The organism is Roseivivax sp. THAF197b (assembly GCF_009363255.1).
Lineage (GTDB): Bacteria > Pseudomonadota > Alphaproteobacteria > Rhodobacterales > Rhodobacteraceae > Roseivivax.
Genome location: NZ_CP045318.1, coordinates 1,588,937 through 1,643,706, shown reverse-complemented (window position 1 = coordinate 1,643,706; position 54,770 = coordinate 1,588,937). Strand labels below are relative to the sequence as shown.

Here is a 54,770-nt window from a genome sequence, read left to right as displayed (position 1 = left end):
CCCCGTGCGATCCGCATGCACGATGAAGTCGTGCACCATCACCCACCCGCCGGGGTTGAGCACGGTCATGGCCTTTTCCAGAAGTCCGGGATGCGCCTCTCCGGGCACACCCGAGAACAGGTAGGACATCAACACGGCATCCACCCCGTCCGGCCACTCGGCCTTGAGCGCATTGCCCTCCGCGTAAGCGATGCGGTCGGAGAGCCCCGCCTTGGCCACGTAATCCCGACCAAGCGTCGCCACGTTGGGAAAATCGAGGATGGTCACCTCAAGATCGGGATAGGCTTGGCACAACCCGATGGCAAAAGCGCCCGTGCCCCCGCCCACATCGAGAAGCCGCGAAACACCGCTCAGATCGACGCGTTTGGCCAGTTGCCGCGCCGGACCCGTCGAGCCCGCATGCTGACTTTCGGAATAGAGCCGCGCCTCTTCGGGATCGGCGAACCACGCCTCGTAGCTTTTCGTGGCCTCATCCCCCAGCGCGCCCGTCAGCGCGGGCGTCAGTTGGCCGAGCAGCCGGTACATCTGCTTGTCGACCTGAAACCTGAGGTAATCGCCGAAATCGTACTTGGCGCCCTTGACCAGAAACGCTTCGGCCGCCGGTGCATTGGCAAAACGCCCCTGATCGACCGACAAAAGCCCGAGCCCGGTCAACGCGGTCATCAAGGTCTCGGCCCGCGCCGGATGCAAGCCCGTCTTGGCCGCCACTTCCTCTGCCGTCTGCGCCCCGTCCGACAACGCGGTGAACATGCCGACATCGAGTGCTGCGAAAAGCGCCTTCGACCCCATGAACCCGAAGGCGATGTCGGATACCTGATCGGCGTCGGTCAGTAGGTCGGCGGGCATGAGGGCGGCTCCTTGATGGTGAACAATGCCACCACCCTAGGGACCGTACCGCCGGGTACAACCGCCCGGCGCCACGTCAACCTGGATCAGCCGAACAACTCGTGGGCCAGCTCGAGCGCGTCGATCAGCACGTCGACCTCGGCTTCGGTGTTGTAAAGCCCGAAAGAGGCCCGGCAGGTCGCGGCCACGCCCATGTGATCCATCAGCGGCCCGACACAATGCTGACCGGCCCGGACGGCGACGCCCTTCTTGTCAAGAATGGTCGATATATCATGGGCATGCGCGGCACCGTTCATCGTGAAGGAGAAGATCGCCGCCTTGTTCTCGGTCGTGCCTTGCACCGAGAGCCAATTCAGCCCGTCGAGCCGCCCGCGCGCATAATCCCGCAATGTGGCCTCGTGTGCCGCGATATTCTCCATTCCGAGGTTCATCATGTAATCGAGCGCGACACCCAGTCCGATCGTCTGCACGATGCCCGGCGTGCCCGCCTCGAATTTCATCGGAGCGTCGGCATAGGTGACGCTGTCCTTGTGCACTTCGCGGATCATGTCGCCGCCGCCCATGAAGGGACGCATCTCGGCCAACCTGTCGCGATGCACGAAGATCGCCCCGGAACCGCTTGGCCCGTAGAGCTTATGTCCGGTGATGGCGTAGAAATCCGCCCCCAGATCATCGAGATTGAGCGGCATGTGCACCGCCGCCTGGCTGCCATCGACCAACACCGGCACGCCTTTGGCATGGGCCGCATCGATGATGGTCTTCACATCAACAACGGTGCCCAACACGTTGGAAAGATGCGTTATTGCCACGAGTTTCGTCTTCGGGCCGATGGCGTCGATCACCGCTTGCGGATCGAGCGCGCCGCGGCTATCCACATCGACCCACTTGAGTGCAACACCCTGCCGTTCGCGCAGGAAGTGCCAGGGTACGATATTGGCGTGGTGCTCCATCACCGACAGGACGATTTCGTCGCCCGCCTCCATGCGCGGCATGGCCCAGCCATAGGCGACCATGTTGATGCCCTCGGTGGTGCCGGTATTGAGGATGATCTGCTCCTCATCCGCCACGCCAAGGAAGCGCGCAATGGTGCCGCGAACACTTTCATACTTCTCGGTCGCGAGGTTAGAAAGGAAGTGCAAGCCCCTGTGAACGTTTGAATATTCCTCCGCATAGGCGCGTGTGACCGCATCGATCACGACCTGCGGCTTCTGGGCCGATGCGCCATTGTCGAGATAGACCAGCGGCTTGCCGTTCACCTCTCGCGACAGGATCGGAAAGTCCTTCCGGACCTCTTGAACATCATACATTTCAGGTCATCCCCGAGGCCGTCGCCCCGATCAGCGTGAAAAAGAAGGAAAGCCCGAGCGCGAGGCCCGTGACCGCCAGAAGCAGCACGAAGGCCGCCTTTCCGAGCGTCGGAAATTCATGCGCCTCCGCAAGGAAGTTGACGAGGATCCAGAGGCCGACCAGCGATGCCGCGATGGACACAAGCGCCGCCAGCGTGGCCGCGATGGGCGCCAGCACGAGCATCACAAGCTGGACGATCACACGCAGACCCTGCAGCCAGATCATCATGAGACCCACATCCTCGATCCGGCCCGTGCCGCCCACCGCGCGGCCGCACCAGGTCAGCACGAGCGCCACGATGGCGAGAATGCCGCCCAGCCCCATGAAGAAGGTCAGAGGCTGGGTCACGAAGGGTGCAATCGCCGGATCGGGCGGCGTCAGGATGGTCGAGGCCCGCACAATGGCCGTGTTCAGCACCAGAACGAGCGCCGCCGAGACGAGAAGCGCCTCGTGCCCCAACCGCAGCGACAGCAACAGCCGCGCCACCTCGCGGGGGGCGATGACGCTTTGCCAGGCCAGCCTGAGGAACCCCAGAGGCGTCATGCCGGGCTCGCGCCCTTTTCCGCCACGCGCAGGCCCGAGATCCAGAACCACAGGAACACGACGACCCATAGGAGGCCGACGACTGTCAGCCCCGGCCCCGGCCCGATGAAGCCCGCCACAAGCCCGTTCAGCAACACGAGCGGAGACGAGGCAAGAAGCGCCCAGAACAGCGCCATGCGCGCGCCGAACCATGTGCCTTTGCCGCCCAGCACCCGCGCCAGCATGTGGCTGACCCCGGCGATGCCGTACATCAAGAGCGGCGCGATGAAGATCCAGCCAAAGAGCGCACCGCCCAAAAGCGGATTGAGATCCTCGCCCTGAAGATGCGCATCTCGCGCGAGCGACGGCAGCCGGGACAGGAAATAGAGCAGGCACGCCGCCATCAGGATGGCGAGCGCCCGCTCCTCCCGGCGTCCATCAGACAGAAGCCGACCGACCACCCGTCCCGGGCCGCGATAGGACGCGACGATATCGCTCGTGACCGGCACGGGTCAGGCGGACCGCCGACGCATGAGCCAGGCCTCGATGCGGCCATTGACCTCGTCCTGCAGGTCCTGATCCTCGATCTCGAGCACCGCTTCGGCAAGGAAAGCCAGCGTCAGCAGGTCTTCGGCGTAGCCCTGCGGCACACCGCGCGAGCGCAGGTAGAACAGCGCCTCGTCATCGATCGCGCCGGAGGTCGAGCCATGCGAACAGGCCACGTCATCAGCGTAGATCTCAAGCTCGGGCTTGGCGAGGAACTGGCTGTCATCGTCCAGCAGAAGCGACTGGCTGATCTGGTAGCCGTCCGTCTTCTGCGCGCCGTCCTTCACCAAGATCTTGCCCTGGAACACGCCCGTCGCACCGTTGCGCAGCACCTTCTTGAAAACCTGACGGCTTTCGCAATTCACCGCGTCATGGGTGATGAAGACGGTGTCGTCATGGTGAAAATCGCCGTCGCCCATGCAGGCACCCGCAACATGCGCCACTGCGTCGTCGCCTGTCAGCTCCAGCACGCATTCATTACGCGTCAGCACGCCATTGGCGGTCAGCGTGAACGACTTGAAGGTCGATTCCTGCCCGAGACGGCCGAAGATATGCGTGGCCGCACGGCGTTCATGGTCACGGCCCTGGGTGCGGATATGGTGGAAGGTCGCGTTGTCGGCGACATCCACTTCCATCACCTTGTTGAACCGTGCCGCAGCCGGACCGTTTTCCAGAACGGTCAGCTCCGCACCTTCGTCCAACTTGATGCAGTGGTGAAGGATCGCATCCGAAGTCTCTGATTTATGGTTGTAAATCAGGTTGACCGGCTTGGAGGCCTTGCCTGTGACATGAATCAGAACGCCGTCCGTTGCAAAGGCGGTATTGAGCGCCGCCAATGGACGTTCGACCGGCGTCTGCGCCGCCAGTTCGAGCGTGCCGTAGAGATCGCGCGCCCAGTGGATATCCGCCGGGCTGTCGGCCAGCCGCTCGATCTTGATGCCTTCCATCGAAAGGTCGTCCGAGGCCTCCGCATCGAAGACGCCATCGACGAAAACGACCTTCAGACGGTCGACTTCGTCAAAAATCGGTGTCTCTTCGCCCTGGAACAGCGCCGCTTTCGGCGCTTCGGCCTGTACCAGCGTCGCGGGCTTGGTGTATTTCCAATACTCGTCCCGCGCATGCGGCAGGCCCATCGCCTGCACGCGGGCCAGCGCATCGCGCCGCGCGGCCATGCTCCAGCCGCCTTCGGGCAGAGTCAGGCCGGACAACCGCTCTTCGGTCTGGTCAAATTTGATCTGGGGGGCTGCCATTACGCACTCTCCGCCATGATGTCTGCATAGCCGTTCTTCTCGACCTCGAGCGCCAGCTCGGGTCCGCCGGTCTTCACGATGCGGCCGTCATACATGATGTGCACGACGTCGGGGGTGATATGGTCCAGAAGCCGCTGATAATGCGTGATAACGAGGAAGCCGCGATCCGGTGCGCGCAGCTTGTTCACGCCATCGGAGACAAGCTTCATCGCGTCCACGTCGAGGCCCGAGTCGGTCTCGTCGAGAATGCAGAGCTTGGGCTCCAGCATCGCCATCTGCAGGATCTCGTTGCGCTTCTTCTCACCGCCCGAGAAGCCCACATTCACGGGGCGCTTCAGCATGTCCGCGCCGATCTCCAGCTCCTTGGCCTTCTCGCGCACGACCTTGAGGAACTCGGTCGAGGACATTTCCTCCTCGCCGCGGGCCTTGCGCTGTGCGTTCACCGCGGTGCGCAGGAAGGTCATGTTGCCGACGCCGGGAATCTCCACCGGGTATTGGAAGGCCAGGAAGAGGCCCGCCGCGGCGCGCTCTTCGGGGTCGAGATCGAGGATGTCCTCGCCCAGCAGCGTCGCCTCGCCCTCGGTCACTTCGTAGCCGTCGCGGCCCGACAGGACGTAGGACAGCGTCGACTTGCCAGAGCCGTTCGGGCCCATGATCGCGTGGACCTTGCCGGCCTCGATCGTCAGATCGACTCCCTTGAGGATCTGCTTGTCCTCTTCCTCAAGCTTGACGTGCAGGTTCTTGATTTCCAGCATAATTCTTTCCTTTCTCGTCGCGTGGCGGTGGGTCAGGGCCGCACCATCAATTGCATGATCCGAAGCAGGCGGTCCGGTGGGATCGGCTCCGGCGTGATCTCGAACCGGGCCATGCGCCCGGTGATTTCGGGACGGCCGAGGAACGCCTCGACCTGGTGATAATGCTTACGATGGAGGTAATCATCGAAGAGCAATGTGACAGGGCCATGCGCGAGGTATTTCGCCGCAAGTGCGCATCCCTGCCGGAAGCGTCCGTCGACCAGCACCACCTGCGGCTGACGAAATTCCGGCAGGCCCCAGACCTCGAGCGGATAGCGCGGGTAACGCCGCCATTCCGTGTCGTCAACGGGCTGTCCCCAATCGCGTGTCCGGCCGATATCGGACCAGATCACGTTCACCTCGGAGCCTTGGGCCGGCGGGTTCGCAGCAAACCAGCCGCGCATCATCTCGGCCCAGGCGCGGTCGCTCTCGACGGTGAACACGCGCTTGCCCGGCATCTCTGCCGCCATCACCGTGGAGCCGCCGGAGCCGTATTCGAGGATCACCTCCGCCTCGGCATATTCCGCGCGCACCAAGGCCGCCTCCGCGTCGGGCAGCGTCAGCTCCGGTCGCGGTATGGTGGCGACCTCGTTCATGTAGGCGCGCCCTCGCTCTCGCTCAGCATCTGGCGATAGGCGTCGAGCGCCGCCGCCGGGATGGCCTCTCGCCGCACGAGCTCGGTCAGGCAACGCGCAGCAAGGTCCGGCATGTCGAGCGCCCCGTCGGCAAGCAGCGCGTAATGCTTGAGCTGGTCGTCGCCGAAGGCCGTCATGCGGCGCGGATCACGCAGGAAGATCGCGTCGCTGTCGATGAGCTGGCCGTATTTGTGGTGTCCGCGCGGGACATGCATGTAGCGTGCATCGAACAGCGCGGAGTCGACCATTCCGCGGAAGGAATGCAGCAGAAAACCCTGCGACAGCAACTCTGTCATCTGTTGGTCCAGAAGCGGCTGATCCTTGTAGAGCGGCATGAACGCCACTTCGGTCACGACGACCAGTGCATTGGCCAGTTTTTCTCGGCCGTTCTGAAACACTGAAAGCTCGCCGCCCTGAATGTCGATCTTGAGCAGATCGAGCGCCTCAATCTCCTCCATGTCGTCCAGCCGCCGCGTCTCGACCGGGATCTTATCGAGAACCTTGGTCATTCGGGACCACCACGGACGCCAGAGATAGGTGCGGGTGATCGGCTCCGGTTCCAAGAGCGACGTGAAGCCGTCCTTGCGACAGATATGCAGCGTTCCGGGCTGCCCGTCGCCCACTGCGTAAGGCAGGTAGCGCTCATAGGCACTTTGGCGCGGACCGAGCGCCTCAAAGGCTGCGGGCTGCGGCTCGAAGCCGGTGACGCGTGCGGCTTTGGCATCGACAAGCGGCATGTAGAGCGGCAGTTCGGTCGGGTTGGCGCCGACATCGATGATCTCGGTCAGCCGCTCCGGAGCCAGCAAGCCGCGCAGGGTCTCGATGCGTTTTGCATGGGCTGCCGCGTTCATGCCAGCCGCTCCGTCACCACGGCTGTACCCGAGACCGACACCATGAGCATCGAGTCGCCCACCACCTCGTAGTCGATATCCACGCCGACCACGGCGTTGCAATCGCGCAGGCGCGCCTGTTCGGTCAGCTCGGCCATGGCCGTCTCCCGTGCATCGGCCAGCTTTGCCTCATAGGCCCCCGAACGCCCGCCGACGATATCGCGCACCTGCGCGAAGAGATCGCGGAACACGTTCGCGCCCATGATCGCCTCACCAACGACAACGCCGCGGTATTCAAGGATGCGGTAGCCTTCGAGGCTGTTGGTGGTCGAGACAATCATCCGGGCAACCTTACGTAATTCACAACCATCATGATCAGAAGCGCGGCTCCACCGGCAGCGAGCGCCGTCAGGGTGGCAGAGCCACGGATCATCCCGTCGGTCTTGCCTTTGCGGGCGCGGATCACGAAGCCCACGAATGTGCCGAGGAAGACGCCGATTCCGGCGCCTGCGCTCTTCATCACGAGGTAGATCAGCAGCTGCGCGCTCATTTGCGCCGCCCTCCTGTCACAGCCTGCGCGAACAGGTTTCCGAGAAAGCCCGACACGAAGGACACGCCCAAGAACAGCGCCATATCAAGCGCGCCCGCCAAAGCATTGACGACGATCGAAAAGATCACACAGAACGCCCCGGTCAGTACCGCTGGCAGAAGTGCGAGTTTCATCATCGTCCTGCTCCGCCCCGCCTCGGCCAGATCGGAAGATCGGGGGCCTTAGCCCACCGACCCTTCGAGCGAAATCGCAACGAGCTGCTGCGCTTCCATCGCAAACTCCATCGGCAGCGCCTGAAGCACTTCCTTGGCGAAGCCGTTCACGATCAGCGCTACAGCCTCTTCCTCGTCCATGCCGCGGCTCTGGCAGTAGAACATCTGGTCGTCATCGACCTTGGAGGTCGTGGCCTCATGCTCCACCCGGCTCGAGTTGTTCTTCACCTCGATATAAGGGACCGTGTGCGCCCCGCATTTGTCGCCGATCAGAAGGCTGTCGCACTGGGTGTAGTTGCGCGAATTGGTGGCCTTCTTGTGCATCGAGACGAGGCCGCGATAGGTGTTCTGCGCCTGCCCGGCCGAGATCCCCTTGGAGACGATCCGGCTGCGGGTGTTCTTGCCCAGATGCACCATCTTCGTGCCGGTATCGGCCTGTTGCCAGTTGTTGGTGATGGCGATCGAGTAGAACTCACCTTGGCTGTCATCGCCGCGCAGGATGCAGGACGGGTATTTCCAGGTGATGGCCGAGCCTGTCTCCACCTGAGTCCACATCACCTTGGAGCGGTCGCCGCGGCAATCGGCGCGCTTGGTGACGAAGTTGTAGATGCCGCCCTTGCCGTCCTCGTCACCGGGATACCAGTTCTGAACGGTGGAATACTTGATCTCCGCATCTTCGAGCGCCACGAGTTCCACGCAGGCCGCGTGCAGCTGCGAGGTGTCGCGCTGGGGCGCGGTGCAGCCTTCGAGATAGGACACGTAAGAGCCCTTGTCGGCGACGATCAGCGTCCGCTCGAACTGGCCGGTATTTTCCGCGTTGATGCGGAAATAGGTGGACAGTTCCATCGGGCAGCGCACCCCCGGCGGGATGTAGACAAACGAGCCATCCGAGAAGACAGCGGCGTTCAGCGTCGCGAACTTGTTGTCGGAGTTCGGAATGACCGTCCCGAGGTATTTCTTCACCAGATCGGGGTGGTTCTTCACCGCCTCCGAGATCGAGCAGAAGATGACGCCCGCCTTCTCCAGCTCCTTCTGGAAGGTCGTGCCCACGGAGACCGAGTCGAAGACCGCATCGACCGCGACCTTGCGGCCTTCAGCGGGCGCGTCCTCGGCGCCCTCGACGCCTGCGAGGATCATCTGCTCCTTCAGCGGGATCCCGAGCTTCTTGTAGGTTTCGAGCAGTTTGGGGTCGACGTCATCGAGGGATTTGGGCTTCTCCTCCATCGATTTCGGACGCGCGTAGTAATACTGCTCCTGGTAGGGGATCGGCTCGATGTTGAGCATGGCCCAGTCGGGTTCGGGCTGTTCCTGCCAGCGGCGGAACGCCTCGAGACGCCATTCCAGCAGCCATTCCGGCTCCTCGTTCCGCTCCGAGATCAGCCGAACGATATCCTCGTTCAGACCCTTCGGGGCGTAATCCATCTCGATGTCGGTTTCCCAACCGTACTTGTACTTGCCGCCCAAGGTGCGGACCTTGTCGACCGTTTCCTGGTCGACGCCGTCCTTGACTTCGCCATCCTTGATTTGGGGAGTGTCCAGAGCTGCCATTGTCCGACCCTTCTCGTGTTCGATCCTCTAGCGCAGGAAGCGGCGTCAGGCCGCCTTCGCGCGATGTTTCTCCAGATGCTTCAGCCAGGTTTCGGCAAAACGCATCACGTCGTCTTCTTTCGTCTCCGGCCCCAGGCTGACCCGGATGGCCGATGCGGCCTCGGCCTCGCTATAGCCCATCGCCGTCAGCACGGCGCTGGCCCGCACCTTTCCCGAGGAACAGGCCGACCCGGCGCTGATCGCAAATCCGGCGAGATCCATCGCCATGACCTGTGTCTCGCCCTTCCAGCCTTCCGCGATGATGCAGGAGGTGTTGGGCAGCCGCGTCGTGTCATTCCCGACAAATTTAGTTTCTTTGGCGCCCGCTGCAATGACATTTTCTAGAATGTTTCTAAGTTTCTCGACCTCGGCCCATCGACCGGTATCGAGATCACCCATTGCCGCCTCCGCCGCGGCACCAAAGCCCGCGATCCCGATGACGTTTTCGGTACCCGACCGGCGGCCCATCTCCTGACCCCCGCCGCGGATCTGCGCGGCCAAGTCGGTGCCGCGCTTCATCACCAGCGCGCCGATGCCTTTCGGACCACCGAGCTTGTGCGCGGACACGATGGCCATCTCGGCCCCGGACCAGTTGAAGGCGAAGGGCAGCTTGCCGAAGACCTGCGTCGCATCGGTCAGCGCCAAGCCCTCTGGCAGCGTCTGCACCACACCCGTTTCGCTATTGGCCGCCTGAAGCACGCTCATTGCCGGATCGGGCACATGCACACGGCCATGCCGGTCCACTGCCAGCGTCCCGTCCGACCAGGCCGCAACCGCGTCATGCTCCACCTTCGCGCCGTGCAGATCGCGCCCGGCCATGGCCAGTGCTGCCGCCTCGGTCGCACCCGAGACGAAGACGATATCGGCCCCGTCCGCGCCAAGCGCCGTGGCGACCTGTCGCCGGGCGCGTTCGACCAGGCCCTTTGCGGCGCGTCCTTCCGCGTGAACGGAGGACGGATTGCCCACCACATCCATCGCCGCGACCATCGCGTCGCGCGCCTCGGTTCGCAACGGCGCCGTGGCATTCCAGTCGAGATAGGTCCGGCTCATGCGTGCCACGTCTGTTCTGTCCCTTCGCAAAGACCCTGCGCGCAGCCACCTGCAGCGCGCCACGATCCGCCCGCGTCTTCAGCCACAGGCGCGGACAGCCCGCAAGGGATGGACAAGCGGCTCACCCCTCATCCACCACGGAAAAGAGCGACGGCACAGCCGGGCACGGAACCATCGCATTGCTCACCACATCCGACAGGCGCGTCTGATGCAGGAAGACGTAGACATGCGCCGAAAGCCCCTGCCAAAGACGGTTGGTCAGCGATTGCGCCTTGGATCCCGATGCGCCACCCGACGCGCCTGCACCCTTGTGCATGGCGTCAACCGTCTCGTCGACGGCGGCCAGAATATCCACGACCCGGATTTCGGTCGCAGGCCGCGACAGCCGGTAGCCGCCCCCCGGCCCGCGCACCGATGCCACGAGCTTCGCCCGCCGCAGCTTCACGAACAGCTGCTCGAGATACGGCAGGGAGATATCCTGCCGCCGCGAGATATCCGACAGGGTCACCAGACCATCCTCGGGCTGCATCGCGATATCGACGAGGGCCACCATCGCGTACCGCCCCTTCGTGCTGAGCTTCATCTCACACCCCTCATGCCGTCTCTTGCCGATCCCGTGCCGTCTGTCGCCGCCCGCGCAATGCCGCGGATCAAGGACCCTGCCACGGCCCAAACGCCTTAAACGATTGACCTCATCTACCCGGTTGCATATCTGCGTCAAAGCGCCGGTCGCCGCCTCATGGCCCGGATTTAGAACTGTTCTAAAGTGCTTGATTGAATTCGTCAAGAATTCCGCACTCTGAAGGAGCCAAGACCCCCATGCCCGAGGTCATCTTTCCCGGACCCGAAGGCCGCCTGGAAGGCCGCTACCATCCGCAGAAGGACCGCGATGCGCCCATCGCGATCGTGCTTCATCCGCATCCGCAATTCGGCGGGACGATGAACAACAAGGTCGTCTACAACCTGCATTACGCCTTCTACAACATGGGCTTCACCGTCCTGCGCTTCAATTTCCGGGGCGTGGGTCGCAGCCAGGGCGAATATGACCAGGGCGTCGGCGAATTGTCCGATGCGGCCGCGGCGCTCGATTACCTGCAATCGCTGAATTCGAACTCGAAGCATTGCTGGGTCGCCGGTTTCTCCTTCGGTGCCTGGATCGGCATGCAGCTCCTGATGCGCCGCCCCGAGATCACGGGCTTCATCTCGGTCTCGCCGCCCGCCAACATGTACGACTTCTCGTTCCTGGCGCCCTGCCCGTCTTCGGGCCTGATCATCAACGGCACCGCCGACCGCGTGGCGCCGCCTGCCGATACCGAGACGCTCGTGGGCAAGCTGCAGGACCAGAAGGGCATCACGATCACCCACCAGCAGATCGAGGGTTCGGGCCACTTCTTCGAAGAGCCGCATATGGACACGATGATCGGCAATGTGAGCGAATACGTGAAGCGCCGCCTCACGGAAACCACACGCTAGGTCCGGCCCCATGTCCTTCATCACCGATCTGGCCGACGATCTGGCGCGCGACACGCTCAAGGTCATGGATGCGACCGGGCAGGACCGCCTCTATGTCGAGGTGGCCGAGGTGCTCGCCGCCGCGTCCACCACGATGGAAGAGGAATATCTCACCTGCATCCGCGTGCGTCTGGCCGAGCGGCGCGGTCGCGCCTTCCTGACCAAGCTTGCCAAGGAAGCCCGCTCGCGCGCGGTGGACGGGACCGACGCCCCCGAGACCTGACGTATTCGCTTGGGTGCGGGCCGGACGGCCGCCGTTGCGCGTCACACCGTCCGCGTCACACCGAAAAGCTGACAGAAAACGCCGCCTGCTCCCCGCGAGTCAGGCGGCTTCCTTTTGCATCTCGCGCAGGATTTCGCCGTATCCGCCCTCATCCATGAAGGCGCTCTCCGACGCGGTCGAGGTCCGCGACAGAGCGTCATTGCGATAGGGAAAGCGCCCGAATTGCCGGATGACTTCGCGATGCACGCGGGCATGCAGCAGCGTGTCGCCGCCCGCATTCGGCATGCGATCCTTGACCAGCCGGATGCAATGCTCCTGATCGCACAGGTTCTCCGAATGCATCATCGGCAGGTAGAAAAACTGCCGCGCGGGCGCGTCGATCCTGAGATCCCATTCGCGCCGCACCGCCTGTTTGGCCGCAGCCAGTGCCACCGGGTCCGAAGCGAAGGCCCGCGCCTCCCCCCGGAACATGTTGCGCGGAAACTGATCCAGCAGGATGATATAGGCGAGCACCCCCGACGGATAGGTCAGCCAGAGCGCAAAGCGGCCTTCCATCGCCTCCTCGAGGACCGGAAGAAAGCGCTCCCGGATCGTCGCATCTAATGCATCGTCCTGTTTGTACCACCCCTTGGGACCGACCTCGTCGAGCCAGAAAGCCAGGATTTCCTTTGGTCCGGTCATGGCGTCACTCCTCCCCTTCACTCACACACCCCACTGCCTCAACCCTACGAAGCCGCGCCTGCCGCATGAAATCACCTTTTATGTCAACGCGCTTCGACAGGCTCACGCGGGATCACGCCACTTGCGGCCGGGCCGCACCGTCGCCTGGGTCGGAGGCGTCCGCCTCATCGGGCTCGTCTTCGGTCCAGATGTCCTGCGCCGCCTCCAGCGACATGACCGAGCTCGTATGGAGCATCGGCACGAATTCGTTGGTATCTTCGGCCACCGGACGCCGCGTCGCACGGTAGAGCGCGTAGCCCACCAACAGCAGCATCGGCAGTGCGATCAGGACGAAAAATGCCTGCGGGCCGGTCTGCACCATCAGGTAGCCTGTCACCAACGGACCGATCACGGCGAAGATGCCATTGAGGAATTGCAGACCCGCCGAAGCCGCCGCCATGTCCTCGTAATCCAGAAAATCGCTCGTATGGGCGATCAGCAGCGAATAGAGCGGGTTGGCCGCACCACCGATCAGAACAGCCGCCGCCACGAGCACGCTGAAATTGCCCGAAAAGAGCGCCGCCGTTGTGGCCGCGATGCCGCCCATCGCGGCGGTGAAGGCAATGACGATCCGGCGGTCGATCCGGTCCGACAGCATCCCCAGCGGGTATTGGAAGATCAGCGCGCCCACATAGAAGGCCGCGATGAAAATCGACGTCTGCGCCAGGGTCAGCCCCGCCTCGACGGCATAGACGGCGGCCATGCCGTATTGCAGCGCGAAGACGACGCCCATCAACGCCATGCCGATGCAGCCCAGGGGCGAGGAGGTGAAGAGCTCCCGCAGGGTCATGCGCTTGGTACTCTCGAAGGCCGGCGTCGGTGTGACCGTCAAAAGGATCGGCGCGAAGGCCAGCGAGACCAGAACCGACGGGATCACGAAGAGCAGAAAGCCCGACGGATCAGGCAGGTTCAACAGCGCCTGCGCCGCGATCACGCCCAGCATCTGCACAATGATATAGAGCGACAGCGCCTGCCCCCGTGTCGCATTGGTCGAGGCGTTGTTGAGCCAGCTTTCCGCGGTCACGTATAGCCCGCAGAACGCAAACCCCAGAACGATCCGGCCCGCGATCCAGAAGCCCGCATAGGGCAGCGCCGGAAACAGGATCAGCACCGCCGAGATGATCGAGCCCAGGGCCGCGAAGACCCGCACGTGACCCACCCGCTGGATCATCAGGGGCGCGACCTGCGAGGCGATGATGAAGCCGAAGAAGAAGGCCGACATCACGATCGACATCACGAAGGGCGAAAAGCCCGCCTCGGCGCCCCGGACCCCCAGCAGCGATCCCTGCAGTCCGTTGCCCACCATCAGCAAAAGCATCCCGAGAAGCAGCGCCCAGGATCTGTTTAGGACTACCAGCATCGCCCGCATCTCCGATCATCGTTTCCACGGGCGCCCTATCGCGATTCTCTGAAGAGGCTCAACGCGATAACGACCGTTTCGTGTCGGTTTCGGACCTCAGCGGTCGGGGATCAGCAGCGAGGCATCGCCATAGGAGAAAAAGCGGTACTGTTCTCTCACCGCATGGTTGTAGATCTCCATGATCCGGTCCCGCCCCATCAATGCCGAGACCAGCATCATCAGCGTCGATTTCGGCAGGTGGAAATTGGTCATCAGCGCGTCGGTCACGCGGAATGCGAAGCCGGGATAGATGAAGATATCGGTGTCGCCTTCGAAGGGCGCGATCCGTCCGGTCTCGCGCGCCGCGGTCTCGATCAGGCGCAGCGCCGTGGTGCCCACCGGGATGATCCGGCCGCCTGCCTCTTTCGTGGCCTGGATCTCGGCTGCGGCCTCGGCGCTCACCTCGCCCCATTCGGAATGCATCTTGTGGGTGGTCACATCCTCGACCTTCACGGGCAGGAAGGTGCCCGCGCCCACGTGCAGCGTGACATGGGTGAAGGCGATGCCCCGCGCGGCAAGCGTTGCCAGAAGGGGCGCGTCGAAATGCAAGGACGCCGTGGGGGCCGCGACTGCCCCGGCGCGCTCGGCCCAGATCGTCTGGTAATCCTCGTGGTCCTGCGCATCGGCGGGCCGCTTTGCCGCGATATAGGGGGGCAGCGGCATGGCGCCGGCCTCGGCCAGTGCCGCGTCGAAATCATCGCCCGCAAGGTTGAAGCGCAGCCGCGCCTGGCCTTCCTCCTTGGCTTCGAGGACGGCCGACAGGGCGGACGAGAAGACCACCTCTTCGCCCAGCCCCAGCTTCTTCAGCGGCTTGACCAGCGCGGTCCAGCCGCCATCGGCGGCAGGCTCCAGCAGGGTCACTTCGATCTTCGCCTCGCTCACACCCTGCCCGGTCTCGCGCCGCCGCATTCCCGACAGGCGCGCCGGGATCACCTTCGTGTCGTTCAGAACCAGCCGGTCCCCCGGACGCAGCCAATCGGGCAGGTCGCGGACCACGGCATCGGTGATCGCTCGATCTCCCTCCGCTACCAGAAGCCGCGCGGAGGATCTCGGCCGTGCGGGCCGTGTGGCGATGCGCTCCTCGGGAAGCTCGAAGTCGAAATCGGACAGCTGCATGGGCGCGCGCTCCGGCACTTTGCGAATGATCGTGGTTCAGTTCCCGGTCGAGGGCGGCGGGCGCCTGAAGATCTCCCGGAACATGCCGGGGGTGAACACCGAAAGCGGATTGACCGCAACCCTCGGCTGATCCGCCGTCCCGTCGATGTTGAAGTTGAACCCGAAGAGCCCCTCGCCGCGCCGCGTCAGCACCTGACCCACCGCGTTGATGAAATAAAGCGGGGAGAACACCCCCTGCAGATCGAGCGCCTTGGTGGCAAGGTCGATATAGCCGTCGACCGAGATTCCCATGGAGGGCCCCGTCGCCGAGGATTGCCGCAGGATCACCTGCCGGGGGGTCAGCCGGAAATCGGCCTGAACATCGGTGAAATAGATGCCGGCCCCGTTCAATTCGTCGAGTAGCCCCACCACCGAGACCGCATCGAGCATCGCGGCAAGGGCCGGCGCTTCGCGCAGCCGGGCCTCGCGCACTCGCAGCTTTCCGTCATAGGTCCCCGTGGCGCCGCGCACCGGAATGAGCGTCAGATCGAGCGTGCCGTCATCAACGTTCTGAAAGAGGCCCGTCGCCTCGAGGATCGCGCCCGCATCGTCCGATTGCAGTTGGATCGCCGTGCCGTCGTTCTGGGGGCGCGCCGCTCCGGTCAGCCGCGTGCTTTTGCCTACGATCCCGGTGCGGAACCGCCCGTTCAGCCCGTCCGTCACCTGGAAATCGCCCTCCAGATCGCGAAAGACGATGCCCTCGGTCACCACGAGCCGGTCCAGCGCCACGCTGAGCGGGAAGCCACCGGATCCGCCTCCGCCGCCACCGCCATTGCCCGTGCCGAATGTCGCCCGGCGCAGATCCAGCCGCCCGCCGCTGACGACGATGGCCGGAACCTGCCCGGCCCCCCGCGCAATCAGCGTGACCGCCCCGTCGAACCAATTGCCGAGCGACACCTGCGGCAATTCCAACCTGCGGAACCCGCCTGCTTCGGTCAGGATCACGTTCCCCTGCGCCGACAGGCCCGCCCCCGACAGCGACAGCCCGTCCAGCGTGACTTGGGAGCCGAGGCGGCCCGCGATCTCGAACCGTCCGCTTTGCTGCGCGCCCAACCGCCAGCCCAGGGCCGGAACCGACAACGCAAGGCCGCGCAGATCCGAGGACAGCGTGAAGCGCGGCCGCGCCCCGTCCCGCGGCAGGCTCATGGCGAAATCGCCCGAGCCCGAGCCGCTCAGCAGGCCTGAGGGCAATGCCACGCCAAAGGCTCGGGCCGCCGCATCGGAAAGCGCGATCCGCGCGGTGACGGTCGCCGGTGTGGTGACCGCCTCCCCGATGGGCAGGCGGAACGTGCCGCTTGCGGGCACATCCGAAAGGGACGCATCGCCTGCAACCTCGAGCGCGCTTTCCGTCACGCGCACCGCCAGCCGCTCTGCCCGCAAGACGCGCCCCGGCACGACCTGGCTGCTTTCCGCCCCGGTCACCTCGCCCGCAAGGTCGATGGTCAGATCGGAGAACTGGATCCCGCTTTTCAGGGGCAATGTCAGGCGGCCCTCAGCGGTGATCTGTCCCTCTTCGATCAGGTCCGGGGACCGCTCGGCCCGCGCCATGAGCCGCAGCGGCTCCTGGTCCAGAAAGGACAGAAGCGCGGTCACGCTGGAGCGCGTGGCCAACCGGATGTCACCGGTCGCAGGCTTCTGCCCGGTATCGGCGATGACGAAGGACGAGCCTGACACATCCACGGCCCCGCCTTCGGGCGGAACCGCCTGCCCGCGCTCCAGCATGACGGTCAAACGCTCGCCCGCGATCACCAATTGCCCGTCCGCGGCCTCGATGGAAGGCAAGGTTTGCGCGAACCGGACCTCGGCATCCTTGAAGCGCAGGTCGATATGCCGGTCGAGGCGTCCCGATGCAGGATCGAGCCGCAGCGCGATCTGCGCATCCCGGACCGCACCGCCCATGACATTCGTGGTGAACCAGTCGCGCGTCTGTGGCGCGAGCGCTGCGGGCCAGTATTGCGCCAGCGATGCGGGATCGGTCCGCGCAAGCGTTGCGTCCAGCGCGACATCCCAGCCCTCGGGGCCGGCCGACACACGGCCCTTGGCGCGCAAGGGCACCTCCTCGTCGACGATGCGCAGCCGCCCGATATCGAGCGAGAAGGGATCGAGGCTCAGGCGCAGATCCGTTTCCGCCTCCGCGATCTCGATCGGTGCTTCGAACAGCCCGCGAGGATTGGCCGCGAGATCGGACAGCGTGAATTGACCCACGAAAGACGCAGGTTCCAGCCCCGTATCCCCGGGCCCGATCCGCCCGCCTTGCAGCGATACCTGCCCCTCCGCCCGGGCGCGGCCCACCGCGCTGTCCACGGCGATCTCGGAGAATTGCAGGATCCGGCTTTCCGGCGCGAAGGAAAAGGACGTGCGCGCGCTGGCGAACTCCACGGGCTCGGCGTTGGGATTGGGTTGCAGCGCGCCTGCATCGATGGCCAGCACCACGTCGAGCCCGCCCAGCGTGCCGTCGCTGTCGAGATATCCGCCGAGATCGCCCGAAATCGGCGCCCGAAGCGCACCGAGCCACGCAAGGGCCGGGCTTTGCGTCGCGATATCGGTGGAGGCGAGGTTTTCGAGGCTCAGAGCAAAGCTCAGATCCTGCGCGCCGATATCGCTCTCGGCGCTGACCGTGACATTGGCCAGCCCCGCCGCGCCGCCCAGGAGGACCACATCCCCTTCGAGGCGCAGCCGCCCGTCCTGCCTGCGCGCGACCATGCGCCCGCCATCGGCGGTCCATCCGCGGCCCGCCCGCGCATCGTCATAGCGCAGCGTGATGGCATCGAGCGTCACCTCGTCCAGCCCGGACAAAAGCGGCGCATTGAGCGCGCGGTCCACCTGAGCCAGAACGGTGGGCAGATCGGGGCGCGGCCTCTCCCGCGGCCCAAGACCGAGCCCAAGGCTGAGCGCGCCCGTCCGGTCACGCTCGAGGCTCAGGAACAGCCCCGAGGCCTGCGCCTCGCGCAGCGCCAATTGCCGCGACACGAGCGCCCGCGCGGACAGGCCCGCCCGTATCTCGGTCAGCGCGCCCACCTGCTCGCCTGCATCTGTCGCCACGGTGACATTGCTGAGCCCGATCCGCACGAGGCCTTCGCTCAGAACCTGGAAGCGAAGGTCGGAAAAGCCGATATCGAAGCCCGGAAGCGCCCGGTCGATCCGGGCCTCGACCTCCTTGCGCAGCCAGTCCGGCGCGTTGAGCGGACGGTCGAGGGCCGACCAGAGGATCAATGCAAGCGCCGCCGCGACCGTGGCCAGAAGCCCCAAGGTCCATCCGCCGAACCGCGCGGCCCGCGCGCCCACGGAACGGCGGCGATCCTGCTCAGGCTCATTCACCACTGGAAGCGCGCCCCGCCTGCGTTACCCTTCATCACGACAGAGGTATCCCATCCACCCGGCCCATGCAAAACCGGGTTTTACGTTTGACCGATAAAGGAGTGACCATGCTGCAGACCGGCGATACAGCCCCCGAATTCACCCTGCCCGCCACCGGCGATACGGAGGTCAGCCTTGCGGATCTCAAGGGCAGCCCGGTCGTGCTGTTTTTCTACCCGCGCGACGACACGTCCGGTTGCACCAAGGAGAACGAGGATTTCACCCGCCTCCTGCCCGCCTTCGAGGAGCTGGGCGTCAAGGTCTTCGGCCTGTCGAAAGACAGCATCGCCAGCCACGACAAGTTCATGGCCAAGAAGTCGCTCACCGTGCCGCTTCTGTCGGATGCCGAGGGCGATGTCTGCGAACGCTACGGCGTGTGGAAGGAGAAGAAGATGTACGGCAAGACCTTCATGGGGATCGAGCGGTCGACCTTCCTGATCGACGCCGAAGGCAAGATCGCCGAGGCCTGGCCCAAAGTGAAGGTACCCGGTCATGCCGATGCGGTGCTGGAGGCCGCGAAAGCGCTCTGATAGGCGGATGGGAGGAAGACGAAAGGACGCCTCCTATGCCCGACACCCTGGCCGAGATGGCCGTCGATGTCCTGACAACGGCGGATGGCCGCGAGAAGACCGCAAAATCGCGCGCCCATGCGTCGCGCTGGTTTGCCGCCCGCGATGCCGGGCAGCGCCTGCCCGTGGGCCGCGCGGCGGCGCCCTTGCGCCCCGCCCGCCCCGAGGCGCCGGCCCTTCTCGATCCGCGCGACGTGCCGCGCCGCCGACCGGGCAGCCCCGAGGGCCGGATCGCGCTCCTGCACGCGGTCGCCCATATCGAGCTCAATGCCGTGGATCTACACTGGGACATCATCCCGCGCTTCGCCCATATCGAGATGCCGCCCGGCTTCTACGACGATTGGGTCAAAGCCGCGGACGAGGAATCCAAGCATTTCAATCTCATGTGCGATTGCCTCGAGGCGGCGGGCTCTTTCTATGGCGCCCTGCCCGCCCATGCCGGGATGTGGCGCGCAGCCGAGGACACGGTTGACGACCTCGCAGGCCGGCTGGCCGTGGTCCCCATGGTGCTGGAGGCGCGCGGCCTCGATGTCACCCCGGGCATGATCGAGGTCTTTCGCAAGGCAGGCGCCAAGGAGGCGGTGGCCGCGCTCGAGACGATCTATGCCGAGGAAGTGGGCCATGTCACCTACGGCTCGAAATGGTTTCATTATCTCTGCGGCGCGGGCGGGATCGATCCCACACCCGAGTTCCAGCGCCTCGTGCGCCACTATTTCAAGGGCGCGCTGAAGCCGCCCTTCAACGAGGAAAAGCGCGCCGAGGCGGGGCTTGCACCCGACTTCTACTGGCCGCTTGCACATCAATCGGGCAGTGCTCGCGACCGCTAACATCCGGTTAAGCCCCGAAAACATCGGCGGATTATTGCCAAAAGTCCGGCTTTTGGGCCGTTTCACACCCATGCGTGATCGAAAAAGTTGCGATCCATCGAAGGACTAAGTACCCCGTTTGCCAAGGTGCCGGTTTGGGGAAACGAGCGCCGTGATTGGGACGGGATAGAGGATAGACACGTGCGGACGCAGATTGCGATCAAGCTCCATTCAGCCATGGAGCGCATTTTTCCTGAACGTAGACTCTTTCTGAAATCGGAGACCGATACACGGTTCATCCGCCTGCGATCCGAAACGCAGGCCGTTGCCGCGCTCGGCGGCGGGGCCGTGATCGCTTGGACGATCATCGCGACCGCCGTGATGCTCATGGACTCGATCGGTGCGGGCAGCTTCCGCGATCAGGCCCTGCGGGACCAGCGAAGCTACGAACAGCGCCTCAACGAATTGTCGAACGAGCGGGATGCCCGCGCCGCCGAAGCCCGCGCCGCGCAGGAGCGCTTCAACGCCGCACTCGAGCAGGTCTCGATGATGCAGTCCGAATTGCTCAAGACGCAGAATACCGCGCGCGAATTGCGCACCGGCCTCGATCTCGTGCAATCGACCCTCGGCGCCACGATCAAGGAGCGCGAGGCGGTTCGCGACAAATATGCCGCCCTGCGCGGCCAGATCGAGGAAGGCGGCACCGTGCTCGCCTCCGACGAGGCCGACAACGAAACCGTGGCCTTCCTCACGGACGCGCTCTCCCGCACCGCAGAGGAGCGCGACCAGGTCGTTGCCGACGCCCAGGACGCTCTGATCCGCGCCGACGAGATGGCGACCGAGATCCGCCTGATGGAAGAGAAGAACGACATGATCTTCCGTCAGCTCGAAGAGGCGATGACCGTGTCGGTCAAGCCGCTCGACAAGATGTTCAAGGCCGCGGGCATGGATCCCGACAACGTGCTGAACCAAGTGCGCCGCGGCTATTCCGGCCAAGGCGGTCCGCTGACACCACTCTCCTTCTCCACCCGCGGCGAGGAGCCCTCCGAGGAAGCCGAGCGCGCCAACAACATCCTCGGTCAGATGGACCGGTTGAACCTCTATCGCATCGCGGCCGAGAAGGCGCCGTTTGCCTCCCCGCTGAAGGATCCGTTCCGCTTCACCTCCGGGTTCGGGCGCCGCTGGGGCCGGTTGCACGCGGGCACCGATTTCGCTGCACCGCACGGCACGCCGATCTATTCGACAGCCGATGGCGTCGTCACCCATGCGGGTTGGCAATCGGGTTACGGGCGGCTCGTGAAGATCCAGCACGAGTTCGGAATCGAGACCCGCTACGCACATAATTCCAAACTGCACGTTCAGGTCGGTCAAAGGGTCTCGCGCGGTCAGAAGATTGCTGCTATGGGGAACACCGGACGGTCTACCGGCACGCATCTGCATTACGAAGTGCGCGTCGGTGGGAAACCCGTGAACCCCATGACCTACATCAAGGCTGCGAACGATGTTTTCTAAAAGCAAGATCAACGACCCTGCCCCGAAGGCAGAGGATGCAAAGCCCGCGGCACAGGCAGACAGCGCGCGCCCCGCGGCACCCGATTACAAATCGGACTTCAAACCGTCGGCGCCCAAGGCCAAGCCGCCCGCATCGACCCTGTCCGCAGACCTGCATGTGACGGGCAACCTCAAGACGACCGGCGACATCCAGGTCGAAGGCACCGTCGAAGGCGACATCCGCGCGCATCTTCTGACCATCGGTGAATCCGCCACGATCAAGGGTGAGGTCATCGCCGATGACGTGGTGATCAACGGCCGCATCGTGGGTCGCGTCCGGGGCCTCAAGGTCCGCCTGACCGCGACCGCGCGGGTCGAAGGCGACATCATCCACAAGACCATCGCCATCGAGTCGGGCGCCCATTTCGAAGGCTCCGTGCAGCGTCAGGATGATCCGCTCTCCACCAAGGGCAAAAGCGGCGGCGCAGCTCCGCAGCAGCAGGCAGCTCCCGCGCCCCAGAAAGCGCAATCCTGACCCCCACAATCCGGGATCTCAGCTCACCGCAAAGGCCGCTCCCCGAGCGGCCTTTTTCTTATCCCGACCGATCCGTCGCGCCAGGCATCCCGAACGCGACTTGTTTGGCCGACCTCGGACCCTGCACCCGGGCGCCCGCGCCACGCTCGGACCGAACCGCGCCCCGCCCCTGCTTCATCTTTCCCGAAAACGTCGGAGAGCACGAGAGGCCGGCCTCTCGTCGGGCCGGTCCCGGCTCGATGCCGGGATCGGGCCGCCAATCAGGTCAGGCCCAAACGATCACGCCTCGAGCTCCGCGTCCCAATAGAGGAAATCCAGCCAGCTTTCATGCAGATGGCCCGGCGGGAATTTCCGCCCCATGTTGCGCAGCTCTTCCGCGCCGGGCTGGCGTGGCGGCTTGCGCAGGGACAGGCCCGACCGGTGCAGCGCCTTGGCGCCTTTCTTCAGGTTGCACGGGGCACAGGCCGCGACCACGTTCTCCCAGCTCGTCACGCCGCCGCTGGCGCGTGGGACTACGTGATCGAAGGTCAGATCCCCCTTCGATCCGCAATACTGGCAGCGAAATTCGTCCCTCAGAAATAAATTAAAGCGCGTGAAGGCCACGCGCTTTTGAGGTTTGACGTAATCTTTCAGGACGACAACGCTGGGTATCTTCAGCGTCATGGAGGGACTTCGCACCACCTCGTCATATTCGGCGATGATATCCACCCGGTCCAGGAACGAGGCCTTCACCGCCTCCTGCCATGGCCACAGGCTCAGCGGATAATAGGAGAGCGGCCTGTAATCCGCGTTCAGGACAAGCGCGGGATGCTGCCGCAAGCTGCCCGGTTCACGTACGAAATGCGTTCTGAAATCGCCATCCATCGCCTGACTCGTTCCTCGCCCTGTCTGCCCCTCGCAAGCACCAGAGCGGGGAGACCCGCCCCAGCTTCACGACCACTATATATCGCGTTGGGCTTCTGACAAGCCTCGCATGGCTAGTGGTCCGGCAAAGACCTAGCGGATGCGGGTAACGGCTGTGTGACGGACCGCCGGGTGCTCAAAAGTTGCACTTGTCGCGCAGGAACGCGAGGGCCACGCCAAGGCCATCGGGGGCGATCCCGTGAGCCGTGCCCTTCATGACATGGGCATAGACCTCGCTCCAGCCGGCCTTCTGCAGCGCCTCCGCGGCCTCGGGCAGGGATTGCGGCGGCACCACGTCATCCTGATCGCCATGGATCAGCAGCACGGGCGGGCGCACCACGGCCTCGTCGACCAGAAGTTCCGGCCGCAACAGCCGACCCGAGAAGCCCACGATGCCCGCCACCGCGTCTTCGCGGCGCGGCACGACCTGCAGGCTCATCATCGTGCCCTGGCTGAAGCCGAACACGGCGACCTGTTCGGGCATCACGTCCTCATCGACCATCAGCGTGTCGAGAAAGGCATTGAGATCTTCGGCTGCGGCCAGCATGCCCGCTTCGCTGTCCTCCTGGCTCGATCCGTCGATCCAGGGGATCGGGAACCACTGGAAGCCGAAGGGTGCGCCCGCACAGGCCTCGGGCGCGTCGGGCGCCACGAAGAGCGTGTCGGGCAGATGCTCACCCAGGGGATCAGCCAGGCCCAGAAGGTCCGCGCCATTCGCGCCGTATCCATGCAGGAACACCACGACGGAGCGCGTCTCCCCCGATTGCGGCTCTTTCCGTTCGGCTTGCAACACCCGCGTCATGCAATTCCCTCTCGATCCTTAGCTACGTGGTAGTAGGCCCAGAGCGCGCGGGCTGCAACCGACCGCCAGGGCGACCAATCCTGCGCCATCTCGCGCAATGCGCGTTCCTTGGGCCGTTCGGGCAGATCGAAGAGCAGCCGCGCGGATTCCTGCAAGGCCAGATCGCCCGGGGCGAAGACATCCGCATGGCCCAGCGAGAACATCGCATAGATCTCCGCCGTCCAGACGCCGATTCCCTTCACCTGCGTGAGCGTCGCCACGACCTCTTCGGTCGGCGCGTCGCGCAGGGCGTCGAAATCGATCTCCGCCTCCGCAAGCGCCTTGGCATAGCGCGCCTTTTGCCGCGACAAGCCCACGGCGCGCAGGTCTTCCTCGGTCGCGCCCCGGATTGCGGCCTCGTCGAGATAGCCCGCCGCTTCCAGCCGCGCCTTGATCGCGCGCGCAGACGCCACCGAAACCTGCTGGCTCACGATGGCCGACAGAAGCTGGCCGAACCCGTCGGGATTGCGCCGAAGCGGCAGCTTGCCGGTCTCTGCAAGCGCGGTGGCAAAGCGCGGCTCGGCCCGACAGAGGAAGTCCGCGCCCTCGGCCACGCAATCCTCGGTCCTTATGATCCGGCCCTGGTAAGCCATGACATTGCCTCCTCGGCTGTGCGCGCAATCGGCCCCGGCGGGGCTGCGGGCCGCGCGATCAGCGCCACGCGAATCCCCAAGCGTCGCGCTGCTGCAAGCTTGGGATAACTGCCCGTGCCGCCCGCGTCACGGGTGATGAGCCAATCGATGCGGTATCGGCGCATCAGCCGCATTTCCTGCGCGATGCCGAAGGGCCCGGCGCCGCCGAGATAAACCGCGCCGCGCAGCGGACAGGGCCCGGGCCTTTCGGCCCTGCGCCGAATGAACAGCCGCGCCTTGAGACGCCGAAGGGCCGCCAGATCCTCGCCGCCCGTCGTGGCGAAGACGCGCGCATCCGCGCGGATGAGCTGCGCCGCCGAGCGGATATTCGGCAGGTAGGTCCAATGATCGCCGCGCTGCCGCCGGTAGCCCGGCCTGCGCAATTGCACGACAGGCAAACCCCGCGCTTCCGCCATGCGGTGCAGCTGCCAATGGGTGGCGTGATCGAACGGATGCGCCCCGTCCACAAGCGCGCGCAGACCGTCCAGCGCGGCACCCTCCACCCGGCCGGGCCGCAGAATCCGCGCATCCGGCAGATGCCGCACAAGGGCCTCGGCCTCCGCACTTCCGGTCACGATCCCGATCTCCGCCCCCGTCATTGCCCCCTGCCCCGCACATTCGCAAACCCACTCCGCGAACGCACGCTCTTGCCGCCGCGTCCGGCCCCGTCTAGCAAGGCGGAATGGAACAGACCCGCGCAAAACGCAATGTTGCCGTCCTGGTCGCCGCGCAGGCGGTGCTTGGCGCGCAGATGCCGATGATCTTCACCATTGGCGGTTTGGCCGGGCAATCGCTCGCCTCGAATGTCTGTTTCGCGACGCTGCCCATTTCGCTCATCATCCTGGGCTCTATGCTCTCGGCCTCGCCGCTGTCGTCCTTCATGCAGCGTTTCGGGCGCCGAGCCGGCTTCTTTGTGGGCGCCGCCGGGGGCGCGCTCGGCGGCCTGATCGGGGCCTACGGGCTCTACCTCGCCTCCTTCCCGATATTCCTCGTGGGCAGCCTCTTCACGGGCGTCTATTTCGCCGCGCATAACTTCTACCGCTTTGCCGCCGCCGATACCGCGTCCGAGGCGTTCCGCCCGAAAGCGATCTCCTACGTGCTGGCAGGCGGGCTCGTCTCGGCGATCATCGGGCCTCAGGTGGTGAAATTCACCGCCGATGCCTATGTGATCCCCTTCATCGGCACCTATCTCGCGGTGATCGCGGTCAACGTGCTGGGCGCGTTCCTGTTCATCTTCCTCGACATTCCGAAGCCTGCCCCGCCCGCCGCGGACAGCCCCGTGGGCCGCAGCCGGATCGAGCTTCTGAAGACTCCGCGCATCGCCGTTGCGGTGATCTGCGCCATGGTCTCCTACGCGCTCATGAACCTCGTGATGACCTCGACCCCGCTTGCGGTCGTGGGCTGCGGATATGACAAGGCGGATGCGGCCAATATCGTCTCCGCGCATGTGCTGGCGATGTATGTGCCCTCGTTCTTCACCGGCCATCTGATCGCGCGCTTCGGCGTGGAGAAGATCATGGGTGCGGGCCTGGCCATCCTGGCCGCGGCAGGCGTCGTCGCGCTTGCAGGCGTCGAGCTCGAGAACTTCTACGTGGCGCTCGTCCTTCTGGGCATCGGCTGGAATTTCGGCTTCATCGGCGCGACCACGATGCTTGCGGGCAGCCACCGCCCCGAGGAGCGTGGCCGCATGCAGGGCCTCAATGACGTGATCGTCTTCGGCGGCGTGACCTTCGCGTCGCTCTCTTCGGGCGGGCTGATGAACTGCTCCGGCGGGACGGCGGAGGCCGGTTGGGCGGCGGTCAATATCGCGATGATCCCGCTTCTGACGCTGGCTGGTGCCGCTCTGATCTGGCTGGCGCTCCGGCCCCGCGCACAAGCCGCCGAATAGGCCGTCAAGTGACCCGCGCGGCCGCTACCAGCGCCCCGTCGCGCGGATCCAGGCCAGCCGCGCGGCACTGCGCGCGGGGTTCAACTCCAGCGTCCCATCCGCCACCCGGGCCGGATCGCGGGCCGCGAGTTTCAGGATCGGCTCGGCCTCCCAGGTCGCGAGAAAGGCTGGTGCCGCTTCGGAGGAGACCGCCCCGCGCCCGGCTCGCGCACGCTTCAGCCGCTCAAGGCCCCCTTTGGCAAGGGAAGCCACGGCTGCGGGGCGCCCATCGACCAGCGGGCGGCGGCCCTTTGCTTCCAGCTCCGGCACCGCGCGCAGAAAGGCCGCGAGCCCCGCCGCATAGCCCGCATCCCGCGCCACGGCGCCATCCACGAATCCCAGCGCCGAGGCAGCGGCTTCCAGAAGCAATCCGCCCGTCTCCTCGATATATCGCTCCAGATGCGCCTGATCCTCGAAGGCGTCGCGATAGAGATCCCAGCGCCGCGCCCCCACGGACAGATCCAGCCGCTCGGCCATGCCCGGTGCCAGCGACAGGGCGAGCGGCGTGACCACCTCGTGCCGCCGCACCATGCCGCCTGCCGCGATCTCGGCCAGCGCGTCGCGCCACCATTGCAGGCGCATCTCGCCGATCATCGCTTCCGAGGTCACCCAGGGCGCGCGCGCCACTTCGAGGTTGAAGGCATAGATCGGGAAAAGCCGAGCGCGGGCGGGCACCGGCGCGGCCATGACAGCGCGGAAACGGGCGGGGTCGCCCCGCTCCACCAGCGCGGCGCAGGCGATCAGATCATCATCAAATTCCATGACGGCCCAGCTAGGCCGGGATCGCCGCGCGGGAAGGCGCATCCGCCACGTCGCGACAGAGCTTCCAGTTCACCGCGTCGATGAGCGCCGAGAAGGAGGCGTCGACGATATTCGCCGACACGCCCACCGTGGACCAGCGCCGCCCCTGCCCGTCCGCGCTGTCGATGATCACGCGGGTCACGGCCTCGGTCCCGCCTTGAGTGATCCGCACCTTGAAGTCGATGAGGCGCATATCCTCAATCATCTCCTGGTAGCGCCCGAGATCCTTCGCGAGCGCTTTCGACAGCGCGTTGACGGGGCCGCGATCCGATCCGGTCTCGTCCATCGACTCGCTGACCGACAGTTTCTTCTCGCCATCGACCTTCACCACCACGACCGCTTCGGACAAGGACACCATGCGGTTGCGCTTGTTCTTCCGCCGCTCGACGGAGACGCGGTAGCGCTTGACCTCGAAGAATTGCGGCATCAGCCCAAGCTCCTCGCGCGCCAGAAGCTCGAAGGAAGCCTGTGCCGTGTCATAGGCATAGCCCTCATCCTCGCGCTCTTTCACCCGGTCGAGAATGCGCGCCAGCCGCGGGTCGTCCTCGGCCACCTCGATCCCCGCCTCGGCCAGACGCCGCTTCAGGTTCGACCGCCCGGCCTGGTTCGACATCGGCACGATCCGCGCATTGCCCACCGCGCCGGGATCGACATGCTCATAGAGGTCCGGTGCCTTGATCACCGCCGAGGCATGCAGCCCCGCCTTATGCGCAAAGGCCGAGGAGCCCACATAGGGCAGCTGCTTCATCGGCACGCGATTAAGCACATCATCCAGCATCCGGCTGATCCGCGTGAGATCCTTGAGCGCGTCGCGGCTGACGCTTGTCTCGAGGCTGTCGGCATAGGGCGCCTTCAACAGAAGCGTGGGCAGAAGCGAGACGAGGTTCGCGTTGCCGCAGCGCTCGCCCAGCCCGTTCAGCGTGCCCTGGATCTGCCGCGCGCCCGCATCGACGGCCGCGAGCGATCCGGCCACCGCCGTTTCGGTGTCGTTATGGGTGTGGATGCCCAGCCGGTCGCCGGGGATGCCCTGCGCGATCAGGTCCGCCACGACATCGCCGATCGCCAGGGGCAGCGTGCCGCCATTGGTATCGCAGAGCACAACCCAGCGCGCGCCCCCTTCAAGAGCGGCCTCAAGACAGGAACGCGCATAGCCGGGATCGGAGGCATATCCGTCGAAGAAATGCTCCGCATCAAAGAGCGCCTCGCGCCCTTCCGCCACGCAATGGGCGATGGAGGCGCGGATGTTGTCGAGGTTTTCTTCGCGCGTGATGCCGAGTGCGGTTTCGACGTGGTAATCGTGGCTCTTGCCGACGAGACAAACCGCCTTGGTGCCGGCGTTGAGCACGGCGGCCAGCACGTCGTCATTCTCCGCCGAGCGGCCCGCGCGCTTCGTCATGCCGAAGGCGGTCATCGTGGCGCCTTTGGTCTCGGCGGCCTCGAAGAATGCGCTGTCGGTGGGGTTGGCGCCGGGCCAGCCGCCCTCGATGTAATCGAGCCCGAGCGCGTCGAGCGCGCCTGCGATCTTCAGCTTCTCTGGCGTGGAGAATTGCACGCCCTGCGTCTGCTGCCCGTCGCGCAGCGTGGTGTCGTAGAGGTAGAGGCGGTCGGTCATGGGCGGACCTCCGGCAGGATGGCGCGCCAGGTCGAACGGAAAGCGGTCATCCTCGGACTTGACCCGAGGAGATGATCATCCTTGGCTTTCGCTGCGTTGCGAGGTCGTCGGGTCAAGCCCGACGATGACATCTCTTGGTTCGACGCACGCGCAACAATGTCTCGATTGCCCGCAATCGAGACAGCGCCCGACCCGCCCCCCCACGGGGCGGGCGCTTCTGGCGAAGTCGTCTCTGCCGCCGACCCGTCAATGCTTTGGGGTCCGAAATCGCGCAGCCCGACCCCGCCCCGCGGGGGCCGGGCGCTGCACATATCCACCGTCACGCGCATTACGTCTTCTCCCTTACATGGTGGGTTTTCACCCACCCTACATGTCGACTTCGCGTCAACGGGCTTCCTCCTACGAACGCTAACTCAAACGATCCCATCGAGCTTGCCCGCATCGAAATCCGGCCCCGCCACCAGTTCCACCCCCGCCTTCGACATGCGCACCTCGACGCCCGCCGCGACAAGCGCCGACTTGAGCCGGTCCACCTCGGTGAAATCCTTGGTCTCCATCGCCGCAGCCCGCGCATTGGTGAGCGACATTTCCAAACTCGACAAATCAGCCTCCGGGGCGGCGTCCCAACCGCCCAGGGCGTCCGTCAACAGCCCCATCATTTGCGCACCGGCCTTCAGCGCAGCCGCATCACCGTCATTCGCCGCCTGCCGCAGGATGGTGAGCGCCCCTGCAGAGTTGAGATCATCCGCCAGCGCCGACACCACCCCATCCGGGACCGTGCCGGCCTCGATACCGTCGCACATCGCCCGCCACTTTCGAAGCGTCGCCTCCGCCTCGCGGCGCTTCACATCGGTCCAATCCATCGGCTTGCGGTAATGGGTGGACAGCATCACGAAGCGGATCACCTCGCCCGGCACGCCCTGATCGAGCAGGTCTCGCACGGTGAAAAAGTTGCCCAACGACTTGGACATCTTCTTGCCCTCGACCTGCAGCATCTCGTTGTGCAGCCACACCCGTGCAAATCCGCCGCCTTCATGCGCGCAGCAGCTTTGCGCGATCTCGTTCTCGTGGTGCGGGAACATCAGGTCATTGCCGCCGCCGTGGATGTCGAACTCCGCCCCAAGAAGTGCATCCGCCATGGCCGAGCATTCGATATGCCAGCCCGGACGCCCCCGCCCCCAAGGGCTCTCCCATCCCGGCAGCCCCTCCTCCGACGGCTTCCACAACACGAAATCCATCGGGTTGCGCTTGTAGGGCGCCACTTCGACCCGCGCGCCTGCGATCATGTCCTCGACCGCGCGGCCAGACAATTTGCCGTAATCCTCATAACTCTCCACCGCGAAGAGCACATGGCCCTCGGCCGCATAGGCGTGACCCTTGGCGATCAGGTCCTCGACCATCGCGACCATCTCGGGAATGTACCTCGTCGCGCGCGGCATATGCGTGGGCTCGAGCGCGCCGACTGCGCCCATATCGTCGAGATACCAGCCAATCGTCTCCTCGGTGATCTCCCCGATCGAGCGTCCGCTCTCGGCGGCCCTTGCGTTGATCTTGTCGTCGACGTCAGTGAAGTTGCGCACGTATGTGACGTGTTCCTCCCCGTAGACATGCCGCAACAGCCGGTAGAGCAGATCGAACACGATCACGGGCCGCGCATTGCCCAGATGCGCCCGGTCATAGACCGTGGGCCCGCAGACATACATCCGCACATTGTCGGGATCGATCGGCGTGAACGGCTCTTTCCGCCGCGTCTTGGTGTTGGTGAAACTCAGTTCCATACGTGCCTCAAGCCTTTGGATCCCGTCGTGCCGTGGGGCGGGTCCAGGTCGCGTCATGTTCTGGGAAAGGAAAAGACGGCCCGCCGGAAGTTCAGCGGATAATGCAACAGGGGGTGATGCGTGCCGTGCTCATGCGAGGGGCGTAACCGCGCGGACGCGTTTTGGCAAGTCTCTCGGGTGTTGTCCCGCGCGGCGCGGCGGGGCATTACGGCCCGGACACGCAGATGACCGGAGAGCCCATGCCACAGATCGCCCCTCGCATTACACAGATGAACGCAGGCGGCTCCGATGGGTGGGAGGTGTTCTACCGAGCCCGCGCCATGGCCGCATCGGGCGAGGCGGTGACCGAACTGACCATCGGCGAGCATGACATCGGCACCGATCCCGCCATCCTCGACGCGATGCACCGCTCGGCGCGCGGCGGGCATACGGGCTACGCCGCCGTGCCCGGAACGGACGGGCTGCGAGCGGCCATTGCCGACCGGGTGCAGACGCGGACGGGTGTCGCCACAGGCCCCGAGAACGTACTGGTCACGCCGGGCGCCCAGGCGGGGCTTTTCGCGGCGCATATGCTGGTCTGCGCGCCGGGCGATGCGGCGCTTTATGTTGATCCCTTCTACGTGACCTATCCCGGCACGATCCGCGCCGCCTCCGCCCGTGCCGTGCCCGTTGAGACGCGGTCCGAGGCGGGCTTCCTGCCCGATCCCGCCGATCTGGACGCCGCCGCCGCCGAGACCGGCGCGCGCTCCCTCCTGATCAACACGCCGAACAATCCCACCGGCGCGGTCTATCCCCGCGCCACGCTCGAGGGCATCGCCGAGGTGGCCCGGGCCCGCGACCTCTGGATCCTGTCGGACGAGGTCTATGAGGGTCAGATCTGGCAGGGCACGCATCTCAGCCCGCGCGCCCTGCCCGGCATGGCGGAGCGCACGCTGGTCATCGGCTCTATGTCCAAGGGCCATGCCATGACCGGGGCGCGGCTGGGCTGGATGATCGGGCCGGAAGCCGCCATCGCGCATCTCATCGATCTGGCGACGGTCACGACCTACGGGGTTCCGGGCTTCATCCAGGATGCGGCGCTTTTCGCGCTGCGCGCAGGCGACACGCTCGAGACCGAGGTCTCAGCGCCCTTCTCCCGCCGCCGTGCCATCGCCGAGCGGGTCCTGGCAGACGCGCCCGCTCTTACGCTGCTGCCCGCGCAGGGGGCGATGTATCTCATGCTCGATATCCGTCCTACGGGCATGTCCGGCACCGATTTCGCGACGCGGCTTCTGGATGAGGCCGGGATTGCGGTGATGCCCGGAGAAAGCTTCGGCGCGGCGGCTGCGGGCCATGTCCGCGTGGCCATGACGGTGGAGGATGCGGCATTCGAGGCCGCCCTCGTCCGGCTGGCGGAGTTTGCCGCCGAGGCCACAGCGCTGGCATGAGCGCGCCCGTCTCCTCGATCCGCGGTCTCGGGGCAGCGATGGAGACGGCCTGTGCTCGCGCGGGCATTGACAGCGCCGCGGCTTTGCGCGCCTTGGGCGGCGACGAGGCTTACAGGCGCATGGTCGCCGCAGGAACGCGGCCCCATTTCATCGGCTATTACGCGCTGCACATGGCATTGCAGGGCCGACCCTGGAATGACCTCAAGGGCGATGAGAAGGCTGCCTTCCGCAAACGGTTCGATGCGCTGATGGCCGCCCCCCGCGCGGATGCGGACGGGTTGCCATCTGACCTCTCCGATGCGCTTGACGCGATGGGCACCCGTCCGCGCAGATCTACGGAAGATCGGAACTAGCCCGCTCACAGCCACGTTATGTCAGCAACGCATTTGGCATGAAAGGCTATGACATGGACCTCATTCGCATCATTTTCGCCGTCATCCTGCCGCCGCTCGGCGTCTTCCTTCAGGTCGGCCTCGGCAAGCATTTCTGGCTCAACATCCTGCTGACGCTCCTGGGCTATATCCCCGGCATCGTGCATGCCGTCTGGATCATCGCAAAGACCGGTCCGCGCACCGCATGAGCCTGCCCGACCGACAAGGTGATTTCGACCGGGTCGACCGGATAGAGCGGCTGGCGCGGACGATGGACCGCGCCTTCCGCCTGCCCGGCACGCGCATCCGCTTTGGCTGGGATTCGCTGATCGGACTCATTCCCGGTATCGGCGACACGGTGGCCCTGTTGCCCGCCGCCTATATTGTGGCCACCGCGCGGCGCATGGGCGTGCCCACATCGCTTCTGGTGAAGATGATCTGGAATATCGTCATCGACTGGCTGGTCGGCCTCGTGCCGTTTGCGGGCGATATCTTCGACGTGGGCTTCAAGTCCAACTCGAAGAATGCACGCCTGTTGCGGGAGCATATCGAAGCCCGGCACGGCGCCCCCGCAGGGACCGCGCCCGTGGCCTGAAACCACGCGCAATAGCTGAGCAAAGAAAAAGGGCACCGAATTTCGGTGCCCTTTCCTATTTCAAACTGTCGCCGCGCGATCAGCCGACGATTTCGAGCCCTGCGAAGAAGTAGGAGATCTCTTCCTTGGCGGTCTCGGGCGCGTCGGAGCCGTGCACGGAGTTCTCACCGACCGACTCGGCGAACTCGGCGCGGATGGTGCCCGCTTCGGCATCGGCGGGGTTCGTGGCGCCCATGACTTCGCGGTTCTTGGCGATGGCGCCTTCCCCTTCGAGCACCTGCACCACGACCGGTGCGGAGGCCATGAATTCGCACAGCTCGTCATAGAAGGGACGCTCTGCGTGCACCTTGTAGAACTCGCCGGCCTGCGCCTTGGTCAGCTGGATGCGCTTCTGCGCCACGATGGTCAGACCCGCTTCCTCGAACTTGGCATTGATCTTGCCGGTGAGGTTGCGCTTGGTCGCGTCGGGTTTGATGATCGAAAGCGTGCGTTCGGTTGCCATGTCTAGCCTCTTGCTCTGGCGGGAGGGCGGATGGCCGTCCCGGAATGTAACTGGCGGCGCGCATATCACGGCCTCGTCGGGTTGAAAACATGCGAAGCGCGGGCTTGGTGGATTGATCCATGCGCCGCGCCGATCACGCCCAGGTTTCAGCCTGCCATTCGCGCCTTTTCGCGGTGCCCGCGCTCTGCTATCGCGCCGCCATGCTGAATATTCAGGACATCTCCTATTCCGTGGAAGGCCGCCCGCTCCTGCAGGAAGCCTCCGCGATGATCCCCGAAGGCCACAAGGTGGGCCTTGTCGGCGCCAATGGCACGGGCAAGACCACGCTGTTCAAGCTGATCCGGGGCGAGCTGACCCTCGATGGCGGCGAGATCACCCTGCCCCGCGGGGCCCGCGTGGGCGGTGTGGCGCAGGAAGTGCCTTCCTCGGAGACATCGCTTCTCGAGACCGTGCTGCAGGCCGATACCGAACGCGCCGCGCTGATGGAAGAGGCGGAAACCGCGACCGATGCCCACCGCATCGCCGAGGTGCAGGCCCGTCTTGCCGATATCGATGCCTGGTCCGCCGAGGGCCGCGCCGCCGCGATCCTGAAGGGTCTCGGCTTTGACGAGCCGCAGCAGCACATGCCCTGTTCGGCCTTCTCGGGCGGTTGGCGGATGCGCGTGGCGCTGGCGGGCGTGCTCTTCGCCGAGCCTGACCTTCTCCTGCTCGACGAGCCGACGAACTATCTCGATCTCGAAGGTGCGCTCTGGCTTGAAAGCTATCTCGCGCGCTATCCGCACACCGTCATCGTCATCAGCCACGACCGCGGTCTTCTGAACCGCGCAGTAGGCGGCATCTTGCACCTGTCGGAAAAGCAGCTGACCTTCTATCAGGGCCCCTATGACCAGTTCGCCCGCCAGCGGGCCGAAAAACGCGCCAACCTGATGGCGCAGGCCAAGAAGCAGGACGCCCGCCGCGCGCATCTGCAAAGCTTCGTCGACCGCTTCAAGGCCAAGGCCTCCAAGGCCAAGCAGGCGCAGAGCCGCGTCAAGATGATCGAGAAGATGGACACGATCCGCCTGCCCGAGGATGCCGCAACGCAGGTCTTCACCTTCCCCGAACCCGAAGAGCTGTCGCCGCCCATCGTGCATATCGAAGGCGGGGCCACGGGCTATGGCGACACGACGATCCTGTCGCGGCTCGATCTTCGGATCGACCAGGACGACCGCATCGCGCTTCTGGGCCGCAACGGCGAGGGCAAGTCGACCCTGTCGAAACTGCTCTCCGAGCGGCTGCCGCTCTTTACCGGCAAGCGCACGCAGGCCTCGAAACTGCGCGTCGGCTACTTCGCCCAGCACCAGGTCGATGAGCTGCACGTGGACGAAACCCCGCTGCAGCACCTCCAGCGCGAACGCCCAGGTGAGCATCCCTCGAAGCTGCGCGCGCGCCTGGCGGGGTTCGGGCTGCTGGCCGCTCAGGCCGAAACCGCCGTGGGGCGCCTTTCGGGCGGCCAGAAAGCGCGGCTGTCGCTCCTGCTGGCCACGCTCGATGCGCCGCATATGCTCATTCTCGACGAGCCGACGAACCACCTCGATATCGAAAGCCGCGAAGCGCTGATGGAGGCGCTCAATGCCTATACCGGCGCGGTGATCCTCGTCAGCCACGACATGCATCTTCTCAGCCTCGTGGCCGACCGGCTCTGGATCGTGAAGGACGGCACGGTCAAACCCTACGATCAGGATCTCGACGCCTACCGCCGCACGCTTCTGGAGCCCGACAAACCCGCGCAGAAGCCGCGCAAGGCCGAGGCCCCGAAGGCTCCGAAACCCTCTCGGGATGCGATCCTCGCCCTGCGCTCGGACGTCCGCAAATGCGAAGCGCGGGTTCAGAAGATCGAGGAGATGCGCGAGAAACTGGCCAAGAAACTCGCCGATCCCGCGCTCTACGAGGACGCCCAGAAACATCAGCTCGCCACCTGGAACAAGAAATATGCCGAGGTGATGGAAGGGCTGGAAAAGGCCGAAGCGCTTTGGATGCAGGCGCAGGAGAAGCTCGACGCTGCCGAGGCGGCCTGACACCTCCCCGGCGCTCGGGCCCCCGGCCCCAAGGCAAGGCCAGGCGCCCCGTCGTTCAACCGCGCCTTGCCGCGCGCCCTGCGGACCCCGCACCCTCACGAAAGCGCAGGCCATGCCACCCTTGGTGCGCCAGCCCTGCTTCACCTTTCCAATAAAACGCAAACACGCCGCTTCCCGCTCGCGCTGCCACCGGATTTGTGCGCCTGCCTGCTAGGAAACGCGCGCAGTCCGCACCCTGCGAAACCAAACACCCCGAACGCCCAGCCCTGGCGTCGAAACCTCTTGCCGCGACGCGGCACCCGGATTAGGCCGCGCCCATGGATATCGCGCTCATCATCACCACGCTCACGACGCTGTTCGTGGTCATCGATCCGATCGGCACCACCCCGGTCTTCATCGCTCTCACCCGCGGGATGTCGGCGCGCCTGAAGCGCGCCATCGCTCTGCGCGCCTGCCTCGTCGCCGCCGCGATCCTCAGCCTTTTTGCCTTCGCCGGCGAGGCGGTTCTGGGCTTTGTCGGGATCACCATGCCCGCCTTCCGCATCGCGGGCGGGCTTTTGCTGTTCCTGACCGCGCTCGACATGCTGTTCGAACGCCGCACGAAGCGCCGTAACGATCAGGCCAGCGAGGCCGAAGAGGACATGCCCGACCCGTCGGTCTTTCCGCTGGCCATTCCTCTCCTGTCGGGGCCGGGGGCGATCACCTCGGTCATTCTGCTGACAAGCGAGGCCGCCAGCGCCGAGGCGATGGCCACGATCATGGGCGTTTTGTTCGGGGTTCTGCTGATCGCGCTCGTCCTGTTGCTCATCTCCGGCTGGATCGAGCGCGCGCTCGGCAAGATCGGCATCACCGTGATCACCCGCCTTCTGGGTCTGCTACTGGCCGCGCTGTCGGTGCAATTCGTGGCGGACGGGCTGTTGGCGTTCGGCTTCGGCACGCCCACGCTCTGATCTCTTCCCAAGCCGCATCCGGATGCCTATCTCCCGGACATGGACAACATTTCCTACGGACAGCTGGGCTATCTCGTTCTTCTGGGCGCGGTCCTGATCTTCTGGTTCTTCGTGCAGGATCGCGCGGGGCTCGGCACGAAGGTCAAGGCGCTGGCGGCCTGGGGCTTCATCTTTGTCGGCGTGATCGCGGTGATCGGGCTTTGGGATGATATCCGGAGCACGGTCGCCCCGCAGCAGCAGGTCATGCAAGGCGAGGGCAGGATCGTGCTGCCGCTCCAGGCAGACGGGCATTATCACGCCCGGCTCGATGTGAACGGAACGCCCGTCTCCTTCCTGGTGGATACCGGCGCCACGGGAACGGTCCTCAGCGCCGAGGATGCCGAACGGATCGGCCTCGCGCCAGACACGCTCGATTATATCAGCACGGCACAGACGGCGAATGGGATCGTGCGGACCGCGCCCGTGACGCTCGACAATGTGGCGCTTGGTCCCTTCACCGACCGGAATGTGCGCGCTTACGTAAACGAAGGGGCGCTCGGTCAGTCTTTGCTGGGCATGAGCTATCTGCAACGCTATGCGAAGATCGAAATCGCGGACAGACAGCTGATCCTGACGCGCTGACGCCTGCCACGGGATCATTTTCTTAAATTAAGAAAATGCAAACCCCCTCGACGCATCTGATTTTTAATAAAAATCAGCCTGTTATCTTTCGGCCTTCATCTCCCAGCGGCCCGATTCCTCGGACCAGTATTGCGCCGAACAGCCCGCATCGGTCAGCGCCTTCCACTGCACCCGCGCCGATTGAACCGCCGACGGATCATTGCCGTCAAAGAGCACGCAGACCCGCGCCAGCGCCTGCACCTCGTCTGCGGCCACCTCCGCCCCGTCGATTGCCATGACGCAATCGGGCGCATTGGCCGCCCGGGCTTCCGTGGTCAGCAATATGGGCTGGGCCGCGTCATGCGGCCCGCCCGCGCGTCCATGGGGCAGAAACCCCTCCTCAGGCCCGAGCCAAAGCTTTTCGTCCAGCCAGTCGAGCCGGGCCGCATCCGCGCCGCGCACGGCCACACGCCACCCGGCCCCGCGCGCCTTCTCGAGGAGCGTGGGCAACGTCTCCTCGAGCGGACGACGGGTCAGGTGGTAGAAATAGGCCGCGCCCACGGGATCACTCCGTTTCGAACCGATCCGCAACCAGCCGGTTCAGCGCCATCACGCCCCAGCCCGTCGCGCCCTTGGGTGCCAGCGGCGTGTCCTTTGCCACCTTGGCGACGCCCGCGATGTCGATATGGATCCACGGCACCTCGTCCTTCACGAAGACCTTGAGGAACTCGGCTGCGGTGATCGTGCCTGCGGGTCGGCCGCCGGTGTTCTTGATATCCGCGAGCGGCGTCTCGATCTGCTTGGCGTAGCCCGCGCCAAACGGCAGGCGCCAGGCACCCTCGCCCTCGGCAGCGGCGGCCTTCTCGAAGGCGCGATGGAAATCGTCGTCATTGGCGAAATAGCCCGCATTCTCGTGCCCGAGGGCGATGATGCAGGCGCCGGTCAGCGTGGCCAGATCGACCATCGCGGCGGGGTTTTCATGCTCCTGCGCATACCAGAGCACATCCGCCAGAACGAGCCGCCCCTCGGCATCGGTGTTGATCACCTCGATCGTGTCGCCCTTCATGGAGGTCACGATATCGCCGGGCCGGGTCGCGCGCCCGTCGGGCATGTTCTCCACGAGGCCCACAAGGGCCGTCACGTTCGCACGGGCCTTGCGCGCGGCCAGCGCCTTCATGACGCCCGCGACAACGCCGGCACCGCCCATATCCATGGTCATGTCTTCCATGCCCGCGGCCGGTTTCAGCGAGATGCCGCCCGTGTCGAATACCACGCCCTTGCCCACCAAGGCCAGTGGCGCCTCGCCCTCCGCGCCGCCCTTCCAGCGCATGATGACCATCTTCGCGGGCGTCTCGGAGCCTTGGCTGACGCACAGGAGCGCATTCATGCCGAGCTCGGCCATGCGGTCTTCCTCGACCACTTCGACCTCGACGCCGAGCGCCTCGAGATCCTTGAGGCGGTTGGCGAACTCGGTCGTGGTCAGCACATTCGCGGGTTCGGAAACCAGATCGCGGGTGAAGACGACGCCGCCCGCGACGGCCAGCGCGGTCTCGACCTCCGCGCTCACCTCGTCGGGCTTCGACACCATCAGCGTGACCGGCGCGTAAGCCTCGCCCTTGTCGGATTTGTGGTCGCTGAACGCGTAGGACCGCAGCACGAGCCCAAGCGCGATATCGGCAGCGCGCTTCGTCGTCTCTGCCAACAGAACCACCGCGCTGCGGGAGGATTTCGCGAGTGCGGCGCCGGCGCGGCGCGCCTCTTCCTGACCCGGCGCGCGCGCGAGCTTGACCAGATTGATCGCCTCGGCCGCCATGCCCGCCGGGTAGGCCAGCGACAGGACATCGCCCGCTTTCGCCTTCTCGAAGGCCGCGCTCTCCACCGCGCGCTTCACGGCGCCCTTGGACAGACGATTGAGGCGCCGCGCGCCGGGGCTCATCTTGCCATCGGGGCTGACGCAGACCGCGACGCGGCCCTCCGCATCGGCCAGGCTTTCGAGATCGGTCTGCTCTACCGTGATCCCGCGCAATTCGGTCATGCCATTCTCCTGTCTGAAATCCGTTTGCCCCAGAGGTAGCGGCCACACGCCCCCTTGGCCAGAGGCACCTTTCGCGCCCCGATCCGATGGGCTAGGGTCGCGCAAAACGACAGAAACGATCTGGGGGATCGGTGGCGAAATTCGACAGATACCTGCTGTCGCGCCTCATGGTGCTGTTTGGCTTCTTCGCGCTGGTCCTGGTTTCGGTCTACTGGGTCAACCAGGCCGTGATCCTGTTCGAGCAGCTGATCTCGGACGGCCATTCCGCGGGCGTTTTCCTGGAATTCACCGCCCTGTCCCTGCCCGGCACCATCGCCCGGGTTCTGCCGCTTTCGGCCTTCGTGGCAGCGCTCTACCTCACCCAGCGGCTGATCTCGGATTCGGAGCTGACGGTGGTGCAGGCCACCGGCTACTCGCCCTGGCGGCTGGCCCGTCCGGTGATCTATTTCGGCGCGGTGGTCGCCACGATGATGATGATCCTCACCCACCTTCTGGTGCCGCAAAGTCTTGAACAGCTGCGTCTGCGCGAGGCCGAGATATCGAACGCAGCCTCCGCCCGGCTTCTGCGCGAAGGCGTCTTTCTCAGCCCGTCCTCGGATCTGACCTTCTACATCCGCGACATCACCGACACCGGCGAGTTGCGCGATATCTTTCTGTCCGACCGCCGCCAGACCGGGCGCGAGGTCACCTATACCGCAGAGCGCGCCTTCGTCGTCGGCGACACGCCCGAAGAGGCCAATATCGTGATGATGAGCGGGCTGGCCCAGACGCTCGATCTCGAAACGGGCCGCCTGTCCACGACGACGTTTGCAGATCTGACCTACAGCGTCTCCAGCCTGATCGACCGGTCGACCACGGATCGCCAGCGGCTCGAATCCACCACATCGCTGGAGATGCTGACCGATTTCAGCGGTGTCATGGCCCGCACCGGCGACCGCCCGGCGGAACTTCTGGCCGCCCTCTTCTCGCGCATCCAGCAGCCGCTTCTGGCCATGGTCGCGGCCTCCATCGGTTTTGCAACGCTTCTGACGGGTGAGTTTTCGCGCTTCGGCGTCACCCGGCAGATGTTCGTCGCGGTGGGGCTTGTGGTGCTGGTCTACGTATTCGAAAGCGCCGTGCAGGGCCCGTCCGAGGATTCCGTGCCCGCCGCCTTCCTCATCTTCGTGCCAAGCGTGGTGGGCTTTTCGATGACGGCGCTCCTGTTGCGCTCCGCCGCCCGGCCCCGAAAACCGGGGAAAGCCTCCGCCGATACCAACGGAGCGCCCGCATGACCCTGCATGTCTATTTCGCGCGGCGCTTCCTGATGACCTTCCTGGGCATCTTCGGGGGCTTTGGCGCGTTCGTCTTCATCCTCGATCTTGTGGAGCAGATCCGCCGGTTCGACGACGAGGGCGTGGCCTTCGGCGCGCTGGTGCAGTTGACGCTGCTGAACCTGCCCGGCTCTCTCTACGAGATGCTGCCGCTGATCATGATCCTGTCGTCGATTGCGCTCTTTCTCGGGCTGTCGCGCTCCTCGGAGCTGGTGATCGCGCGGGCCGCGGGCCGCTCGGGCATCGTGTCTCTGGTGGGCCCGATGCTCGTGGCACTGATCGTGGGCGGTATTGCCGTCGCTGCAATGAACCCGATCGTGGCGGCGACCTCGCTGCGCTATAGCGAGTTGAAGGAGCTCTACGAGGATGGCCGCCGTTCCGTCATCTCCATCGGCTCCGGCGGGCTGTGGCTGCGCCAGGGCGACGAGACCGGTCAGACGGTGATCCGCGCGAGCCGCGCCAATGCCGACGCGACGCGCCTTTATGACGTCTCCTTCCTCGAATATCGCGACGAGATCGGACCGGTGCGCCGCCTCATGGCGGACGAGGCCGAACTCGTCGACGGCGCCTGGGTTCTGAGAACGGTCAAGACCTGGCCGCTGGGCCCCGGCGTCAATGCAGAGGCCAATGCCCGCGATTACGACACGCTCGAAATCCCCTCGACCCTGACGCGCGAGCGCATACGCGACCGCTTCGGCCAGCCCTCCGCGATCTCGATCTGGAACCTGCCGCGCTTCATTTCGGACCTGGAACAGGCCGGCTTTTCCGCCCGCCGCCACACCGTCTGGTTCCAGATGGAGCTGGCACGCCCGATCTTCCTCGTGTCGCTGATCCTGGTGGCCGCGGCCTTCACGATGGAGCATGCCCGCATCGCGCGCACGGGAATTGCGGTTCTTTCTGCGGTCCTGATCGGTTTCGGGCTGTTCTATGTCCGAAATTTCGCGCAAATCCTCGGCGAAAGCGGCCAGCTTGATCCATTGGTGGCCGCCTGGGTGCCACCCTTCGCGTCGCTTTTGCTGGCGCTCGGGTTCTTGTTGCAAAGGGAGGACGGATGAAGATGCGCCGATTGCTTGTCGCCTTCCTGATGACGCTGTGCCTCGTTACCGCGCCCGCCATCGCGCAAACGCCGCCAAACCCCGCGGCCGAGCCGCCCGACACAGCGCTACTGGTGGCCGATATCGTCTATGTGGAGGCCGACAGCGTCCTCATCGCCGAAGGCAATGTCGAGGCGATCTACCAGGGCCGCAGCCTGACCGCCGACCGCATCGTCTTCGATCAGGAGGCCGGGACCCTCTCGCTCGACGGTCCGATCCGCATCGTGGAGGCCAATGGTGATGTTCTGACCGCGACCTCCGCCACCCTCGATGACGGGTTTCGCAACGGCATTCTGGCGGGCGCGCGCATCGTGCTGGATGAACAGCTGCAGCTGGCCGCGGTCGAGGCCCGGCGGCTGGGCGGACGCTATACGCAGCTGTCGAAGGTGGCGGTGACCTCCTGCCAGGTCTGCGGACGCAACCGCACGCCGCTCTGGCAGATCCGGGCGGGCCGCGTCATCCATGACGAGGAAGAGCGGCAGATCTATTTCGACAATGCCACCTTCCACGTCCTCGATGTGCCGGTGCTGTATTTCCCGCGCCTGCGCATTCCCGACCCGACGCTGGCACGGGCGCGCGGCTTCCTGCCGCCGGAATTCCGCACCTCCTCGCTTCTGGGGTTCGGGATCAAGGTGCCGTATTTCATCCCGCTCGGCCCGCATCAGGACATCACCGTCACGCCGTATCTCTCGACCGAAAGCTCCACGCTCGAGCTGCGCTATCGCCGCGCCTTCCGCTACGGCAATATCACAGTGAATACCGCCACGAGCCGCGACTCGCTGTTTGACGGGGTACGCGCCTATGCCTTCGTGGATGGCAGCTTCGACCTGCCGCGGGACTTCAAGCTCGATTTTGGCCTGCAATCGGTCTCCGACGAGGCCTATCTCGACCTTTATGGCTACTCCTCCGCCGACCGGCTGCGCAATTACGCAACCGTCAGCCGCTACCGGCGCGACAGCGCCTTGTCGGCCAGCATCGACTATTACGAGACCCTGCGCGACGAGGACACGACCGAGACGAAGCCGTCGGCCATTGTCGATGTCGATGTCGAACAACGCTTCTTCCCGAAAGCCATTGGCGGAGAGTTGCGCCTGACCACCGAGTCGCACGCGCATTACCGTCCGTCCGATCGCGATACCGATGGCAGCGATGCTGACAGCATCGTCGATGGCCGCGATGTGAGCCGCCTGTCGGCCACCCTGTCCTGGCGCGACCGCTACACCTTGCCGGCCGGCATGCGCGCTGGCGTCCTGACCCAGGTCAGCGCGGATCATATCCGCATCGCACAGGACGTCCTTTCGGAGCCGGAAGCCACAATCGTCACCCCCGCCGCGGCCCTTGAGCTGCGCTGGCCCTTCCTGCGTCGTGGCCGGGGCGGCAGTGCCACGCTGATCGAGCCCCTGGCGCAGGTCGCCTGGTCCGGTGGCGAGCGTCCGACCACCGCCGCCGACGAAAGCACGCGCCAGGAATTCGACGAGGGCAACCTCCTGTCCCTGTCTCGCTTTCCCGCCACCGACCGGCGCGAGCGGGGCCGCGTGACAGCTCTCGGCCTGCGCTGGCATCACCGCGATCCGATCGGCTGGCAGGCCGGTCTGACCCTGGGTCAGGTCTGGCGCGCAGATGACGATACGGCCTTCACCCGCTCCTCCGGCCTTGGCTTTTCCACGTCCGATATCCTTGTCGCGTCGCATTTCGAGACCCGCAACGGGTTCCTCTTCACCGGCCGCGGGCTGATCGACCTCGACGACCGTGCCTGGACCAAGGCCGAGGCGCGCGCGGCCTGGGAGACGGACCGCATGGACCTTGGCGCCTCCTACCTGCTTCTGCGCGCCGATCCCGACGAGGATCGCGACGACACCCAGTCCGAATGGACGGTCGACGGCTCCTACATCTTCTCGCCCGAATGGTCCGCCGACGGGTTCTGGCGCTACGACCTCGGCGACAACCGCTCCGACCGGGCGGGCCTCGGCGTGACCTGGCAGAACGAATGCGTCTCGGCGGAGATTTCGGTCTCGCGCCGCTTCGCCTCATCCACTAACCTCGAACCATCCACAGATATCGGCCTGACCGTCCTGCTGAAAGGCTTCAGCACAGGCGGCAGCGCGAAGGAGTACCGCCGCACATGCTCGAGTTTCTGAACCGCATCCTGACCCCGAAAATCGGCGCCTTGGCGCTGGTTGCGCTGACGGCGGCGATGCCGCCCGCGCAGGCGGCAGCACAGAACCTCTTCGCGCCTGCGATCCGGGTGAATGACGCCGTCATCACCAATTACGAGATCGACCAGCGTGCGCGGATGCTGCAGCTCCTCAATGCCCCCGGCAATCCGCAGGAGGCCGCCCGCGAGGCGCTGATCGAAGACCGGTTGCGTCTTCAGGCCGCGCGCCGGGCGGGCATCGACCCCTCGCCCGAGGATCTCGCCGAGGCGCAGGCGGAATTCGCGGGCCGCGCCAATCTCAGCCGCGAGGAATTCATCCAGGCGCTCGGCCAGGCCGGCGTGGCCGAAGAGACGTTCCGCGACTTCGTTCGCGCGGGTCTTTCCTGGCGCATCCTCGTGCAGCAGCGTTTCGCAGGCCGGGCCAATGCCTCCGAGTCGGAGATCGACCGTGCGCTCTCGGGCGGTGCGGACGGCTCGAACGTGCGCGTGCTGATCTCCGAGATCATCATGCCCGCCCCGCCGCCGCAGGCCGAAGCCGTGCGCGCGCGCGCCAACCGCATCGCGCAATCGACCTCGGAGGCTGAATTTTCGTCTTTCGCCCGTCAATTCTCGGCGACGGCGAGCCGCGGCAACGGCGGCCGCCTGCCCTGGCAGGATCTGACGGAGCTGCCGCCTCAGCTGCGCCCCATCCTTCTGGGCCTCTCTCCCGGCGAAGTCAGCGATCCGCTGCCCATCCCCAATGCCATCGCGCTCTTTCAGCTGCGCGGCATCGAGGAGACGGGCTATACCGCGCCGGACTATGCCGCGATCGAATATGCCGCCTATTACCTGCCGGGCGGGCGCACGCCCGAAAACCTCGCCCGCGCACGGGTGATCGACAGCCGCACGGATCGCTGTGACGATCTTTACGGCATCGCCAAGGGCCAGCCGGAAAGCCGCCTGCAACGCGAGAGCCTGCCGCCCTCTGAGCTGCCCACCGACATCGCCTTCGAGCTGTCGAAGCTCGATCGCGGTGAGGTCTCGACCGCGCTGACACGCTCGGGCAACCTCATGGTGCTGATGCTCTGCGGGCGCACGCGCGCGGTGGCCGAGGGTCAGGACCGCGAAGATCTCGCCATGGGCCTGCGCAACCGCCGCCTGAACACGCTGGCAGAAGGCTACCTCGCTCAGCTGCGCGCCGACGCCTATATCGTCACCGAATGACGGCTGGGTCGAACGCGCGCCCCGCGCCTATCGCGCTGTCCTGCGGGGAGCCTGCGGGGATCGGTCCGGAACTGGCACCCGCCGCCTGGCGCATTCTAGGCGCGGATGTGCCGTTCTTCCTGATCGGCGATCCCGCGCATGTGCCGCTGGGCTCGGCCCCCGTCGTGCCCATCACACAGCCCCATGAGGCGGTCGCGGCCTCCCGCGAAGGCCTGCCGGTCCTGCCCCTTGAGATGGTCGGCAAACGGCGGCCCGGTCGCCCCCAGGCGGAGCAGGCGCGGGGCGTGATCGCCTCCATCGAGCGCGGCGTGCATCTGGTTTCGACCGGCAAGGCCTCCGCGCTTTGCACCCTGCCGATCCACAAGCAGGCCCTGGCCGATGGTGCGGGCTTCGCCTTTCCCGGCCACACCGAGTTCCTGGCCCATCTGGCCGAGGCGGACGAGGTCGTGATGATGCTGGCCTCCGACCGGCTGCGCGTCGTGCCCGCGACCATCCATATCGCCCTGACAGAGGTGCCTGACGCGCTGACGCCCGACCTTCTTGAACAGCGCATCCGCATCACCCATGACGCGATGATCGCGCAGTTCGGCATATCGCGACCGCGCATCGCCGTGGCCGGTCTCAACCCCCATGCGGGCGAAGGCGGCAAGATGGGACGCGAGGAGATCGAGATCATCACCCCCGTGCTCGACAAGCTGCGCAAGGGCGGCATGGAGATCGCGGGGCCGCTATCGGCCGACACGATGTTCCATGGTGCTGCGCGTGCGCGCTATGACGTGGCCATCGCCATGTATCACGACCAGGCGCTGATCCCGATCAAGACGCTGGATTTCGACCGCGGCGTGAACGTGACCCTGGGCCTGCCCTTCATCCGCACCTCGCCCGATCACGGCACGGCCTTCGACATCGCGGGCAAGGGGATGGCGAACCCGTCCTCGACCGTGGAGGCGCTGCGACTGGCCTGGCGCATGGCGGGCGGCAAGGGATGAGGCGGGCGGCGATTCTCGTTCACTCCTCCAGCGCTGTGCCCGGGACCACAGATGCGGATGCGTTTTTTTGGAAAGGTGAAGCGCAGACGCTGTGCGCCTCAGGCTGTTCGGATGGCACTGGTCATGGCGTGCTATTTTTATTTGGATACAATGCCCTGAACGCCGCACCTCATCCGTTGGATGAACAAACGTGAGCGGTCTCGACGATCTGCCCCCGCTGCGCGAGGTCATCGCGGCGCATGATCTGCGCGCCAAAAAGGCGCTCGGTCAGAACTTCCTGCTGGATCTCAACCTCACCGCCAAGATCGCGCGCGCCGCGGGGGATCTGACGGGGATGGACGTGCTCGAAGTCGGGCCGGGACCGGGCGGTCTGACGCGCGGTCTCCTCGCCTCGGGCGCGCGGCGCGTGCTGGCCATCGAAAAGGACAGCCGCTGCCTGCCTGCCCTGCAGGAGATCGCTGCGGCCTATCCCGGCAGGCTCAACGTGATCGAGGGCGATGCGCTCGCTGTCGATCCGCTGGCGCATCTGACGCCGCCCATCGCGGTCGCTGCCAACCTGCCCTACAATATCGGCACCGAATTGCTGGTGCGCTGGCTGACGCCCACCGAATGGCCGCCCTTCTGGCAAAGCCTGACGCTGATGTTCCAGAAGGAAGTGGCGGATCGGATCGTGGCCGCGCCCGGCTCCAAGGCGTATGGGCGGCTGGCGATCCTTGCGCAATGGCGCTGCGAGGCGCGGATCGTCATGACCCTGCCGCCCGGAGCCTTCACGCCGCCCCCCAAGATTTCCTCGGCCGTGGTGCATCTGACCGCCCTGCCCGCGCCGCGTTATCCTGCCGATCCGAAGGTGCTGGAAGAGGTCGTCGCGCGCGCCTTCAACCAGCGGCGCAAGATGCTGCGGGCAAGCCTCAAGGGGCTGCATCCCGGGATCGAGGATCTCTTGGCCGAGGCAGGCCTCGCCCCGACAGAGCGGGCCGAACAGATCCCGCTTGAGGGCTTTTGCGCCTTGGCCCGCGCGGTCGCGGCGGCGCGCAAGGCGGGCTAGCGGGCAGCAGCGATCCCACGAAAGCCAGATATGGAAAAAGGCCGGTCACGCGACCGGCCTTTTCAATTCATGATCCAAAAACCGGCAGGATCAGCCGTTATTCGCTGCATCCTCGGCAGGCGCCGCGGGTTCGGGCGTGTCGCCCGTGTCGTTCGCGGTGGCCGTTTCCGCTGCAGGCGCGGGCTTCTTGCGCGGCTTGCGCTTGGGCTTGGGTTTTTCCGCGTTCTCCGGGGTCTCGACCAGATGCGAGTCGCCCTCATCCGATTTCAGGTCGACGACGTCGGCATCCGACTTGCCGCCCTCACCGCCGGAGGCCTTGCCCCGGCGACGCCGGTTGTTGCCGCCGCCATTGCCATTGCCGCCTTCGTTGCCGCCGCCCTGACCGCCATCGCCCTGCGCGGCAATTTCCGGCTGGGGCGCGCGGCCCGGATCGTTGGCATCGGAATGGGGCTGGTGGGACTGACCCTGCTGACCGTCATTGCCATCCTGGCCACCCTGCTGACGGTTGTCGTCGCCGTCGCGCTCATTGCGCTCGCGGTCGCGTTGCGCCTGGCGTTCGCGGTTCTCCCGCTCCTGCTGTTCGCGCTTCTGGTCCTGCTCGCGCTGCGCTTCGCTGAGCATGCGCTGGTAATGCTCGGAATGCTGCTGGAAGTTTTCCGCAGCAACCCGGTCATTTCCAAGCTGCGCATCACGGGCGAGCTGGTTGTATTTGTCGATGATCTGCTGGGGCGTCCCGCGCACCTTGCCGTCGGGGCCGGAGCTGTCAAAAACACGATTGACGACGTTGCCCATCGTATTTCTGTTGCGGTTGCCCTTTGACCGGGACCGTGACTTGGAAGATCTCATAGCGCGGCTTCAGTCCTGTATTTGACTGTGGTTCGCGATCCTCTGGCGCTTTGCTGCGCCCGCCTCACCGGATCACGTCTGTATTGGCTTGATACCGGGCGCGACGAAAAGGATCGTCAGAGCCAATGCCCGGTAGCCTTGAGTAAACATGGCTGTCGGCGTTTCACAAGTCCTGATCGCTGAAAAAGCGACGAATTCGCTCGAAAACATGGCTTTGAGGCCGAAAACCCCCAACTTTCGCGGATTTACGCCGCTTCAGGACGTGGCCAGCAGGCTCACGCCCGTCAGGATCACCATCGCCCAGATCAGGCGGCGTTTCAGATCGCCCTCGCCCAGGATCAGGCTGCCAGCCAGCACCGAGAGCAGTACGGACACCTCGCGCAGCGGCGCCACGTAGACCACGGGCGTGAAGCGCAACGCGATCAGCACGAGGATGTACGCCAGCGGGCTCAGCACCGCGATCACCAGAACGCCAAGCCGTTCCTCGCGCCAGAGCCGCGCGACACGCGCGCGTCGCAGCCATGCCACGGGCGTCAGCAGAACAAGCCGCGACAGGTTCGAGGCATATTCCAGTATCAGCGGTGGGATCAGGATCGCGGTCACCGCATAGGCGTCCCAGACCGTGTAGGCGCCGATCAGCGCGCCCGTCGCCATGCCGAACAGCAGCGACGTTGCTCCCGCCCCGCCCGAAAGGCTGCGCCGCCCACCCGTCAGCATGAAGACGCCCGCGACGATGATGCCTGCGCCAAGCGCCATCTGACCGCTCAGCGCCTCGCCCAGCACAAGGACGGCGAAACTGCCCGACAGGACCGGCCCGGTGGCCCGCGCCGTGGGATAGACGACAGACAGATCGCCCACGCTGTAGGCCTTCTGCAGAAGCAGGAAATAGCCCAGATGCAGCACCGTGCTCCCCGCGATGAACCAAAGATCCCTGAGCGCGAACGTCTCCCAGCCAAAGGCCAGCCAGATTGCAAGCGGCGCGTAGATCACGACCGAGACGAGGGAGAACAGCCAGACAAGCTCCGCGCCCGCATTCAGCCGCTTGACGAAGAGGTTCCAGGTTGCGTGACAGAAGGCCGCCGCCAGAACGAGCGCGAAGCCCGCCGTGCTCATAGAGGCGCGTGGCCCGAAACAGCGCGGTCGCGCCCGTCGAGATCGGGCAGCACCCGCACGCCCTCAAGGCCCGCATCGCGGAAGAAACCCGCCACTGCCGGGCCTTGCGTCGGACCGATCTCGACCAGAAGACGACCACCCGCACTCAGATGCGAAAGGGCGCCGCCTGCGATGGCCCGATAGGCCGACAGCCCGTCGCCGTCATCGGTCAGCGCCATGCGCGGCTCGTAATCGCGTACATCCGGCGCGAGACCCGCCATCTCGGCTGCGGCAATATAGGGCGGGTTCGACACGATCAGGTCAAACCGCTGTCCATCCCCGAGCGGCGCGAACCAAGGCCCTTCGAGAAAGGCCACGCGATCCGTCAGCCCGAAGGTATTGCGATTCCAGAACGCCACTTCCAACGCATCCCGCGACAGATCCGTCGCCACACCGGTGGCTTCGGGCACTTCCGCAGCCAAGGTCAGCGCGATGCAGCCCGAGCCGGTCCCGAGATCGAGAAACCGGGTCACCGGGCCCGACAAGGCCGCCTCGATCAGCGTCTCGGTTTCGGGCCGGGGGTCCAGCACATCTTTCGTGACGAGAAATTCGCGGCCATAGAACATGCGCCGCCCCGTCAGATGGGACACCGGCACCCGCTCCGCCCTGCGCTCGACCATGACGTTGTAGATGACGCTCAGATCCGGCGCGACCGGCTCGGGCAGAAAGAGTGTCAGGCGACCGGGCGGGACTTTCAGCACATGCGCCAGAAGCCTGCGCGCATCCCGCCCCGGATCAGGGATGCCCGCCTCGGACAGCCGCCGCGTGGCACTGGCCAGAAGGACCGATCCGGTGGTCACGCGCCCATCTCGGCCAGCATTGTGGCCTGCGCATCCTGCGTGAGCGCGTCGATGATCTCGTCAAGATCGCCCGCCATGACCTGATCGAGCTTGTAGAGCGTCAGGTTGATGCGGTGATCGGTCAGGCGGCCCTGCTGGAAGTTGTAGGTCCGGATGCGCTCTGACCGGTCGCCCGAGCCCACCTGCGCCCGGCGCAGATCCGAGCGTTCGGACGCGGCCTTCTGGCGCTCGGCATCGAAGAGCCGCGTGCGCAGGACCTGCATCGCGATCTCGCGATTGCGGTGTTGCGACTTCTCGGACGAGGTCACCACGATGCCCGTGGGGATATGCGTGATCCGCACTGCCGAATCGGTGGTGTTGACGTGCTGGCCGCCCGCGCCCGAGGCGCGCATCGTGTCGATCCGGATGTCGTTCGCGTCGATGGCGATGTCGACCTCTTCGGCTTCGGGCAGAACCGCGACGGTCGCGGCCGAGGTATGGATGCGCCCGCCGGACTCCGTTGCAGGCACCCGCTGCACGCGATGCACACCCGATTCGTACTTCAGCCGCGCAAAGACGTCCTGCCCTTCGATCCGGGCAGTCACCTCCTTGATACCGCCGAGTTCCGTGGCCTGTTCCTCAATGATCTCCACGCGCCAGCCCTTGGCCTCGGCGTGCCGCTGATACATGCGCAAGAGATCGCCTGCAAAAAGGGCCGCTTCCTCGCCGCCGGTGCCGGGCCGGATTTCCAGGATGGCAGGCCGCGCATCCGCGGCATCCTTGGGCAGGAGCGCCAGTTGCAACGCATGCTCCACCTCAGGCAGGCGCGCGCGCAGGGTCTGCAACTCGTCCTCGGCCATTTCCCGCATTTCGGGATCGCTCAGCATGGCTTCGGCCTCCGCGATCTCGTCGCCAAGCGCGCGCCATTCGGTGATGACATCCACGACGGGCTTCAACTCGGCATATTCGCGGCCCAAGGCGGCAATGTCGCCCCCGCCCTCGGCCATGCGAGCTTCGAGATATTCGAACCGTTGGGAAAGCTGGACGAGGCGGTCTTCAGGGATCATGCCTCGGGTCTTGCCCCCGGTCCGAGGCGCGGTCAAGGGGCGCTGACTGTCACGAAAGGCTTGATCGAAGGCGCAAGCGCCGCCTAGCATCGATGGAATGAAACGCATGGCTTGCATTCTGGCCGTCATCTGCGGTCCCGCCTTGGCAGACGTGACAACGCCGGGCGGCGCCCCGATCCCGTGCTATTGCACCGATACCGAAGGGGACCGCGTGGAGCTGGGCGAAATCATATGCCTCGATGTCAACGGACGCGTGTTCACCGCGCAATGCCAGATGTCGCTGAACAATCCGATGTGGCGCGAGCTGAACGAAGGCTGCATGTCGAGCGCGCTGGACCCGCGCGCCTTTCCGACAAACCGCACGCCTCGACCGCAGGCAATGATGAGCGTCGCCGAAGCTGGCTAGCCGACCCGCGGGCGTTCATACTGCGCGCGATCTCACTCGGGCGTGGGCAATTCCGCCAGCCAGCCTTCGACACGCGCCTTGTTCACACCGAGATCCGACTGACCGAACCGCGCACGGGCATAAAGCTCGATCTGGTCCTCGACCTGCTGAACGGTGGTGTAATCCGGAAAACCCATCCACTGGGACCGGGTGACATAGGTGATGCGGCCCTCATCGACGCTGCCCGCAAGCAATTCGGTGCGCGGCGTGGACAGGATGATGCGGTCGAGATCCGCCAGCATGCCCTCGCTCGCGGGGATTCGGCGGCGCACGCCCCCGGCCAGGTCCTGATCCGCGGTGACCTGCGGGTCGACATGCCAGACCTCGGGATCGGAAGGCGCGAAGCGGATATAGGCCAGCCCCGCGATGATCAGCAGAATGATCAGCCAGAACACGAATTTCAGCACGATAACGGCCCTTTCATCGGAAGATGTGAGCCCAACGCCGGATCAGCGTTTTCGGGTCCACCCCCACAAACATAATATCTCCATCGCCACATGTGCACCGGCGACGGCGGTTGCCCCCGTCGTATCGTATGGCGGGCTGACCTCAACCACATCGCCGCCCACGACGTTCAGACCGGCGAGATCCCGCAGGCAGATCGCCGCCTGCCCCGAGGACAATCCCCCCCAGACAGGCGTGCCCGTGCCCGGCGCGAAGGCCGGATCGAGGCAATCGATATCGAAGGTCAGGTAGGCAGGCGCATCGCCGACGATGGATTTGACGCGCCTCGCGGTCTCGGCCGGTCCGTTTTCATGTACGAACCGCGCATCGAGGCAGCTCACCCCCATCATGTCGGGATTGGTGGTGCGGATACCCACCGCGACGGAGCGCGCGGGATCGATCAGCCCTTCCTTCACGGCCTTGTAGACGAATGTACCATGGTCGATGCGGTCGGGGTCGTCATCGACCCAGCTGTCGGAATGCGCATCGAACTGCACCAGCGCGAGCGGGCCGTATTTGGCCGCATGCGCCCGCAGGATCGGCAGCGTGAGGAAGTGATCGCCGCCCAGCGTCAGCGCCGCCGCACCCTGATCGAGGATGCTTGCAATATGCGCCTCGGCCAGCGCGGGCACCCCGGCCACATTGGCGTAGTCGAAGGCCAGATCGCCGTAATCGGCGATGGCGAACTCCGAGAGCGGATCGAACCCGTCCCAGCCATAGGGCGGATCATAGGGCTGGAGGCTGGAGGCTTCGCGGATCGCGCGCGGTCCGAACCGGCAGCCCGGCCGGTGCGTCACCGCCTGATCGAAGGGCATGCCCGTCACCGCGATATCATACCCTTTGAGGTCCTTGGTATAGCGCCGCCGCAGGAAGGACGTGGCCCCGGCGAAGGCGTTCTCGAAGGACAAACCGCGCGGGTCGTCGCGGGTGAAGGCGTGGTCGATCTGGGTCTTGGCATCTTCGAGCGCCATGGCGGGGTTTGTCCTTTTTCCCGTGCGACGCGGTTTGTACCGCGCGGCTTTTGCGTTTTTCTGAAAGGTGAAGGGCCGGAAATATGATGGCCGGGACGGCGCGTTATTCCGCTGCGGCCACCTGCGACAGCGCGTGCCGCCGCTCGATCACCTTCACGAAGAACGACGCCCCGAGCGGCGCCACCTCGTCGTTGAAGTCGAATTTCGGGTGATGCACGCCGGGTCCAAGCCCCTGCCCCAGCTTCAGATAGGCGCCGGGCCGCGCTTCCAGCATGTAGGAGAAATCCTCGGCCCCCATCACCGGCGGCGCATCCGCATCGACCGCGTCCCCGCCCGAGATTTCGCGCGCGATGTCGGCCGCGAAAGCAGTCTGCTCGGCATGATTGACCGTCGCGGGGTAGGAGCGGTCGTAATCGATCTCGACGCCGAGTTCCGCACCTGCCGCATGCGCCTCGGCCAACGCCCGGATGCGCGCTTCGGCCATGTCGCGCACGCCTGCATCGAAGGTCCGCACGGTGCCCGCGATCATCGCCGTCTCCGGGATCACGTTCATCGCGGAGCCCGCATGGATCTGCGTGATCGACACCACGATCTGCGCCATCGGGTCCGTCTTGCGCGACGCGATCGTCTGCATCGCAAGACCAAGGCCCATCGCGGCCGGGATCGGATCGATGCAGGTATGCGGACGCGCTGCGTGCCCGCCTTTGCCGCGCAGCGTGATGGTGAAATCGTCCACCGCCGCCATGATCGGACCGGGCCGCGTGGCGAACGCGCCCTCGGGCAAGGCGGGCGAGTTGTGCAGGGCGTAGACTTCCTCGATGCCGAAGCGGTCCATCACGCCCTCCTCGACCATGATCCGCGCGCCGCCGATGGTTTCCTCGGCGGGCTGGAACAGCAGCACGACCCGGCCCGAAAAGTTGCGCGTCTCGGCAAGGTAGCGCGCGGCGCCCAGAAGCATCGCCGTATGCCCGTCATGACCGCAGGCATGCATCTTGCCCGGCACGGTGGAGGCATGCTCCGCCCCCGTCTCTTCGGTCATGGGCAGCGCATCCATATCCGCGCGCAAGCCCGTCACCGGCCCCGGACCCTGCCCCTCGATGATCGCGACCACGCCCGTCCGCGCGATGCCCTCATGCACCTCGTCCACGCCGAATTCCCGAAGCCGTGCGGCCACGAAGGCCGCGGTCTCGTGACAATCGAGACCCAGCTCGGGATGGGCATGCAGATGCCGCCGCCAGGCTGTCATCTCGGGGGCGAATTCGGCGATACGGTTCACGGGCGGCATAGACTGGACTCCTCGAAGGGCTTGGGCCATCCCTCGGACAGGAACTGACGGGGACTGCACCATGGATGACGCGCTGATCCACGATCCGCAAGGCGGGATGCCACGGCTTCTGGCGATCATGGCCGCCCTGCGCGATCCCGAGCGCGGCTGTCCCTGGGATGTGGAGCAGACCTTCGCCACCATCGCCCCCTACACGATCGAGGAGGCCTTCGAGGTCGCCGACGCCATCGAACGCGAGGCCTGGGACGAGCTGAAGGGCGAGCTCGGTGATCTTCTGTTCCAGTCTGTCTTTCACGCCCAGATCGCCGCCGACCGGGGCATGTTCGACTTTCACGACGTGGCCAATGCCATCGCCGACAAGATGGTCGCCCGGCACCCGCATGTCTTCGGCGACGAATCGAACGCGAAAAGCGCAGAGCAGCAGACCCGCGACTGGGAGGCGGTGAAGGCCGCCGAACGCGCGGGCCGGGCCGAGACGGGCGTGCTTGACGGCGTCGCGAAGGGCCTGCCCGCCCTGACCCGCGCGGTGAAGCTGCAGAACCGCGCGGCTCGCGTGGGCTTCGACTGGCCCGAGACGGATCAGGTGATCGACAAGATCGTCGAGGAAGCGCAGGAGCTGCGCGAGGCCACGGACCCCGCTCATATCGAGGAGGAGTTCGGCGATCTTCTCTTCGTCATAGCCAATCTCGCCCGCCACATGAAGATTGACCCCGAGGCGGCCCTGCGCAGCGCCAACCAGAAGTTCATCCGCCGCTTCGGTGCAGTCGAGGCCGAGCTCAAGACGCGCGGCAAACGACCCGAGGACAGTGATCTCGCCGAGATGGACGCGCTCTGGGATGCCGCCAAGGCGCGTGAAAAGGCGCAGGGCTGAGCGCGCGGTCCCGCTGAGACGCGCGCAGCGGCGCATTCCACCCCCATTTCCAGTTCGAATACCCCCTTGCCCCGCTTTGGCGGATCATTGCTGCACGCGCCTTCGCGGCAAAAATTTTATTCCGATTTTTTTGGTCGGGTATTGACC

Annotated in this window: 57 protein-coding genes (1 of these 57 cut by a window edge); 22 read left to right on the top strand and 35 right to left on the bottom strand. The window is 65.5% G+C overall.

Annotated elements, in window-relative coordinates:
* The 14 genes from FIV09_RS08185 to FIV09_RS08120 form a co-directional block, all read right to left on the bottom strand.
* Positions 1 to 846: the 5' portion of a methyltransferase gene (locus FIV09_RS08185; protein ID WP_152449524.1), read on the bottom strand. It extends 174 nt beyond the left edge of the window; only the first 846 of its 1,020 coding nucleotides appear in the window; it begins with the start codon at positions 844 to 846; its stop codon lies off the left edge, out of view.
* Between the two features lie 86 nt (positions 847 to 932).
* Positions 933 to 2,153, bottom strand: a complete 1,221-nt coding sequence (locus FIV09_RS08180; protein ID WP_152449523.1) for a cysteine desulfurase — start codon at positions 2,151 to 2,153, stop codon at positions 933 to 935.
* Between the two features lies 1 nt (position 2,154).
* Positions 2,155 to 2,736, bottom strand: a complete 582-nt coding sequence (locus FIV09_RS08175; RefSeq protein ID WP_172975662.1) for a YIP1 family protein — start codon at positions 2,734 to 2,736, stop codon at positions 2,155 to 2,157.
* On the bottom strand, positions 2,733 to 3,224 hold the full coding sequence (locus tag FIV09_RS08170) for a YIP1 family protein (RefSeq protein ID WP_152449521.1): 492 nt from the start codon (positions 3,222 to 3,224) through the stop codon (positions 2,733 to 2,735). The genes FIV09_RS08175 and FIV09_RS08170 overlap by 4 nt, the downstream gene beginning before the upstream one ends.
* Before the next feature lie 3 nt (positions 3,225 to 3,227).
* Positions 3,228 to 4,511 (bottom strand): Fe-S cluster assembly protein SufD, encoded by a 1,284-nt coding sequence (gene sufD, locus FIV09_RS08165; protein WP_152449520.1) that lies wholly within the window; start codon positions 4,509 to 4,511, stop codon positions 3,228 to 3,230.
* Positions 4,511 to 5,266, bottom strand: a complete 756-nt coding sequence (gene sufC / locus FIV09_RS08160; protein ID WP_152449519.1) for a Fe-S cluster assembly ATPase SufC — start codon at positions 5,264 to 5,266, stop codon at positions 4,511 to 4,513. The genes sufD and sufC overlap by 1 nt, the downstream gene beginning before the upstream one ends.
* Positions 5,267 to 5,298: 32 nt before the next feature.
* On the bottom strand, positions 5,299 to 5,901 hold the full coding sequence (locus FIV09_RS08155; protein WP_152449518.1) for a hypothetical protein: 603 nt from the start codon (positions 5,899 to 5,901) through the stop codon (positions 5,299 to 5,301).
* Complete coding sequence (locus FIV09_RS08150; RefSeq protein WP_152449517.1) at positions 5,898 to 6,791, bottom strand: FkbM family methyltransferase; 894 nt, start codon at positions 6,789 to 6,791, stop codon at positions 5,898 to 5,900. The genes FIV09_RS08155 and FIV09_RS08150 overlap by 4 nt, the downstream gene beginning before the upstream one ends.
* Positions 6,788 to 7,111: a heavy metal-binding domain-containing protein gene (locus tag FIV09_RS08145; RefSeq protein WP_152449516.1), complete on the bottom strand. Its 324-nt coding sequence runs from the start codon at positions 7,109 to 7,111 to the stop codon at positions 6,788 to 6,790. Before FIV09_RS08145 ends, FIV09_RS08150 begins: the two co-directional genes overlap by 4 nt.
* The gene (locus FIV09_RS08140; protein ID WP_254702332.1) at positions 7,108 to 7,320 is read right to left on the bottom strand and encodes a hypothetical protein; all 213 of its coding nucleotides are present in this window, start codon (positions 7,318 to 7,320) and stop codon (positions 7,108 to 7,110) included. The genes FIV09_RS08145 and FIV09_RS08140 overlap by 4 nt, the downstream gene beginning before the upstream one ends.
* Positions 7,317 to 7,496 (bottom strand): hypothetical protein, encoded by a 180-nt coding sequence (locus tag FIV09_RS08135; protein ID WP_152449515.1) that lies wholly within the window; start codon positions 7,494 to 7,496, stop codon positions 7,317 to 7,319. Before FIV09_RS08135 ends, FIV09_RS08140 begins: the two co-directional genes overlap by 4 nt.
* A gap of 45 nt (positions 7,497 to 7,541) precedes the next feature.
* Positions 7,542 to 9,080: a Fe-S cluster assembly protein SufB gene (gene sufB / locus FIV09_RS08130; RefSeq protein WP_152449514.1), complete on the bottom strand. Its 1,539-nt coding sequence runs from the start codon at positions 9,078 to 9,080 to the stop codon at positions 7,542 to 7,544.
* A gap of 45 nt (positions 9,081 to 9,125) precedes the next feature.
* Positions 9,126 to 10,169 carry a cysteine desulfurase family protein gene (locus FIV09_RS08125; RefSeq protein WP_152452457.1) on the bottom strand — a complete coding sequence of 348 codons (1,044 nt, stop codon included), beginning with the start codon at positions 10,167 to 10,169 and terminating at the stop codon, positions 9,126 to 9,128.
* Between the two features lie 121 nt (positions 10,170 to 10,290).
* Positions 10,291 to 10,752, bottom strand: a complete 462-nt coding sequence (locus FIV09_RS08120; protein ID WP_152449513.1) for an Rrf2 family transcriptional regulator — start codon at positions 10,750 to 10,752, stop codon at positions 10,291 to 10,293.
* A 236-nt stretch (positions 10,753 to 10,988) separates the two neighbouring features.
* Here FIV09_RS08120 and FIV09_RS08115 point away from each other — a divergent pair, with 236 nt between their 5' ends.
* Both FIV09_RS08115 and FIV09_RS08110 read left to right on the top strand, forming a co-directional pair.
* Positions 10,989 to 11,642: an alpha/beta hydrolase gene (locus FIV09_RS08115; RefSeq protein ID WP_152449512.1), complete on the top strand. Its 654-nt coding sequence runs from the start codon at positions 10,989 to 10,991 to the stop codon at positions 11,640 to 11,642.
* Positions 11,643 to 11,652: 10 nt separating this feature from the next.
* Positions 11,653 to 11,904, top strand: coding sequence for a hypothetical protein (locus tag FIV09_RS08110; protein ID WP_152449511.1), 252 nt, complete (start codon positions 11,653 to 11,655; stop codon positions 11,902 to 11,904).
* Between the two features lie 99 nt (positions 11,905 to 12,003).
* On the opposite strand, the gene FIV09_RS08105 is transcribed toward FIV09_RS08110, so the two are convergent.
* The 4 genes from FIV09_RS08105 to FIV09_RS08090 form a co-directional block, all read right to left on the bottom strand.
* Positions 12,004 to 12,585, bottom strand: coding sequence for a DUF924 family protein (locus FIV09_RS08105; protein WP_152449510.1), 582 nt, complete (start codon positions 12,583 to 12,585; stop codon positions 12,004 to 12,006).
* Positions 12,586 to 12,697: 112 nt separating this feature from the next.
* Positions 12,698 to 13,984, bottom strand: coding sequence for an MFS transporter (locus FIV09_RS08100; RefSeq protein WP_152452455.1), 1,287 nt, complete (start codon positions 13,982 to 13,984; stop codon positions 12,698 to 12,700).
* A gap of 96 nt (positions 13,985 to 14,080) precedes the next feature.
* Positions 14,081 to 15,139, bottom strand: a complete 1,059-nt coding sequence (queA, locus tag FIV09_RS08095) for a tRNA preQ1(34) S-adenosylmethionine ribosyltransferase-isomerase QueA (RefSeq protein ID WP_152449509.1) — start codon at positions 15,137 to 15,139, stop codon at positions 14,081 to 14,083.
* A gap of 36 nt (positions 15,140 to 15,175) precedes the next feature.
* Positions 15,176 to 18,499 (bottom strand): DUF3971 domain-containing protein, encoded by a 3,324-nt coding sequence (locus FIV09_RS08090; RefSeq protein WP_152449508.1) that lies wholly within the window; start codon positions 18,497 to 18,499, stop codon positions 15,176 to 15,178.
* 104 nt (positions 18,500 to 18,603) lie between these two features.
* Here FIV09_RS08090 and FIV09_RS08085 point away from each other — a divergent pair, with 104 nt between their 5' ends.
* From FIV09_RS08085 to FIV09_RS08070, 4 genes are all read left to right on the top strand, one after another.
* Positions 18,604 to 19,065, top strand: coding sequence for a peroxiredoxin (locus tag FIV09_RS08085; protein WP_152449507.1), 462 nt, complete (start codon positions 18,604 to 18,606; stop codon positions 19,063 to 19,065).
* Between the two features lie 35 nt (positions 19,066 to 19,100).
* On the top strand, positions 19,101 to 19,931 hold the full coding sequence (locus FIV09_RS08080) for a ferritin-like domain-containing protein (RefSeq protein ID WP_152449506.1): 831 nt from the start codon (positions 19,101 to 19,103) through the stop codon (positions 19,929 to 19,931).
* 180 nt (positions 19,932 to 20,111) lie between these two features.
* A complete protein-coding gene (locus FIV09_RS08075; protein WP_152449505.1) occupies positions 20,112 to 21,422 on the top strand; it encodes a M23 family metallopeptidase in 1,311 nt (436 codons plus the stop codon).
* Complete coding sequence (locus tag FIV09_RS08070; RefSeq protein ID WP_152449504.1) at positions 21,412 to 21,936, top strand: polymer-forming cytoskeletal protein; 525 nt, start codon at positions 21,412 to 21,414, stop codon at positions 21,934 to 21,936. Before FIV09_RS08075 ends, FIV09_RS08070 begins: the two co-directional genes overlap by 11 nt.
* Before the next feature lie 279 nt (positions 21,937 to 22,215).
* On the opposite strand, the gene FIV09_RS08065 is transcribed toward FIV09_RS08070, so the two are convergent.
* The 4 genes from FIV09_RS08065 to FIV09_RS08050 all read right to left on the bottom strand — a co-directional run bounded on the left by FIV09_RS08065 (position 22,216) and on the right by FIV09_RS08050 (position 24,911).
* Positions 22,216 to 22,800 (bottom strand): HNH endonuclease, encoded by a 585-nt coding sequence (locus FIV09_RS08065; RefSeq protein WP_152449503.1) that lies wholly within the window; start codon positions 22,798 to 22,800, stop codon positions 22,216 to 22,218.
* A 175-nt stretch (positions 22,801 to 22,975) separates the two neighbouring features.
* Entirely contained in the window at positions 22,976 to 23,641 is a 666-nt protein-coding gene (locus tag FIV09_RS08060) for an alpha/beta hydrolase (RefSeq protein ID WP_152449502.1), read from the bottom strand.
* Positions 23,638 to 24,273, bottom strand: a complete 636-nt coding sequence (locus tag FIV09_RS08055; protein WP_152449501.1) for a DNA-3-methyladenine glycosylase — start codon at positions 24,271 to 24,273, stop codon at positions 23,638 to 23,640. The genes FIV09_RS08060 and FIV09_RS08055 overlap by 4 nt, the downstream gene beginning before the upstream one ends.
* Positions 24,249 to 24,911 carry a precorrin-6A/cobalt-precorrin-6A reductase gene (locus FIV09_RS08050; RefSeq protein WP_152449500.1) on the bottom strand — a complete coding sequence of 221 codons (663 nt, stop codon included), beginning with the start codon at positions 24,909 to 24,911 and terminating at the stop codon, positions 24,249 to 24,251. The genes FIV09_RS08055 and FIV09_RS08050 overlap by 25 nt, the downstream gene beginning before the upstream one ends.
* Before the next feature lie 83 nt (positions 24,912 to 24,994).
* Here FIV09_RS08050 and FIV09_RS08045 point away from each other — a divergent pair, with 83 nt between their 5' ends.
* A complete protein-coding gene (locus FIV09_RS08045) occupies positions 24,995 to 26,200 on the top strand; it encodes an MFS transporter (RefSeq protein ID WP_152449499.1) in 1,206 nt (401 codons plus the stop codon).
* Between the two features lie 24 nt (positions 26,201 to 26,224).
* On the opposite strand, the gene FIV09_RS08040 is transcribed toward FIV09_RS08045, so the two are convergent.
* From FIV09_RS08040 to cysS, 3 genes are all read right to left on the bottom strand, one after another.
* Positions 26,225 to 27,001 carry a squalene/phytoene synthase family protein gene (locus tag FIV09_RS08040; RefSeq protein WP_152449498.1) on the bottom strand — a complete coding sequence of 259 codons (777 nt, stop codon included), beginning with the start codon at positions 26,999 to 27,001 and terminating at the stop codon, positions 26,225 to 26,227.
* A gap of 10 nt (positions 27,002 to 27,011) precedes the next feature.
* Entirely contained in the window at positions 27,012 to 28,652 is a 1,641-nt protein-coding gene (gene cimA / locus FIV09_RS08035; RefSeq protein ID WP_152449497.1) for a citramalate synthase, read from the bottom strand.
* A 413-nt stretch (positions 28,653 to 29,065) separates the two neighbouring features.
* A complete protein-coding gene (cysS, locus tag FIV09_RS08030) occupies positions 29,066 to 30,430 on the bottom strand; it encodes a cysteine--tRNA ligase (protein ID WP_152449496.1) in 1,365 nt (454 codons plus the stop codon).
* 239 nt (positions 30,431 to 30,669) lie between these two features.
* Here cysS and FIV09_RS08025 point away from each other — a divergent pair, with 239 nt between their 5' ends.
* Genes FIV09_RS08025 through FIV09_RS08010 form a run of 4 tightly spaced genes read left to right on the top strand, consistent with a single transcriptional unit; the run spans position 30,670 to position 32,823 of the window.
* Entirely contained in the window at positions 30,670 to 31,857 is a 1,188-nt protein-coding gene (locus tag FIV09_RS08025; protein WP_152449495.1) for a pyridoxal phosphate-dependent aminotransferase, read from the top strand.
* On the top strand, positions 31,854 to 32,210 hold the full coding sequence (locus FIV09_RS08020) for a TfoX/Sxy family DNA transformation protein (RefSeq protein ID WP_152449494.1): 357 nt from the start codon (positions 31,854 to 31,856) through the stop codon (positions 32,208 to 32,210). Before FIV09_RS08025 ends, FIV09_RS08020 begins: the two co-directional genes overlap by 4 nt.
* Positions 32,211 to 32,263: 53 nt before the next feature.
* Entirely contained in the window at positions 32,264 to 32,437 is a 174-nt protein-coding gene (locus FIV09_RS08015) for a YqaE/Pmp3 family membrane protein (protein WP_152452453.1), read from the top strand.
* Positions 32,434 to 32,823 (top strand): DUF4112 domain-containing protein, encoded by a 390-nt coding sequence (locus FIV09_RS08010; RefSeq protein WP_152449493.1) that lies wholly within the window; start codon positions 32,434 to 32,436, stop codon positions 32,821 to 32,823. Before FIV09_RS08015 ends, FIV09_RS08010 begins: the two co-directional genes overlap by 4 nt.
* A gap of 79 nt (positions 32,824 to 32,902) precedes the next feature.
* Here FIV09_RS08010 and ndk read toward each other — a convergent pair whose 3' ends face one another.
* A complete protein-coding gene (ndk, locus tag FIV09_RS08005; RefSeq protein WP_152449492.1) occupies positions 32,903 to 33,325 on the bottom strand; it encodes a nucleoside-diphosphate kinase in 423 nt (140 codons plus the stop codon).
* 200 nt (positions 33,326 to 33,525) lie between these two features.
* Here ndk and FIV09_RS08000 point away from each other — a divergent pair, with 200 nt between their 5' ends.
* The 3 genes from FIV09_RS08000 (at position 33,526) to FIV09_RS07990 (ending at position 36,953) form a co-directional block, all read left to right on the top strand.
* A complete protein-coding gene (locus FIV09_RS08000) occupies positions 33,526 to 35,382 on the top strand; it encodes an ABC-F family ATP-binding cassette domain-containing protein (RefSeq protein WP_152452452.1) in 1,857 nt (618 codons plus the stop codon).
* Between the two features lie 317 nt (positions 35,383 to 35,699).
* Positions 35,700 to 36,332 carry a MarC family protein gene (locus FIV09_RS07995; protein WP_152449491.1) on the top strand — a complete coding sequence of 211 codons (633 nt, stop codon included), beginning with the start codon at positions 35,700 to 35,702 and terminating at the stop codon, positions 36,330 to 36,332.
* Positions 36,333 to 36,371: 39 nt separating this feature from the next.
* Entirely contained in the window at positions 36,372 to 36,953 is a 582-nt protein-coding gene (locus FIV09_RS07990; RefSeq protein ID WP_152449490.1) for a TIGR02281 family clan AA aspartic protease, read from the top strand.
* Positions 36,954 to 37,034: 81 nt separating this feature from the next.
* Here the strand turns inward: FIV09_RS07990 and FIV09_RS07985 are convergent, their stop codons facing one another.
* Both FIV09_RS07985 and FIV09_RS07980 read right to left on the bottom strand, forming a co-directional pair.
* Positions 37,035 to 37,493 (bottom strand): DNA polymerase III subunit chi, encoded by a 459-nt coding sequence (locus FIV09_RS07985; RefSeq protein WP_152449489.1) that lies wholly within the window; start codon positions 37,491 to 37,493, stop codon positions 37,035 to 37,037.
* A 4-nt stretch (positions 37,494 to 37,497) separates the two neighbouring features.
* The gene (locus FIV09_RS07980) at positions 37,498 to 38,967 is read right to left on the bottom strand and encodes a leucyl aminopeptidase (protein WP_152449488.1); all 1,470 of its coding nucleotides are present in this window, start codon (positions 38,965 to 38,967) and stop codon (positions 37,498 to 37,500) included.
* Positions 38,968 to 39,098: 131 nt separating this feature from the next.
* Between FIV09_RS07980 and lptF the strand changes: the two genes are divergently transcribed.
* From lptF to rsmA, 6 genes are all read left to right on the top strand, one after another.
* On the top strand, positions 39,099 to 40,238 hold the full coding sequence (lptF, locus tag FIV09_RS07975; RefSeq protein ID WP_254702331.1) for an LPS export ABC transporter permease LptF: 1,140 nt from the start codon (positions 39,099 to 39,101) through the stop codon (positions 40,236 to 40,238).
* A complete protein-coding gene (gene lptG, locus FIV09_RS07970) occupies positions 40,235 to 41,332 on the top strand; it encodes an LPS export ABC transporter permease LptG (protein WP_152449487.1) in 1,098 nt (365 codons plus the stop codon). The genes lptF and lptG overlap by 4 nt, the downstream gene beginning before the upstream one ends.
* A 2-nt stretch (positions 41,333 to 41,334) precedes the next feature.
* Positions 41,335 to 43,509: an LPS-assembly protein LptD gene (locus FIV09_RS07965; protein ID WP_254702330.1), complete on the top strand. Its 2,175-nt coding sequence runs from the start codon at positions 41,335 to 41,337 to the stop codon at positions 43,507 to 43,509.
* Complete coding sequence (locus FIV09_RS07960) at positions 43,494 to 44,729, top strand: peptidylprolyl isomerase (protein ID WP_152449485.1); 1,236 nt, start codon at positions 43,494 to 43,496, stop codon at positions 44,727 to 44,729. Before FIV09_RS07965 ends, FIV09_RS07960 begins: the two co-directional genes overlap by 16 nt.
* The gene (gene pdxA, locus FIV09_RS07955; protein WP_152449484.1) at positions 44,726 to 45,718 is read left to right on the top strand and encodes a 4-hydroxythreonine-4-phosphate dehydrogenase PdxA; all 993 of its coding nucleotides are present in this window, start codon (positions 44,726 to 44,728) and stop codon (positions 45,716 to 45,718) included. Before FIV09_RS07960 ends, pdxA begins: the two co-directional genes overlap by 4 nt.
* A 190-nt stretch (positions 45,719 to 45,908) precedes the next feature.
* Entirely contained in the window at positions 45,909 to 46,763 is an 855-nt protein-coding gene (gene rsmA / locus FIV09_RS07950; RefSeq protein ID WP_152449483.1) for a 16S rRNA (adenine(1518)-N(6)/adenine(1519)-N(6))-dimethyltransferase RsmA, read from the top strand.
* 90 nt (positions 46,764 to 46,853) lie between these two features.
* Here the strand turns inward: rsmA and FIV09_RS07945 are convergent, their stop codons facing one another.
* From FIV09_RS07945 to prfA, 4 genes are all read right to left on the bottom strand, one after another.
* Entirely contained in the window at positions 46,854 to 47,609 is a 756-nt protein-coding gene (locus FIV09_RS07945; protein ID WP_152449482.1) for a DUF4167 domain-containing protein, read from the bottom strand.
* Between the two features lie 255 nt (positions 47,610 to 47,864).
* On the bottom strand, positions 47,865 to 48,722 hold the full coding sequence (locus FIV09_RS07940; protein WP_152449481.1) for a DMT family transporter: 858 nt from the start codon (positions 48,720 to 48,722) through the stop codon (positions 47,865 to 47,867).
* Positions 48,719 to 49,561, bottom strand: coding sequence for a peptide chain release factor N(5)-glutamine methyltransferase (gene prmC, locus FIV09_RS07935; protein ID WP_152449480.1), 843 nt, complete (start codon positions 49,559 to 49,561; stop codon positions 48,719 to 48,721). Before prmC ends, FIV09_RS07940 begins: the two co-directional genes overlap by 4 nt.
* The gene (gene prfA, locus FIV09_RS07930) at positions 49,558 to 50,607 is read right to left on the bottom strand and encodes a peptide chain release factor 1 (RefSeq protein ID WP_152449479.1); all 1,050 of its coding nucleotides are present in this window, start codon (positions 50,605 to 50,607) and stop codon (positions 49,558 to 49,560) included. The genes prmC and prfA overlap by 4 nt, the downstream gene beginning before the upstream one ends.
* A 106-nt stretch (positions 50,608 to 50,713) precedes the next feature.
* Here prfA and FIV09_RS07925 point away from each other — a divergent pair, with 106 nt between their 5' ends.
* Positions 50,714 to 51,013 carry a hypothetical protein gene (locus tag FIV09_RS07925; RefSeq protein ID WP_371417756.1) on the top strand — a complete coding sequence of 100 codons (300 nt, stop codon included), beginning with the start codon at positions 50,714 to 50,716 and terminating at the stop codon, positions 51,011 to 51,013.
* A gap of 32 nt (positions 51,014 to 51,045) precedes the next feature.
* On the opposite strand, the gene FIV09_RS07920 is transcribed toward FIV09_RS07925, so the two are convergent.
* From FIV09_RS07920 to FIV09_RS07910, 3 genes are all read right to left on the bottom strand, one after another.
* Positions 51,046 to 51,456, bottom strand: a complete 411-nt coding sequence (locus FIV09_RS07920) for a DUF1499 domain-containing protein (RefSeq protein ID WP_152452448.1) — start codon at positions 51,454 to 51,456, stop codon at positions 51,046 to 51,048.
* Positions 51,457 to 51,501: 45 nt separating this feature from the next.
* Positions 51,502 to 52,467, bottom strand: coding sequence for an agmatinase (gene speB, locus FIV09_RS07915; RefSeq protein WP_152449478.1), 966 nt, complete (start codon positions 52,465 to 52,467; stop codon positions 51,502 to 51,504).
* Positions 52,468 to 52,570: 103 nt separating this feature from the next.
* Positions 52,571 to 53,752, bottom strand: coding sequence for a M20 aminoacylase family protein (locus tag FIV09_RS07910; RefSeq protein WP_152449477.1), 1,182 nt, complete (start codon positions 53,750 to 53,752; stop codon positions 52,571 to 52,573).
* A gap of 61 nt (positions 53,753 to 53,813) precedes the next feature.
* On the opposite strand from FIV09_RS07910, the gene mazG reads away from it, so the two are divergent.
* Positions 53,814 to 54,623 (top strand): nucleoside triphosphate pyrophosphohydrolase, encoded by an 810-nt coding sequence (gene mazG, locus FIV09_RS07905; RefSeq protein ID WP_152449476.1) that lies wholly within the window; start codon positions 53,814 to 53,816, stop codon positions 54,621 to 54,623.
* Positions 54,624 to 54,770 lie beyond the last annotated feature (147 nt).

What these genes read in the sequence shown, in the direction of transcription:
- FIV09_RS08180 (WP_152449523.1), bottom strand. Translation starts at nt 2,153, where the DNA reads ATGTATGATGTTCAAGAGGTCCGGAAGGACTTTCCGATCCTGTCGCGA.
- FIV09_RS08175 (WP_172975662.1), bottom strand. Translation starts at nt 2,736, where the DNA reads ATGACGCCTCTGGGGTTCCTCAGGCTGGCCTGGCAAAGCGTCATCGCC.
- sufD (WP_152449520.1), bottom strand. Translation starts at nt 4,511, where the DNA reads ATGGCAGCCCCCCAGATCAAATTTGACCAGACCGAAGAGCGGTTGTCC.
- sufC (WP_152449519.1), bottom strand. Translation starts at nt 5,266, where the DNA reads ATGCTGGAAATCAAGAACCTGCACGTCAAGCTTGAGGAAGAGGACAAG.
- FIV09_RS08155 (WP_152449518.1), bottom strand. Translation starts at nt 5,901, where the DNA reads ATGAACGAGGTCGCCACCATACCGCGACCGGAGCTGACGCTGCCCGAC.
- FIV09_RS08150 (WP_152449517.1), bottom strand. Translation starts at nt 6,791, where the DNA reads ATGAACGCGGCAGCCCATGCAAAACGCATCGAGACCCTGCGCGGCTTG.
- FIV09_RS08145 (WP_152449516.1), bottom strand. Translation starts at nt 7,111, where the DNA reads ATGATTGTCTCGACCACCAACAGCCTCGAAGGCTACCGCATCCTTGAA.
- FIV09_RS08140 (WP_254702332.1), bottom strand. Translation starts at nt 7,320, where the DNA reads ATGAGCGCGCAGCTGCTGATCTACCTCGTGATGAAGAGCGCAGGCGCC.
- FIV09_RS08135 (WP_152449515.1), bottom strand. Translation starts at nt 7,496, where the DNA reads ATGATGAAACTCGCACTTCTGCCAGCGGTACTGACCGGGGCGTTCTGT.
- sufB (WP_152449514.1), bottom strand. Translation starts at nt 9,080, where the DNA reads ATGGCAGCTCTGGACACTCCCCAAATCAAGGATGGCGAAGTCAAGGAC.
- FIV09_RS08125 (WP_152452457.1), bottom strand. Translation starts at nt 10,169, where the DNA reads ATGAGCCGGACCTATCTCGACTGGAATGCCACGGCGCCGTTGCGAACC.
- FIV09_RS08120 (WP_152449513.1), bottom strand. Translation starts at nt 10,752, where the DNA reads ATGAAGCTCAGCACGAAGGGGCGGTACGCGATGGTGGCCCTCGTCGAT.
- FIV09_RS08115 (WP_152449512.1), top strand. Translation starts at nt 10,989, where the DNA reads ATGCCCGAGGTCATCTTTCCCGGACCCGAAGGCCGCCTGGAAGGCCGC.
- FIV09_RS08110 (WP_152449511.1), top strand. Translation starts at nt 11,653, where the DNA reads ATGTCCTTCATCACCGATCTGGCCGACGATCTGGCGCGCGACACGCTC.
- FIV09_RS08105 (WP_152449510.1), bottom strand. Translation starts at nt 12,585, where the DNA reads ATGACCGGACCAAAGGAAATCCTGGCTTTCTGGCTCGACGAGGTCGGT.
- FIV09_RS08100 (WP_152452455.1), bottom strand. Translation starts at nt 13,984, where the DNA reads ATGCTGGTAGTCCTAAACAGATCCTGGGCGCTGCTTCTCGGGATGCTT.
- queA (WP_152449509.1), bottom strand. Translation starts at nt 15,139, where the DNA reads ATGCAGCTGTCCGATTTCGACTTCGAGCTTCCCGAGGAGCGCATCGCC.
- FIV09_RS08085 (WP_152449507.1), top strand. Translation starts at nt 18,604, where the DNA reads ATGCTGCAGACCGGCGATACAGCCCCCGAATTCACCCTGCCCGCCACC.
- FIV09_RS08080 (WP_152449506.1), top strand. Translation starts at nt 19,101, where the DNA reads ATGCCCGACACCCTGGCCGAGATGGCCGTCGATGTCCTGACAACGGCG.
- FIV09_RS08070 (WP_152449504.1), top strand. Translation starts at nt 21,412, where the DNA reads ATGTTTTCTAAAAGCAAGATCAACGACCCTGCCCCGAAGGCAGAGGAT.
- FIV09_RS08065 (WP_152449503.1), bottom strand. Translation starts at nt 22,800, where the DNA reads ATGGATGGCGATTTCAGAACGCATTTCGTACGTGAACCGGGCAGCTTG.
- FIV09_RS08060 (WP_152449502.1), bottom strand. Translation starts at nt 23,641, where the DNA reads ATGACGCGGGTGTTGCAAGCCGAACGGAAAGAGCCGCAATCGGGGGAG.
- FIV09_RS08055 (WP_152449501.1), bottom strand. Translation starts at nt 24,273, where the DNA reads ATGGCTTACCAGGGCCGGATCATAAGGACCGAGGATTGCGTGGCCGAG.
- FIV09_RS08050 (WP_152449500.1), bottom strand. Translation starts at nt 24,911, where the DNA reads ATGACGGGGGCGGAGATCGGGATCGTGACCGGAAGTGCGGAGGCCGAG.
- FIV09_RS08045 (WP_152449499.1), top strand. Translation starts at nt 24,995, where the DNA reads ATGGAACAGACCCGCGCAAAACGCAATGTTGCCGTCCTGGTCGCCGCG.
- FIV09_RS08040 (WP_152449498.1), bottom strand. Translation starts at nt 27,001, where the DNA reads ATGGAATTTGATGATGATCTGATCGCCTGCGCCGCGCTGGTGGAGCGG.
- cimA (WP_152449497.1), bottom strand. Translation starts at nt 28,652, where the DNA reads ATGACCGACCGCCTCTACCTCTACGACACCACGCTGCGCGACGGGCAG.
- cysS (WP_152449496.1), bottom strand. Translation starts at nt 30,430, where the DNA reads ATGGAACTGAGTTTCACCAACACCAAGACGCGGCGGAAAGAGCCGTTC.
- FIV09_RS08025 (WP_152449495.1), top strand. Translation starts at nt 30,670, where the DNA reads ATGCCACAGATCGCCCCTCGCATTACACAGATGAACGCAGGCGGCTCC.
- FIV09_RS08020 (WP_152449494.1), top strand. Translation starts at nt 31,854, where the DNA reads ATGAGCGCGCCCGTCTCCTCGATCCGCGGTCTCGGGGCAGCGATGGAG.
- FIV09_RS08015 (WP_152452453.1), top strand. Translation starts at nt 32,264, where the DNA reads ATGGACCTCATTCGCATCATTTTCGCCGTCATCCTGCCGCCGCTCGGC.
- FIV09_RS08010 (WP_152449493.1), top strand. Translation starts at nt 32,434, where the DNA reads ATGAGCCTGCCCGACCGACAAGGTGATTTCGACCGGGTCGACCGGATA.
- ndk (WP_152449492.1), bottom strand. Translation starts at nt 33,325, where the DNA reads ATGGCAACCGAACGCACGCTTTCGATCATCAAACCCGACGCGACCAAG.
- FIV09_RS08000 (WP_152452452.1), top strand. Translation starts at nt 33,526, where the DNA reads ATGCTGAATATTCAGGACATCTCCTATTCCGTGGAAGGCCGCCCGCTC.
- FIV09_RS07995 (WP_152449491.1), top strand. Translation starts at nt 35,700, where the DNA reads ATGGATATCGCGCTCATCATCACCACGCTCACGACGCTGTTCGTGGTC.
- FIV09_RS07990 (WP_152449490.1), top strand. Translation starts at nt 36,372, where the DNA reads ATGGACAACATTTCCTACGGACAGCTGGGCTATCTCGTTCTTCTGGGC.
- FIV09_RS07980 (WP_152449488.1), bottom strand. Translation starts at nt 38,967, where the DNA reads ATGACCGAATTGCGCGGGATCACGGTAGAGCAGACCGATCTCGAAAGC.
- lptG (WP_152449487.1), top strand. Translation starts at nt 40,235, where the DNA reads ATGACCCTGCATGTCTATTTCGCGCGGCGCTTCCTGATGACCTTCCTG.
- FIV09_RS07965 (WP_254702330.1), top strand. Translation starts at nt 41,335, where the DNA reads ATGCGCCGATTGCTTGTCGCCTTCCTGATGACGCTGTGCCTCGTTACC.
- FIV09_RS07960 (WP_152449485.1), top strand. Translation starts at nt 43,494, where the DNA reads ATGCTCGAGTTTCTGAACCGCATCCTGACCCCGAAAATCGGCGCCTTG.
- pdxA (WP_152449484.1), top strand. Translation starts at nt 44,726, where the DNA reads ATGACGGCTGGGTCGAACGCGCGCCCCGCGCCTATCGCGCTGTCCTGC.
- FIV09_RS07945 (WP_152449482.1), bottom strand. Translation starts at nt 47,609, where the DNA reads ATGAGATCTTCCAAGTCACGGTCCCGGTCAAAGGGCAACCGCAACAGA.
- FIV09_RS07940 (WP_152449481.1), bottom strand. Translation starts at nt 48,722, where the DNA reads ATGAGCACGGCGGGCTTCGCGCTCGTTCTGGCGGCGGCCTTCTGTCAC.
- prfA (WP_152449479.1), bottom strand. Translation starts at nt 50,607, where the DNA reads ATGATCCCTGAAGACCGCCTCGTCCAGCTTTCCCAACGGTTCGAATAT.
- FIV09_RS07925 (WP_371417756.1), top strand. Translation starts at nt 50,714, where the DNA reads ATGGCTTGCATTCTGGCCGTCATCTGCGGTCCCGCCTTGGCAGACGTG.
- speB (WP_152449478.1), bottom strand. Translation starts at nt 52,467, where the DNA reads ATGGCGCTCGAAGATGCCAAGACCCAGATCGACCACGCCTTCACCCGC.
- FIV09_RS07910 (WP_152449477.1), bottom strand. Translation starts at nt 53,752, where the DNA reads ATGCCGCCCGTGAACCGTATCGCCGAATTCGCCCCCGAGATGACAGCC.
- mazG (WP_152449476.1), top strand. Translation starts at nt 53,814, where the DNA reads ATGGATGACGCGCTGATCCACGATCCGCAAGGCGGGATGCCACGGCTT.